Origin of the sequence: Ravibacter arvi (assembly GCF_039540405.1) — a bacterium.
Lineage (GTDB): Bacteria > Bacteroidota > Bacteroidia > Cytophagales > Spirosomataceae > Ravibacter > Ravibacter arvi.
Genome location: NZ_BAABEY010000024.1, coordinates 57,672 through 115,342, shown reverse-complemented (window position 1 = coordinate 115,342; position 57,671 = coordinate 57,672). Strand labels below are relative to the sequence as shown.

Genomic DNA, 57,671 nt, shown 5'->3' with positions numbered 1-57,671 from the left:
GAAAGCAGAATTTGAGGAGGAAAGCAACCGCAAACGGAATCTGCTCATCTCCAACGAGCAGAAGCTGCGTCAAAAGGAGCAATCGCTCTCGCAATCACTTGAGCAACAGAAACGCCGCGAGGCCGAGATCGACAACCTCAAAAACAACCTTTCCCAGCAGATCGAAGTTGCCAGTCTGAAGCGCGAAGAAGCCGAAAAAAGCCTCAAGCTCCAGGTTTCACAACTTGAAAAAATAGCGAATCTCACCGCCGATCAGGCCCGTGATCAATTGATGGATGCCCTCAAGGCGGAAGCTGATTCAAGGGCGGCTTCTTACGTTAAAAGCGTCATGGAGGAGTCGAGGCTTACCGCTACCAAAGAAGCAAAAAAGATTGTAATTGAAACCATCCAGCGGACAGCGGCCGAGAACGCAATAGAGAACTGTGTATCGGTTTTCAACATCGAAAACGACGATATTAAAGGAAAAATTATCGGGAGGGAAGGACGCAATATCCGGACTCTGGAAGCTGCTACCGGCGTTGAAATTATCGTTGACGATACCCCCGAAGCCATTGTTATCTCCGGCTTTGACCCGGTAAGAAGAGAAATCGCGCGCCTCTCCATGCACCGCCTCGTGCAGGACGGCCGGATTCACCCCGCCCGGATTGAAGAAATTGTGGCGAAAACCAAGAAAAATATTGAAGACGAGATTGTCGAAATCGGAGAAAGAACCGTTATCGACCTCGGGATACACGGACTCCATCCGGAACTCGTAAAAATGATCGGAAGGATGCGCTTCCGGTCTTCGTACGGGCAAAACCTGCTTCAACACTCCAGGGAAGTTGCTAAGTTGTGCGCTACCATGGCGGCGGAACTCGGCCTGAATGCCAAACTTGCAAAACGGGCCGGTCTCCTTCACGATATTGGAAAAGTATGGCACGAAGAGTCCGAAATGCCGCACGCCATTCTCGGGATGGAGCTTGCTAAAAAATACAAGGAGCATCCGGAAGTATGTAATGCTATTGGCGCCCACCACGACGAAATCGAAAAAACAAGTATGATTTCGCCGATTATCCAGGTGTGTGATGCCATTTCGGGTTCCCGGCCGGGCGCACGCCGCGAAATGATGGAATCCTACATCCGCCGGTTGAAGGACATGGAAAACCTGGCGCTTTCGTTTGAAGGTGTCGAAAAATGCTACGCAATCCAGGCAGGACGCGAACTAAGGGTGATCGTAAACTCCGAGAACATCAACGACGAAAAGGCAAGCATGCTTTCGTTCGACATATCTCAGAAAATAGAAAAAGAAATGCAGTATCCCGGCCAGATCAAGATTACGGTAATCCGGGAAATGCGTTCTGTAGCATACGCGAGGTAGCCTGCTTCCCCGAATTATGGCCTACGAAAATCTGAAAAACGAAGAAAAGCTTAAGATAGGTACCCTGGGCGAACTAAAAGCTGCAGGGTACCGGTCTTTTACGGTGAAAGAAGAGCTTCGCCGGAATCTCCTGTCCAGGATCCGCACGGGAGAACCGGTCTTCGCGGGTATCTGGGGTTACGAGAAAACAGTAGTCCCGGATGTGGAAAGAGCAATCCTGTCCATGCACAATATCAATTTCCTGGGATTGCGCGGGCAGGCAAAAACCAGGATGGCGCGCTCGATGGTATCGCTGCTTGATACCTACATTCCGGTGCTGGCTGGCAGCGAGCTGAATGAAGATCCCCTCCGGCCGCTTACCAAAACGGCCGCCAGAATATTGGAAGAAGAGGGCGATGAAACCCCGATCGCCTGGCTGCACCGCGATGAGCGGTACACCGAAAAACTCGCCACACCCGACGTTTCTGTCGCAGACCTGATTGGGGACGTAGACCCTATTAAGGCCGCGACCCTCAAGCTACCTTATTCTGATGAACGCGTCATCCATCTCGGTTTGATTCCGCGCGCCAACCGGGGCATTTTCGTCATTAATGAGTTGCCGGACCTGCAAGCCAGAATCCAGGTGGCGCTTTTCAATATCCTCCAGGAAGGAGATGTCCAGATCCGGGGTTTCAAATTCCGGCTACCGCTGGACATACAATTCGTATTTACTGCAAACCCGGAGGATTATACCAACCGGGGCAGCATCGTAACCCCGCTTAAGGACCGCATCGACAGCCAGATTGTGACCCATTATCCACTGTCGATTGACATGGCCAGGAAAATAACGGGTCAGGAAGCCAAAATCAAAAGCGGGCAATCCGATTTGGTCAGGGTGCCCGAGTTACTAAAAGATCTTATTGAACAAGTAGCTTTTGAAGCCCGCAACAGCGACTACGTGGACAAGAAAAGCGGTGTATCGGCCCGCTTGACTATCTCTGCCTACGAGACACTATTGAGCGCCGTAGAGCGCCGCTGCATACAAAATAATGAGGCGTCAAGTGTTGCCAGGATTTCTGACCTCTACCATGTGGTACCGTCTATCTGCGGGAAAGTGGAGCTTGTTTATGAAGGTGAAGTAGAAGGACCGGTAATTGTTGCACAAAACCTGATCGGGAAAGCCATCCGAACACAATTTCTCAATTACTTCCCCGATCCCGGAAAAGCACGGAAAGAGCTGGATCCCCACCTGCAAAGAGTCATTGAATGGTTTAGCAACGGCAATCAGATTGCGATAGAGGACCACCTGACCAATGCCGCCTACCGCGCGCGTCTCAGAACCATAGACGGACTGGACAACTATGTAGAAAAACAGCTTACCGGCTACAGCGCAGACGAACAGCTCCTGATGATGGAATTTGTTCTGCATGGCCTGGCGGAATTTTCCAAAATTGGCCGTCATGTAATGGATAACGGTACCGATTTCAAAGACCTGCTGGAATCAATGCTGCCCAATTCCGACGAATTTGATGACGAAGACTTTCCTGATGATCAGGATAAATTCTAACGGCTAACAGGCATTCGCGAAAAAATAAATGCTTACCGCGCCGCCTGCAGGTTTTAAGGCATGGAACAAAGAACTTACCGTGTTGAGAAATAGGCCTCATGTAAAAAGCGACGATCCTGTTACCGGATCGTCGCTTTTTATATTCAAACCAGGCTTGCAGGTCAGTCCGGGCTCCCTTCATCACTTACATTCGGTTCGCTGGTATCTACCAACGCATCCGCATCCAGGTTTACCTTTCCCCTGATCTGAGCCTCCAGTTTGTCGGCCAATTCAGGGTTGTCTTTCAGCAATTCCTTGACAGAATCACGGCCCTGTCCCAGGCGATTTCCCTCATAGCTGAACCACGACCCGGACTTCTTCACAAGATCCAGTTCAACAGCCAGATCCAACACCTCTCCCACCTTGGAAATACCTTCGCCATACATGATATCAAATTCAATCACCTTGAAGGGCGGCGCAAGCTTATTTTTAACGACTTTCACGCGGGTTCTGTTACCCAGCACATTGTCAGCCCCCTCTTTGATCTGGCCTACTCGGCGGATATCCAGGCGCACGGAAGCATAATACTTCAATGCATTTCCACCGGTAGTAGTTTCAGGGTTACCGAACATCACCCCGATCTTCTCACGGAGCTGGTTGATAAAAATACAGCAGCAGCCGGTTTTATTGATAACCCCGGTCAGCTTACGCAACGCCTGAGACATCAGCCTGGCCTGAAGCCCTACTTTACTGTCTCCCATCTCTCCCTCCAATTCAGCACGGGGAACCAGGGCAGCCACCGAGTCAATCACGATAATGTCAATAGCCCCGCTGCTGATCAGGTGCTCGGCAATCTCCAGCGCCTGTTCCCCGCTGTCAGGCTGAGAAATCAACAGGTTCTGCGTATCAATTCCAAGCTTCTCCGCGTATGTCCGGTCAAAAGCGTGCTCGGCATCCACAATAGCAGCCAAACCGCCGTTCTTCTGCGCTTCCGCTATACAATGCATGGCAAGTGTAGTCTTACCTGACGATTCCGGGCCATATACCTCTACTACACGACCACGGGGAACCCCGCCTATACCCAGCGCCAGATCCAGCCCCAGCGAGCCTGTGGAAATAACGGGGATATCTAACACCTTACTATCGCTAAGCCGCATTACCGACCCTTTTCCAAAGGTCTTATCGAGCTTTTCAAGGGTGATCTGCAGGGCCTTTAACTTATTTTCTCTATCGGATGCTTGTGCCATTATCGAAACTTGAAATTTTAGATCTGGTTGTAAAAATAGTCTTTTATTTTGATATAGTAATATAGTTATATTATATTTCTTCGAAAAAATGATTGAAAAAATCAATGTAAAAAAAAAACCGGGCTGCATCAAATACAGACCGGCCTTCTTCTATTGCAAATCTCTTAGTACTCCCACAAACCGTGCTCCTTTTCCATCAGTTCCTGTTCGAACTGAAGCGACTTGATAAGGCCTTCTTTCTCTCCTTTGTAGATATCCAGGAAAGCCTTGTCCTCGGCATTGGAATACTTGGTGATCCGGCCCCAGAACATCCGGTTATCGAACGCATCGGCCAGGTTCTTATGCTGAGCAGTATTGTGGTCGTTGAACCAGATATAACGCTTGGGATCACTTCTGAACAGCCGCTCCACGTCCTTGTACTTAAAAGACGCCACAGGCTTTTCCAGCCCTAGTTCCGTCTGATCGGCAGGAAGCACAATGGTGATGGTTTGCATTTCAAAATACAATCTTGAACGCTTTTTATCAAAAATCCAGTCTTCTTTGATTTCAAGCAAACTCAACTGGTTCGGGAAAAATTCCTCTTCCAGGTTAGCAGCAGTCGCCTCCTGGTTCCAGCCATCGGCCGCCTTTTTAGCTGTGTCGGCTGCCGCTACCTGAGGTTCAGGTGCAGCCGCTTCTGTTTTCGCCTTGGCATTTTTCTTTTTTGGAGTTCCCCAGCCGTCGTCCTCTTCTTCCTTAGGCTTGGCCGCAGCGGTTCCCCAGCCATCGTCCTGTGCCTGTACCCCGGCTGCCTTTTGCTCGGTATTCGCAGCTCCACCCTGTTCCGTCTGACCGAAACCGGCCGCTATCTCTTCCGCAGACAATCCGCCGCCTTGGTTAGGAACCAACAAATTTTTACGAAGCGCGTCTGCGTTAAGCAACGTCTTGCAAGAATCGTTGGCGTAAGCCTCCAATAACCCCGCTTTGGCTGCGTCCAACAAATAACGGGTAATCTCATTATTGAGAGAGAACATCGGCAGATTCTGCTTTTCCTTCAAATCCACCCTTCTCCAAAGCGTCCGCTTCATCAGGATATCGCTATCAGGAATCGGCCTCGTAGAAAAGGAATTCTGAACAGAATCAGCTTTCTCCTGAGCATAACTAGCTCCGGAACCCGCTGAGACGACTGCCAGAAAACCAAGTGCTATTTGCTTTTTCATTGTTTCAACGCTTCTAATATTTTCTTAACCTCCTTAATAACGAAACAACTCCAAAATCATTTTAAAGGAATCTGCAAAATTGGTGTCCCCATTTCTACATTGGAAACCTCACCCTTAAAATTCCGGCGTTGAACTCCTTTCACCTCAATTACGTAACGGTCACCAGCCTGCGCCTGGGAGGCAAGGTTATTGATAGAACCGCCGCCTTGCAATACCACAGGACCGGCAATTCTTCTCTGTCCCCTGGCCAGTGAAACTTCGACCTGGGAAACGCGGAAGTTTGCGTCATCGGGAGAATAATTTTTAAAGCCTTCATCGGGAATTGCCACCACCTGGACGGTACGTACCGATGCGGCGGGCTCTCCGGCCTGCAGGTTAGGCGCACGGCCTCCTACCCGTAGTTCTATAGTCGGTTTCGGTACCCGGTTTACTTTGAATGGTTCACGACCCAGCAAGTTCCCCTGGTTACTGATTGAAAGCGACACTTGCGCCTTGTTCGGCACAATCGTTACTTTTCCCTTTCCATTGTCAATTACTTCAGCACCATCTGCTGAGAACTTTGGCGACCAAAGCGCACCGAGTGAAGGGCTCTGGATGCTCAGCTTGTTGGCACAGCCAAAATAAAGCGGCGGCATAGTACCGGTCTCGATCTGGTAGGTAGGTCGTGCCACGAAGAATTCCTCCTCCAGGCGATAGGTAGTATCCCTGCCGGAAGGCGTAGGGATGGTGATATTACCCACCAGGGCACGCTTCGACAAACCTTCGGCATTGTAATCGCCGCCCTGCGCAACGAATTCAATCTGGCCCACACCGTTCGTCACCTGAAGGGCTGAACCATTCAGGCTCATGCGGGGAGAAAGTCCCGAGGCTGAAGCCGCGATAAACATCTGTCCTTTAAACTTGGTTCCTGCAACAACCACCTTGGATTCTGCGCTCATCATTGCCAGAACGCGGTCGAACTTGATGTCGGCAGCGCCTACTTTACTTGCCAGGTAATTCAAAACCTCGCTTTCAATACGGCGTACATCCGATTGTTTCTGGCTCAATACGGCCAACGCAGCAGCTACTGGTGTTTCGCCGAAATTGAGGTTTGCAAAATCCTTTCTGCGCTGGTCCTTGCTGTCCTTCGCAATCGGGTCCTGTTCGCCGTCGAGTGCCAACGGCGTATACTTGTGATCCGAATATTTTTCGATCGACGCAATAAAAGCGTTCAACTTGTCCTTCAATTCATAGGCTTTTCCCTTTTTTCCGCCACCGATCATCAACTCGCCTACTTTAGTTTCTTCCTGCGGATTTTTGATTCCTCCTTCTTCGTTCAGACCGCCGCCCGCAAAATCAACTACTTCTTTCTTCAGACCATCCAACTCTGAAATAATACCGGCGGTAAGCTTCCGCACTTCGTCTGCCTGCTTCAGAATGGCGAGATCGGCACTCCTGTTTCCCGACTTTTCTACCGCTGATTTAATTTTTTGCTGGGTCTCCGAATTGATCTGGTTAACCGCCGCCGTCGAAACTTCCAGAGAACTATTGAGGAGAATAAATTTTTCGATAATGGCTGAACTAACCTGCAATGCCAGCATTGCCGTTAGTACCAGATACATCATCCCAATCATCTTCTGACGTGGGGTCTCTTTTCCACCTGCCATACGGTTCAGTGATTATTTTCTGTGAGGAATTTTTTAAACTGTTTTGTGGTCCCTAAACACGTACGATTAAGCGTTACCACGCATGGCTGTAAGCATATTGCCATACACAGTATTCAGAGAAGCAATGTTGGTGGTAAGCCTGTTCAGCTCGTTCTTGAAAACCTGCGATTCCTTCGAAGCGTCGGCCGTATTTTCGATAGCGGTTGCCAGGTTGGCATAGAAAGAGTTCAGCGCCTTCAGGTGCTTCTGGGTATCCTGTAACTCCAGCTCGTATACTGCATTCAGGGCATCCAGGTTTTTGGTAACCGTTTTAAAGCGGTCGCGGTATTCCTGCGCGTCCTTGGAAGCGTCGGTAAGTGAAGACAGGGCGTTGATGGCGCCGCCATAAGATTCATTCAGGTTGCCCAGTGCGCTGGAGGCCGACTTCACGTTATCGGTATATTGCTTGGTAGCAACCGTTGCATCTGTAAGCGTATTGATATTGCTAACTGTTTCGGTAAGGCTTTTAAATCCTTTGCCGAGGTTTTCGAACACATCAGGAGTAACTTTAGCGTTGGCCAGCGCGTTGTCAAGGCCCGCAGTAAGACCGGCCCCGGCATTGCTGACAGCCGCTCTGCTCACTTTCGGTCCTGTATAGTCATCGGCCAGTTCAGGATATACCCTTTCCCAATCCGGGTCTTTTGATTTCTTCTGAACGGCTTCGGCCAAAGCATAAAAAAGGAAAATTACTGCCTCAGTACCCAATCCAATTGTCAACATTGTACTCCCCCCTTCCCAGTGCTGGATTTTGAAAAGCGCTCCAACGATTACGACGGCAGCACCCACACTATAGGCAACAGGCAATACTCTATCAAAAAAGAAACTTGAGCCGCTACTTTGAGCCATAAAATTGAATGTTAAACTGTGAAAAAAAGGAGTTAGTTACTGTACAAATTTATAGGAAGCAACCCTTCGGCTGCTTCCTTATGGCAATACCCTTAAATACTATCTGCGACTTGCACCCTTATGTCCCTCGATATTCAGCATCACATTCCGGAAGCCTATGTAGGCCCTTCTTTCCGTTTCATACTCAAAGCTCCGGGTGCCGCTTTGAAGGAAGTAGGCAATGTCTTTCCACGAACCGCCTTTGATCACCTTACGAGGTTCATTGGCATCTTCATGGTTGGGGGCCATATCCCACGTCACAGCAAAAGCGTTGTCGGCGTAGGCATCCAAAGTCCATTCGGCAACGTTTCCTGCCATGTTATACAGTCCGTAGTCGTTCGGGTTGTAGGCATTGGCGGGTGCCGTGTAAGGGTAACCATCAGCGTCATAGTTACCGCGCTGCGGTTTGAAGTTGGCCAGGTAGCAACCTTTGGCGTTTACCGCGTAAGGGTTACCCCAGGGATATTTGGCGCCGGCACGACCACCGCGTGCAGCCCATTCCCATTCGGCTTCGGTTGGCAATTTAAATTCCGGGGAATTCATGAGGCCTTCCTTGCCTCTGTAATCATTGTAAAGATTTGAACGCCATTTACTGAAATATTTCGCGGCAATCCAGCTTACCCCGACAACGGGATAAGTATCGAATGCCGGATGATTAAAATAGTACTCAACCATCGGGTCACCATTCGTATAGGTAAAGTCCTTTTTCCAAACGGTTGTATCCGGGTAATACTCCTTCATGATCACATCTTCTCCCAGTACCGAAACTGAATCCGTCAGCAACGCATCCACAAACTGGCGGTACTCATGGTTGGTGATTTCAGTGTCATCCATGTAGAAAGCCATGATGGTCACACGCTTGTTGAAGTTGGACATCGTAGCCGCAATATCTTCATCGGTCTGACCCATTATGAATGATCCGGACGGGATCGGAACCATACCTGCCGGAGTAGATTGCTTGAACCCTTTCCTGTAGGTAGCAGTTACTTCACCATTGGTTACGCCCGTATCGTCATCCTTACCGCCGCCAAATTTGTTTTTGATGAAACCGCAACTCTGAATCATCATTACCCCCGCTATCACCCAACCAACATGAACTCCTCTCCGAATAAACACGTTTAGCTTCATTTTATAAATCGCTATTGTATATAAACAGTACTAAAAACGAGTTGTCTAATTATTTAGTATGTATACTCGTCACAGTTGTTACAACTTTTCTTCTCGGCATTTACATTCATCCGACTTCCCTCAAATGTGTATTGTAAAGTGTGCAAACTACATGTAAATCGCGCAAAGATAAAAGAACCGCGAAGAATATTCCCTGACTTTTCCTTTTACCTATAAAAATTAATGCCCGGCGCCATTAAAACCTGAACCTGGGTGTACGGATGATACTTTTCTGGCCACCGCCTTGTCTTCCGAACGCATAGGACAACATCACTTCAAAGGAAGTAGGCGTCTTGGCTTTGTTTCCTCTTGCCACTACGTCGTAAGCGCCCGACAGCCTGAACGCCTGGTCAGAAAACAGGTAAGCGCCGGCATGTACAATGGCAATCGCGTCCTGGTAGCGGTAAGTCAGTCCGCCAAAAAAGCGCTGGTCATAGGTTACCAGCGCCCCGCCTTCTGCGGAAAAAGCTCCGGGGACCATTTTAGCCAGCACAACCGGTTGAACCTCCAGCATATACCCCGCCGACAAATAGGCGCCGGCATTGAGATAATACACAGAAGATAGCGGGTTGGTAGCGGTCTCGCTTCCAAGCTTGAAGCCGGGCTTTGTCAAATGCGCTGCCGAGGCTCCCAGGTAAAACACGTCGCTTTCGTAATGCGCCCCGACAGAAAAATCGGGCTGCATTTCAGACACTTTACCGGTCAGTATCAGGGGATCATCGGGCATTTCCGTGCGCAACTGGCCATAATCCATCGTCTGGCGATACAATCCGCCGCGAGCGCCGATTGATAAATTTCCATTGGACAACGTCAATTTATACGCAACGGAAATTTGTAGATCCTGTTGACTCAATGCCCCAATTTTATCGTTCAAAACGTACACACCCACCCCAAATTTTCCCAGGGGCAGGCTCGCTGTTATGATCTGCGAGGCAGGTCCGCCGCCTTTATCAAAATAGGTCGGCCGGTACCCGGCATACTGCGACCGGTAGGTGACGCCGACGCGGGTAAGGTTATCCTTCCCGGCTGTGGCCGGATTGAAATAAAGCTGATGAAAAGTAAACTGGCTGAACTGGGCCTCTTTCTGTGCTTCTGCCGTAAGGGCAGTCAGCAGTACAAAGCCGGACATGATCCATTTCGCAGAGTTCCGGAAGCAGCCATAGAGTACTTTCATAGCACAGACGCAGTTTTGCCTTTCGAGTTGAGTTCAATATAATTACCTAACGCAAAATATTGAATTTATCATTTACATGATACGCAAAAACCTCAGGATTTGTTGGCTTCCTGTATATAAAGCTCCAGTGCACCCGTCATAGAAGGGGCGTTGGGAAGCGGAGCCTGTATATCCAGAATAAAGCCTGCATCCAGAACGGCCTTGGCAGTCGTCGGGCCGAACGCAGCCATCCTGGTCTTATTCTGCTCGAAATCAGGGAAGTTCTCCAGCAGCGATTTAATACCGGAGGGGCTGAAAAACGCAATTACATCATAATAGACGTCCTTAAGATCCGACAAATCCGTAGACACCGTCTGATACATGGTAGCTTCGGTAAAATGAAGGTCCTCGGTATCTGCAAATTCCGGGATATCGCTTCTTCTGACATCGGAACAGGGGTAGAGGAATTTTTCGCCCTTGTGCTTGCGGATAAGCTCTATCAGCTCGGCGGCCGTTTTTGTTCCGTTGAAGATTTTACGCTTGCGGATAACAATGTACTTCTGCAGGTAGTTGGCCGTAAGCTCGGAAATGCAGAAGTATTTCATGCTCGCCGGCATTTCTATTTTTGCTTCCGCACAAATCCGGAAGAAGTGATCGATCGCATGGCGGCTGGTAAAGATGATAGCGGTGTGGTCAAGTATATTGACGCGCTGTTTCCTGAATTCTTTGTAAGACAGACCTTCTACCTGTATAAAAGGCCGAAAATCAAGTTTAATGTTGTACTTCTGGGCGAGTTCAAAATAAGGCGAGTTATCATCTGCAGGCCTCGATTGACTAACCAGAATGCTTGATACCTTCGCGAGTCTATCTGGTTTAATGTTTAAGATTTCACTCATTTAACTCAACTTTTGCCGGTCGGAATAATACCTGAAAACTACACAATGTATTTAATACCAATAATCAGCGGAATTAATTCCACGACGCAAAGGTACGAAATTAAATACAGATTTATGATACGCCCCGGCTGATTGAGGAGAATGTACAACAAGAGCAATCGGATGCCGTAAAAAACCGAAACTGCCCAAAGCAGGTTTACCGCCGCACCTTCAAGAGAGGCCGGCGCATGAAGAACAGCCCCCAGAAGTCCGAGCGACAACAGCCCGTAAAAGACCAGCGACGACTGAAGTGCCTTGATAAAATGGATGTGAGCTACTTCGGTCATGTTGAGGATCCTCAGCGTGACTGAAATTACGAAGTACTTAAAATAATACAACACAAAGCATAGCAGCGCCGTCTTTAGAAAACCGAATACAACCGCGCCCACAGAATCGCGGTCCGCGCCCCCCAGGAAGGCCGGCAGCAACGGGCGCACATGGTACTCGGCAAGCCACAAAAGAAAAGCTGTAATCATGGACAAAATCACCACTGACACCACGATAACGGGAGAATAAGCCCTGTGGTGATTATAGAGCTCCGCGCGAAAATCCCGGCTTAGAAAAACGAGCGGGCTCATCAGGCTGTAAGCCAGCGTAGGTACGCTCAGAAACACCACTGCGGCGGTCAGCAGAATCAACAGCCACGCGATAATTGAAAAGTCCCTGAATACGTTGGCGCTCCTGGGTTTCAGGCTGACGAGAGAAGTCTTCATGGTCTGCACGCTGTCAGCCGCAACCGCGTTACCTGGAAAGGCCATGACGGCCGAAAGTCCCTCGATCCCGCGAAGCCCGAAAACAGTAAGCAACACCCGCGGCGTACGATATTTCCGGTAGAGGCTGTCGCATGACAAAGCCTGCCATTGTTCCGGCTGAACCTGCCGTTGCAACGCACCGTTGACAAAAAGGAATGCCTCTTTCCTGGATTTGAGAAGAAAAGTAAAATGCCGGTCCTGAACAAGATCGACAAGGAGACTGACCGATGGCTCGGTTTCATGAATTGATTTAATGTAGGGCACATAATTTTTGTACTCCGCATTAAAAACCAGCCACTCATCCTGGCAATTCCGTACCAGCTGATACCCATCAGGTACGGCACTCCCCTGCGCAAGTACCGGGTTTTGCCCGAAAACCAGGCCCCAGAAAAAAAGGCAGGCGAGCAGCACCCTTCTACCAACCATGGGTAAAGTATCTAATAAATAAGATCGAACGTCAAGCAAGGGAGCTCTCCCGCTGTCTGGGCGGCAAAACATATAAATCGCCCTGGCGACGGGTTTGTTTCCCGGTCTGCCAAGGCGATTACTCAATATTCAAACAAAAATTACCTTCTTTCTTTCAAGGCACGCACCATGGTTTCGCCAATAAGAGCAGGCGATTCAGCTACGTAAATGCCGTTTTCCTTCAGGATCCGGATTTTCGCCTCAGCAGTGTCATCCGCACCGCCGATAATAGCGCCGGCATGTCCCATTCTTCTTCCTTTAGGCGCAGTAGCTCCCGCGATGAACCCTACTACAGGCTTGGTAGTACCCGATTCCTTGATATAACGCGCTGCTTCCGCTTCCATACCGCCCCCGATTTCACCGATCATTACAATCGCCTCGGTTTCGGGATCCTCCACCAGCAGCTGCACAGCTTCCTTGGTCGTTGTACCGATAATCGGGTCACCACCGATTCCTATCGCCGTAGTCTGACCCAGCCCGGCTTTGGTAAGCTGATCTACCGCTTCGTAAGTAAGCGTACCCGATTTGGAAACCAGGCCGATGGTACCCTTTTTGAAAATAAAGCCCGGCATGATACCGACCTTACATTCTTCTGCAGTAATAATACCCGGGCAGTTCGGTCCGATCAACCGGGTGTTCTTACCTTTGATATATTGCTTCGCAATGGTCATGTCCTTCACCGGAATACCCTCCGTGATACAGACAATCACCTGAATACCGGCATCTGCAGCCTCCATAATGGCATCGGCAGCAAACGCAGGCGGCACAAAGATGATGGACACATCGGCTCCCGTGCTTTTCACAGCCTGATCTACGGTATTGAAAACAGGTCGATCCAAATGGCTTTGACCACCTTTACCGGGGGTAACCCCGCCTACCAGCTGGGTGCCATATTCGATCATTTGGCTCGCGTGGAAAGTACCTTCCGAACCGGTAAAACCCTGTACTATTACTTTAGAATTCTTATTGACCAAAACACTCATGAGAAGAAATCTGTTTTTTGGCAAAAGTATAAGTAAATGCCATAAGTAGCAATATTAAATCTTGAATTTGTAACTTGCCCAAACCTTATTTTTAAACGCCAGCGAGGCTTTTGGCCTATCCATTCCGACGCTTATGACGCTTCACCTTGTTTCTGTTATCGTTCTTGCCGCGGCCTTTTTATATTTCTCCTACCACCTGCTTTCGACACGCCTTAACGGCCAGAGCGTGCTATTCCTGTTCATCGGCCTGATGTTTCTGCTCCCGCCGCTTATTTACCTGTTTCCTGAAAACCAAAGCGATACCGTCGGGCATTTCCGCTTATTTGCGTACTCGCTGGAAAATACGGTGGTATACGTTTTTATCGTAGTGCTATTCTGGGGGCTGACCATGCTTTCTGAAATCGGGCCGGTAACAATAGCCGTTTCCTTCCTTTTTTCCATGTGCCTGATCTGGGCAACGTGGGATCCGAAATGGCAGCCGTTTCAATCCATCATACGCTCGTTTTGTATCCTCATCGCGATGATGATCGCCACCTTTGCGCTGATCAGAAGGCAAAAAAACGGCCTGTGGATGGTATTGGCGCTGATGACGCTGGCTTTCGCCCTGAAACCCCAGGTTCTTTCGTCAGCTTTCGGTCCCTTTGACACACAGAATTACCTCAAGGCGTTGTCACTTTTCTTCATGGCCACTGCTATTTCCAGCAGGAACCTCCCGCTTTTCGGCAACCGCGCCTGATGCCCCCTGAGATTATTATTCCTTATAATTCTTTGCCTCCGCTATGACACGTTTGTACTCGGCGTATTCCAGGCATTTTTTATAAAGCGCCTTCGCCTTCTTTTTATCACCGGCCCGATGGGCGATACGCGCCAACCCGGCATAGCTCATCGCATGGTACTCTTTCACATATTGAAGTTCGAGCGGAACGGCCAAAGCTTTTTCAAAAGCGGCCTTTGCGGCGGTATCGTCTTTCTTTCGTTCCAGGATCAGGCCGTTGAACAAGTGCCAGGCCTTCCTGTAAAGGCCACGGTCATATTTTGCAAAGACCTTGTTTTCATTCTCGGCTTCCGTATTACGCCCCAGGTGCAGCAGGTTTTCAATGTAGCGCATCCTGTACACCGGGTTTTCGGGATAGTTGCGCCGAAGCTTGCCCGTGTATACGAGGCTTTCCGCCATTTTGTCTTCATAAGCCATATAAATGTGCGACAGGTAGTAACAGGTTTCCGCCATGGTAATAAGCCCTTTTTCGGCACCCGCCCGCAGCTGCTGTAATCCCTTCGCCTTGTTCCCGCTTTTAAAAAAAATCATCAGCGGCTTTACGATCGGGTACTCCTGGGGATACACATTTACGTAGTAGTTGTAAAGTCCCGAGGTGAAGTAGAAATCGGGATTCTGTTCCACGAATCCCATACCGTCGACCAGGGCTTTGTAAGCTTTCCTGGCTTCTCCTACCGCTTTCAGAAATTCTCCCCGGTAATTGTAGGTAAGCGCAATGTAGCCATGACTCGCCATGGTAAAAAAAACGGCTTCCGGATTATCGCTTTCATTTCCGTATCTTTGGCGCGTTGCTTCCAGGCACTTTTGCAAGAGCCGCTGGTACTCAGCCATTTTTTCCTTATTGCTGTCGATAGGCAGATATCGCCAGTTCATGGAAAAAGCCTTCAGCAAATAGGTAACCGGGTGCCCGGGATACCTTTTGTTAACTTCGGCGGCAACCCGGTCTGCCTCAGCGAAATCAAAGTTGTAAATATGATCGATGCCTGTTTTGACGAGGGCCATACCCACCTCATCCTGAAGAAACTGAGCCTTCAACCGGGTAAGCGGGAGCACAAGCAACAGTAGTACGATAATTTTTTTATTCATATAATTCTATCCGGTATCAGATCCGGCAGAAGCCGTTCAGACTGATAATAACAAGATTAATAACGTTACCGTTTCAAATACCTTTCAAAGAAATTAAAATATTCATATTACGCTTTTATGATTAAGTACTCGGGATTCAGATTGAAAAACGGGCTTCAGGTGTATGTACACGAAGATCACGCTACCCCGATGGCCGTTGTCAATCTCACTTACAACGTTGGTTCAAAAGATGAGAATGAGGACCTTACTGGATTTGCACACCTGTTTGAACACCTCATGTTCGGCGGGTCCGTCAATATTCCTTCTTTCGACGGACCGGTACAGGAAGTAGGGGGAGAATGCAACGCCTTTACGTCGTCGGACATCACCAATTATTATATCACACTGCCGTCGTCCAACCTGGAAACCGCGTTCTGGCTGGAATCCGACCGGATGTTTGGACTTGACATCAATTCAAAAACGCTGGAGACCCAGCGTAAGGTGGTGATTGAAGAATACAAACAACGCTATATCAACCAGCCTTATGGCGACATCTGGCTGAAAACGCTGCCCCTCGCCTACCGGAACCACCCTTACCGCTGGGCAACCATCGGGCGTGATATTGCACATATCGAGGAAGCGTCGCTCGCCGATGTGCAGGCATTTTACGACCGGTATTATTGCCCTGCAAATGCCACTCTGGTGGTTGCCGGGGATGTTCAGGCCGGCCAGGTAATGGAGCTAGCCGAAAAATGGTTCGGGGACATTGAAGCCGGGACACCCAACCACCGGAATCTTCCCGCAGAGCCCAGAATGACCGGCAGCAGGTTTGAAACCATAGAGGCCGATGTACCGCTCAATGCGCTGATCAAAGCTTACCACATGCCGGGGAGATTCCAGGAGGGATTTTTTGAAGCCGACCTGCTGACCGATATCCTGGGAAGAGGAAAATCTTCCCGCCTCTACCAGACGCTGGTCAAGGAAACCGGTCTTATGAACCGGGTGAATGCCCATATCACTTCAACACTTGATCCCGGTCTGGTCATCCTGAAAGGCTTTCTGAACCCGGGTGTGAGCCTGGCAGAAGCCGATGCCGCGGTCGAAGCGCTCTTCTCTGCTTTTGTCAGCGAAGGGCCGTCCGGCGAAGAAATAATACGTGTAAAAAACCAATCGGAAGCAACGCTCGAGTTTTCGGAAGTAGAAATACTGAACCGGGCCATGAACCTGGGTTATGCGGCAACTGCCGGGAACCCGGAATGGGTAAATGACGACGTAAAAAAAATGCAGAACGTAACCGAAACCGGCATCCGGAACGCAGCAACGGAAATTCTGAGGGCAGACAATTGTTCGACTATTCATTACCTGTCCAAGGCCTGATCAGCCGGGTTTTGCGTAGATAATTCACGGAACATAATATTTTTGATTTCAATTTTTCACCAGGTTAATCATCGTACATGCTTTCTAAATCCAATGCGCTTCCGCTCCTCGCTGCGCTCGTGTCAGCCGCCTGCGTCGTGCAATCCTGTAAAAGAGCAGCTTCGTCGGGAAACAGCGAACATGTAAACACCCTTTACGAAAACAAGGCCACACTGGCTCAACGGGCAAAGGAAATCAGGGAGAAGACCGCTATTGAAGTTGCTGACGGCCTCAATATTACGCTTTGGGCTACCGACTCGCTCGTCGCTGATCCGGTCGGCATCCATGTTGACGAAAAGGGGGCTATCTATTATAACAGGACCAACCGGACCAAAACCGCAGAATTTGACATCAGGGGTCACCGGAACTGGATGACCCGGTCAATCTCCTGGCGTACCGTCGAAGACCGCCGGAAATTCCTGAAAGAGACATTCGCTCCCGAAAAAAGCGCGGAAAACAATTGGCTGAAAGACCATAACGGCGACGGGAGCCACGACTGGCGCGACTTGACCGTGCACAAAGAAGAAGTCTGGAAAGTCATCGACACCGACGGCGACGGCATTGCCGACAAATCAACCCTCGTAATCAGCGACTTTCATGACGAGATCACAGATGTGGGACACGGCGTGTTGGTAAGGGACAAAGATGCCTTTGTAACCGTAGCGCCGGACTTGTGGAAACTTGAAGACACCAATGGCGACGGGACCTGGGACAAGAAAACGTCTCTCGTGCACGGATACGGTGTTCACGTCGGGTTCAGCGGACATGGCATGTCCAACCCGATCGAAGGCCCTGACGGCAAGATTTACTGGAACATTGGCGATATCGGCTCCAATGTAACCACGGCGGACGGAGTCAACCACGACCGTTCCAATGAGGGCACCATTTCCAGGATTAACCCGGACGGTACCGGGTTTGAAGTTTTCGCCGGCGGCCTGCGCAATACGCATGAATTTGTTTTCGACGAATTCGGCAACCTGATCAGCTCCGACAACGACGGCGACCATCCGGGCGAACGCGAACGGCTCGTTCACGTGGTGGACGGGATGGATGCCGGCTGGAGGACCAACTGGCAATTCGGCAAATACACCGATCCAAGAAACAACTCCTACAAAGTCTGGATGGATGAAAAACTGTCGGTACCTTACTGGGAAGGCCAGGCGGCCTACATTCTCCCGCCGATCGTCAATTTCCATAATGGCCCCACCGGCATGCAATACAATCCGGGCACCGCTTTGGGCAAAAAGTGGCAAAATAAGTTTTTCGTCGTTGAATTCGTCGGAAATCCTGCCCGTTCTCCTATCTGGGCTTTCGGGCTGAAGCCCAGCGGCGCTTCTTTCAAATTGGATGGGGACCAGAATGTGGTCAACGGTATTCTTCCGACCGGTATCCGGTTCGGGCCCGACGGCGCACTGTATGCGGCCGACTGGCTTAATGGCTGGGGCACAAAAAACTATGGGCGTATCTGGAAAATTGACGTCACGGATGCGGAAAATGACCTGGCTGAAGTCCGTAAGGAAACCCAAAGACTGATGCAGCTCAGCTACGGCAGCCAGACGCCCGGCGCGCTTTACCAGCTGCTGTTTTACGGAGATATGCGGATCCGCCAGAAAGCCCAGTTCGAACTGGTGAAACGCGGATCTGCCGGAGAGGCAGAATTATTGAAAGCGGTTCAGCAAAAGGGCAATCAGCTCGCAAGAATCCACGGAATCTGGGGAATTGGTCAGCTTGCCCGCAAAGATCCTTCGATCGGCAAGTCCCTCCTGCCTTTGTTAAACGATGCAGACGATGAGATCCGGGCGCAGGCCGCAAAAGTAATTGGTGACGAAAAAATACCCAATGCCGGATCACTATTGGTAGCGCTGCTAAAAAGTGACCATCCGAGAAGCAGGTTCTACGGCGTCCAGGCAATAGGACGGACCGGCTACCAGGACGGTTTCGGGCCGCTGCTCGACCTGCTGGCGGCCAACCAGGATGCTGACCGCTACCTGAGACACGCGGCGGTACTGGCTCTGTCACGACTTGGCAATGTAGCCGGCCTCGCTGCTTTGTCCAACCACAGCAACCCGTCGCTCCGATTGGCCGCTGTGCTGGCGTTACGACGCTTAAAGAGTGACCAGATCACGCGGTTCTTAAATGATCGCGATGAATTTATTGTCACGGAAGCCGCACGGGCCATTAATGACGATCACTCTATTCCTGCAGCGCTTCCGCAACTGGCAGGTCTTTTGTCAGAGGCTCGTTTCACTTCGGAACCGCTCCTCCGCCGCTCGATCAATGCCGCTTTGCGCACAGGCGATATTAAAAGCATCAACCTCGTCATCCGTTTTGCACAACGAGACGACGTTGCTCCTAAATTACGGGCTGAAGCGCTTGCCACACTTGCAACATGGGCCAATCCTTCAGAAACCGACCGCGTAGACGGACGCTACCGGGGTAAGATAACCCGCGATCCGGCGCCGGTTCTGCAGGCGTTAAGGCCTCATCTGAATGGTTTCCTGGAAGATCCGGATCCTGACGTCCTGATCGCAGCCATGCGGATCTCTACAGAATACAAGTACCAGGAGGCTGACTCAAAACTGGCTTCATTATCCGGCAGCCACCCCGCTCCGGCTGTACGGATTGCGGCACTTCAGGCGCTGAAGGCTCTTCAATATAACGGATTGGAGCCGCTGATTCAAAAAAGCATGCGGGACGAGAACGCTGAAGTCCGGGCAGCTGCCCTGGGCGTACTGGAAGGGTCCGAGCTTTCAACCGAAGCACTTTCCGACATTACCACCGCCGTTTTCGCCCGGGGCAGCCTGGTAGAACAGCAACAGCTGCTTACACTGCTCAGGCAGTTTCCGTTAACGAAAACCGAGAAGATCCTGGGGAAGCTGCTGGATAGCCTGCAGGAAAAAAAGCTCAACCAGGGCATCTCGCTGGAGCTTGGGGAAGCCATAAAATCATCCGGCTCCCAGGCACTTGCCAACCGCTATGCAGGCTACGCCGGCGCGGACAACTACGCAGACCTACAGTTTGGTGGAAATGCCAACAGGGGCAGGCAGTATTTTTTCAACAACAGCGCCGGAGAATGTATTCGCTGTCACGTTGTCGGCGGACAAGGCGGAGAGGTTGGCCCGGACTTATCGGGAATTGGCGACGTGCTCACACGGGAACAGCTGGTGCAGGCACTTGTAACGCCGAGTGCAAGGTTGTCGCCCGGGTACGGCATGGTAATGCTGACGCTATCGGACGGCACCACCGCGGCCGGAATTCTCATTGCAGAGGACAAAGAGGAGCTGACGCTGAAAACGGCAGAAGCAGAACCATTGCATATACCTGTAGGTCGTATTACCAAAAGGGACAATGTTCCTTCCAGTATGCCTGATATGTCAAAAATCATGTCGCGTCACGAAATCCGCGACGTAGTGGAGTTTTTGACAACGCTTAAAAAGAAGTGATGGTTATTCCGACCGGAGCGGAGAAGTCTCCCCGGTACCAATAATTGGAAGCCGGTTTTTATACCCGTGTTAGGCGATGCGTGCCGGAGGGTAGCCGCAGGGGGCCGTCCGGGCGTCAGCCTCCGGCTACCGTCCGGACGGTCATCCTGAGAAAGAAGTTTTTTGCCAAAACACCTTGTAGCGGAGATGACAAATAGATGTTGTCAATAGAAGTCAATGGTAGCCGGAGGCTACCACCCGGACGGTCATCCTGAAGCGGAGCGCAGCGGAGTCGAAGGATCTCCTGTTGCAGGAAAAAAGCCCTCTGAAAGGGATTGGGTACAGGGAGCGGGAGATCCCTCCACTGCGGTCGGGATGACCCTCCGGTCGGAGCGGCGCCAAACCTGTTGTTGTCAATGGCAGCGCATCTGCCGGACGGTCATCCTGAGCGGAGCGCAGCGGAGTCGAAGGATCTCCTGTTGGTACTAAAAAGCCCGTTGAAATGGATTTGGTGCAGGGACCGGGAGATCCCTCCACTGCGGTCGGGATGACCCTCCGGTTGGAGCGGCGCCAAACCTGTTGTTGTCAATGGCAGCGCATCTGCCGGAGGGTCATCCTGAGCGGAGCGCAGCGGAGTCGAAGGATCTCCTGTTGGTACTAAAAAGCCCGTTGAAATGGATTTGGTGCAGGGACCGGGAGATCCCTCCGCTACGGTCGGGATGACCCTCCGGTTGGTGTGGCGCCAAACCTGTTCTTGTCAATGGTAGCGCATCTGCCGGATGGTCATCCTGAATGGAACGCAGTGGAATGAAGGATCTCCTGTTGGTAAAAAAAAGTTCTCTGAAAGGGATTGGGTTCAGGGAGCGGGAGATCCCTCCGCTGCGGTCGGGATGACCCTCCGGTTGGAGCGGCGCCAAACCTGTTGTTGTCAATGGCAGCGCATCTGCCGGATGGTCATCCTGAATGGAACGCAGTGGAGCTGATGGATCTCCTGTTGCTATAAAAAGTCCTCTGAAAGGGATTTGGTGCGGGGACCGGGAGATCCCTCCGCTGCGGTCGGGATGACCCTCCGGTTGGAGCGGCGCCAAACTTGTTGTTGTCAATGGCAGCGCATCTGCCGGATGGTCATCCTGAATGGAACGCAGTGGAACTGAAGGATCTCCTGTTGCTATAAAAAGTCCTCTGAAAGGGATTGGGTGCAGGGAGAGGGAGATCCCTCCACTGCGGTCGGGATGACCCTCCGGTTGGTTGGAGCGGGGCCAAACTTGTTGTTGTCAATGGTAGCGCATCTGCCGGATGGTCATCCTGAATGGAACGCAGTGGAACTGAAGGATCTCCCGTTGCTAAAAAAAAGTCCTCTGAAAAGGATTGGGTGCGGGGAAAGGGAGATTCCTCGGCTCCGCTCGGAATGACCCGTCTGGCCGGTCAGAATGACCAGCCGGGCGGTTGCTGTCTCACCTAAAACCTTACGAACCAAGACTATTTCATCATCGGGAACAATCTTCTAATTTCTGCTTCATCGGGCTGGCTGCCATACTCGGTCACCTCGAACGTCTCGGCTACTTTGACGCCGGCTACCCGGGAACTGCCATACCACTTCTCTAACGACCTCCGGATTTCATCATTGACCGAATAACGGGGAGTCAGCCAGTTTTCGAGCCAGGCTTTTCTTTTGCTCACTTCTGCCGGCACGGTGGCCAGCTTCCCGGCCGTCCAGGGAAGCCACTCATAAAATTGAGAAACATGGGCATCGGCGGCGTCCAGTTTCTTTGAAAAAACGCCGGTTATATCCACGGCAATATCCGGCCGGTGCGGGTTAGGACGCTGAAACCGGTCGCGCATATAAAGAAAAACGGGGTTCTTTTTAAGCGGCGGTACGCTGCTCAGCATATTGGGCACAATCACCATATAGGCGGCGTCCTGCACCAGCAATGCGGCATTGCGATGATCCGGATGGTAATCGTTAGGCCGGTGCGAGATCACAACATCAGCATTCCATTCCCGGATCATCCTGATTACCTCCAGTCGGTTTTCAAGAGCAGGGAAAAGCTCTCCGTCATGGTTATCCAGTATTTCATAGCTTACGCCCAACCGTTTTCCAGCCTCGGTTGCTTCCAGGTTTCGTCTCCGGGCCAATGCTCCACCCCCCATTTCCTGGTGGCCCTTATCGCCGTTCGTCAGTGAAACGAATTTTACTTCATGCCCCTGCGCTACGTACAGCGCAGCCAGGCCACCAGCTCCGAGCTCACAATCGTCAGGGTGAGCGCCCATTACAATAACTCTCAATTTCTGAGAAGACGCACTGCCCTGTGCCAGCGCTGGTACGCCTGCCAGCGCGAGCAGACAACAAACAAGAATTTTCTTCATAGACTTTTTTGTCAAAAAAACGATCCTATTATTTTCATGCGTCAGCGGAAAAACCCGGAAGCAACCGCTTCATCATCAAAACCACGTCAATCCGTTTTTTTACTGGTTACCGCGATCAGAAGGCCATTGGATAGCCGGAAAAAAAGCGGCAGCCGGGCTGTTCTTAACAACCACGGCTGCCGCCTGTTCTTTTCTGTTAATACCGGTTACTCCCAGCCCGGATTTTGCTTGAGCGACGCGTTAATCTCAATCTCCTGTCCCGGGATCGGCCAGATCACATGGCGGTCCTGGAATCCCCTGGTAAACAGGACCGAACCGGTAATTCCTTTCTCAATTACCCCTCCTGTATAGGCTTTCAGCAACCCCCAGCGTTTCAGATCAAAATAGCGGTGACCTTCGCCGGCGAGCTCCACAGCGCGTTCGTGTATGATGCGCTGCATCACCTGCTCCTTACCGGCTGCGGCCAACGCCGGTGCGCCGCTATTGATACCCGGCATGGAAGAACGGCTCCTTACCTGGTTGATCAAAGCAATTGCCTTGGTCTCCTGGTTGGTTTCGTTGTAGGCTTCGGCCAGCATCAGCATAACGTCTGCTAACCGGATCATCGGGAAGTTGATGGGCGTGTGTGCCCTATCTGTGATGTCACCGTTAAGGTTACCTTCCGGTACAAACTTCCGCCAGACGTAGCTATACCACCCGCGGTTGTTGCGGATCTGACCGAAATTCTCATTCGTGCCGGTTGCCAGTACCAGCTGCATGTTACGGGGTTGGTTGGCATTCCAGCCCAGTTGCCAGGAATAAGGCACCACCAGGCTTTGCGTCAGACGTGGATCGCGGTTCCGGTAAATTGCGCCCAATTTGGCTGTATCGGGAATAGAAGTGAGCGTTCCAGCCGTTTGCGTCGCTATAAATGCCTTCTCCTTCACGGCATTGCTGGCGTTAAATCCAGGGAAATGATCGTCCCAGTTGAACCTTGTCCCGTCGCGGTTCTCGTACATATCGGCGAGGGCAGTGCTGGGCATACCGTTGTTCCAGCAGCTTCCGAAAGTAGACCGGGTACCCAGGTAGAAGGCAAAAGGCATCCCAAGCGGGAACCCGACACCACCTTTGTTCTGGATCGCAAAAATCATTTCGCTGCTGGCGTGCCCCGCCTTTTTGAACAAATCAGCATAGCTGGGGTACAACTGGTGGCCAAAGCTGCCCGACTTGTTGCTGATAACGTCCTCGAAATCCGTCACGGCATTGGCCCACTCTTTGTTGTATAGATAAACCTTCCCGCGCAGCGCCAGCGCTGCACTTTTGGTAGCACGTCCGTATTGGGCAGCCGGGTAAGACGCAGGAAGCTTGGCAATTGCATCGGCCAGGTCAGCTAAAATAAAGTCGCGTACTTCTTTCTCCGAATTTCTGGGAAGCAGCAATTCATTGAATTGCCTGTCCAGGTCCACCGACTCATCGTAAATAGGCACCCCGCCATACAGATTCAGCAGGTGAAAGTAGAAAAACGCCCTCAGGAAACGGGCTTCGCCGATAATTACCGATTTGGTGGCATCCGGGATTTCCATCGGTGTCACGTTCCTGATCACCGTATTGGCGCGCTGGATACCGTCAAAACCGCGCTTCCACCGCTGCACAATCACATCCGTCCGGTTGGTAAAAGTCCCGGTAATAATATCACCCAAACCCTGCACATCATACCCGATTGCAATGTCGGTAGCATTGTCGAACATGTTGTAGAGCCCGAAAAGATGGTGCTCCTTCATGTCATTGTAGACGCCCAGCACGCCCTGCAAAGCCTGCGCTTCTGTTTTCCAGAAGATGGCGGTACTTACCTTGTCGTAAGGTTTCGTATCCAGGTCGTAACAGCCGCTTGCTGCAACTGTCAATAACGCGATTAATATCTTTTTCATTTTGTAAAAAGGTTGGAGCTATGAATCGTGAGGCTTAAGCTGCCGCAACCGGCGCGTGTTGGGTCGTTTTAACCCGACGCCGCAGAACCAGTACCTCACTATTCACGCCTTTTCATGAATGTTCTTGGTTAGAATGTGATGTTTACGCCCACGAGCGCCTGCTTCAGCGTCGGGTATTGCGTGCCGTCCACTTCCGGATCGAAACCTTTGTAACCTGTAAAAGTCAGGTAGTTTTCAAGGCTGCCATAAATGCGGAAGGTAGAAATCCTGAGCGCTTTTATTACCGATGCCGGAAGCGTATACCCCAGCTGGATGTTCTTCAACCTGAGGTACGCCTTGTTCTGCAGCCAGAAATCACTGGCCCTGTTGTTCCGGGAATCTGTGGTATTGAGCAGGCGCGGGTAGGTAGCATCGGTCCGCCCGGTATACCATCTCTTGTCGGCCACCTCCTGGTTGATCTGATAGCCCCATCTCACACCGGTGGTATGGTACAGGTCATTCCAGACTACCTGAAGCCCTGAAGTTCCCTGGAGAAGAGCAGAAAAGTCGAAGCCTTTCCAATCCAAACCCAGGTTCACCCCGTAAGAAAGCCGTGGCGCCTTACCATGACCTATGGTCACCCTGTCGTCGTCATTGATAACGCCGTCACCGTTGGTATCCTGGTACAACAAGTCTCCGTAGGTAGGTGTACCGTAGGCGGCAAACGGGTTTCTTTTATTTCCGGTCGCAGGGTCAATGGGAGCGTTATTGATAATCGCCTGCACTGCTTCCATGTCCTGTTGGGTCTGGATCAGGCGGTCCACTTTCAGAATGTATTGCGTGTTGATGGCGTAACCCTCCTGGATCAGATCATTGCCTTTGATGGCCCGGTCTTTTCCTTTAAACCTGGTCACCTTGTTGTCAACGAAGGTAAAATTGCCGCCGATGCGGTAATTCAGGTCGCCGACGCGGTCGCGGTACGTAAGATTCAGCTCCATCCCCTTGTTACGCACCTGCGCAGCATTTTGTTTGGGTATTGCGGCATTTCCTACCACCAATGGAGCAGGAAGGTCGATAAGAATGTTTTTGGTATTCTTGTCGAAAGCTTCCAGTGAACCGGTCAGTTTGTAATTGAACAGATCAAAATCCAAACCGATGTTGGTGATATAAGTGCTCTCCCAGGTGAGGAAGGGGTTCGGAAGAGAAGTCTGGGCAAGACCAATGAAAAGCGCATTGTTCAGCACATAGTTGGCTGCATTGTAAACAGCCATGTAGTCATAATTACCTACAGCGTTATTCCCCAGGGAGCCATATGAGGCACGCAATTTCAGGTTGTCCAGCCAGTTCACTTTGAAAAACGACTCTTCAGAAATACGCCAGCCGGCAGAGAAGGAGGGAAAAACGCCCCAGCGGCTACTACCTGCGGCGAAACGAGACGTCCCGTCTTTCCTGAGATTGGCTTCGAAAAGATACCTGTCGTTCCAACCCAGGTTCAACCTGCCGAAATAGGAGCGCATGGCCCAGTCATAGGCATTGCCCTGGGCGGCGGCATCAACCGTAGCCCCGTCGATAACGCCGAGGCCCGGATCCAGGAGATCCATTTTGCTTGCCTCGAACCAGAAATTTTTAGTGTATTCCTGGCTCGCTCCCACCATCACGTTCACGTCCAGCTTGTCCAGCACCTTGGTGTCATAACGGACCAGCCCGTCCATATAATAGTTGTTGTTCTTGACATTCTGGTTTTTAACGGATGTTCTTCCCACTGCATTCCGGGAAATCGTGTTGGTGTAAAAATCCCAGCGGTTGTTGAAAACCGGCTGCGAATAGGTAAGGCTATCGTCAAACATGTAATTGAATGACCCTTCGATACTCAACCCCTTCATCGGGCGCAGCTTCCCGTAAAAGCGGGAACTCATGCGGTTATGCCTGATATCTCCCTTCTGGTTGTACAGATTGTGAAGCACGTTGTTGGTCTGCGGATCTTCTTCGGGGTTGTTGGGACCACCGAAACGCCCGTCGGGTGCGCGCAGCACAATACCCGGCGTGCTGGCCCCGGCAAACGTAAATACGTCCTTAAGCGTATTGGAACCGATATCGGTATTGTCAAACGAGCCGTTCAACTGGGTACCGAGGGTTAGCCACGGCTTGAGGTCTGCCTCCAGGTTTACCCGGCCGGTATAGCGGCTGAAAGTAGCCCGCTCAATCACCCCGGGATTGTTGAGATAACCGAAAGAGCCAAAAAACCTCACCTTCTCACTACCGCCTGAGAACGACAGGTTGTGATTTTGCATCATGTTCTTTTTAAACACTTCATCCACCCACTGGGTATTGGGATACTTCAGAGGATCGCCTCCTTCATTTGCCCGCCATTCGTCTATTTTTGCCTGCGAGAAAGTCGGCTTTGCATTAGGGTCCGAGTTCCGGAAGCCTTCGTTCATCAACTCCATGTAATCGGCATAATTCGATACGGTTTTGACCACGTTCGAAGGTTTTGCCGAAGAGAAAAACGCGTTGTAGTTGACTTTAAACTCGCCTGATTTACCACTTTTCGTGGTGATCAGCACCACACCGTTCGCAGCCCGGGAACCGTAAATGGCTGCAGAAGCCGCGTCTTTCAAAACCGAAATGCTCTCCACATCCTGCGGGTTAAGCATATTCATATTCCCGATCACACCATCAATTACCACCAGTGGATCCGAATTGTTCAGCGTACCCTGGCCCCTGATCCGCAGTGTGGCACCGTCGTTCCCGGGGCGTCCGCTGCCCTGGTTGACGTACAGCCCGGCAGCCAAACCCGAGAGACCGGAAGACAGTGATGTAATGGGCCTGCTTTGCGTTTCTTTGGCGATATCAACGGTTGAGACCGCACCGGTCAGGTTCACCTTTTTCTGTGTACCGTAGCCTACTACCACCAGTTCCTCAAGTGTTTTGTTGTCGGGCTGCATTGCCACGTCGAGAGAGGTGCGTGTCCCTGCTGTAATTTCCTGGTTAAGGTATCCTACGAAACTGAAAACCAGAACCGCGTTGTCATCCGGTATGGAAATGCTGAATGTTCCGTCGAGATCGGTGGAAGTTCCACGCGATGAGCCCTTAATCATGACGCTTACACCCGGCAGGGATTCCCCCTTTTCATCCACCACTTTGCCGGTCAGCTGCCTTTCGGCGGAAACGCCTACTCCATCCCGGAGGTCCGCCTGCCTTCCGGCTTCGGGCTGTCTCCCTTTCGTGATAATGATATAATTCCCGGAAATGCCATACGCCAGCTGATGCGGCGACAAAAGTTGGTCCAGGATGGTGCTCAGGCTCTCGGTACCGTTGCTAACCGTTACCTTTTTGTCGGCGACCAGTGAAGGCACGTAAGAAAACCTGACGGCCGCATTGCGCTCCAGCTCCCGGAGTACCTTTGTCAGTTCACGGGTACCCGGCGCAATTGAAACCCTCTTTTTTAACAATTCCTGTGCATCAACAGCATACACTGAAGCGGCTCCGGCAAAGAGCAGCATCAGCAACACCGGCACACATGTGAACCTGGCGCGGGCAAGCAACCAGGCACTAATCGGATAGCGATTTTGCATTGATTTATTAGGTTATTGAATTCGAATAAAAGTATATACAAGGTCAAATCAGATGTATCTGCTGCCGGCGCTCTTTCAACACCCGTCACCGGTGACAGTAACTTCCCCATCCAGCACTTCGAAGCGCGCACCGATGGTCCTGCAAATAATTTCCAGCTTTTCTTCAAAAGGCTCCTCCCCCATTCTTACACTGAGAAAGCAGTTTTTCAGGGCCGAACCGCTGATATGGATCGGGATACCGTAGGCGCGCTGCAACTCGCTGAAAACGTCGCCGATAGGGGTATTATCAAACTCAAATCTGACCTGATCTCTGGCCGCAACGAGTATCTCCGGCTTTTCTGCCAGGTCTTTTACCAGCTGATTGGGGTCTCCGCTATAGGTCACCATTTGGTTGGGAGTAAGCGATACCTCCGCTTCTTCGTCAACGTTATAGGGCAATACCAGCACTTTCCCGGTTTTCACCACTACCCGGGCCTTGCCCGTTGAAGTTTCTACCAAAAAGCTGGTCCCCACTACCCGCGTTTGCAGGTAGTCGGTATAAACCAGAAACGGCTGTTGGTCTTTCCTGACGACATCAAAAAAGATGTCTCCCGACATAAAAACCTCGCGCCTGGGGGTATGGTCGTCAAAATCAGCGGCGGCAAACCGGATCTTCGCTCCCGGGTGCAGCTGTGCCAGGCTGCCGTCAGGCAACCAGAACGCGGTCACCTCATGGGTCCCGTTCATTTTTTCGATCACTTCGTCGGAAGGTGCAGCCTTCAGATACCGATAGGCAGTCGGCGGTCCGATCGCAGCCGGACGGCTCAGCCACCACAGGCCACACAGCAGTAGCGTGGCAGCTGCCCAGTACCACCGTTGTACCGGCATGAAAATCCTGTGTTTGGGGCGGGTTGCAGACAGAATTCTCTCCACTTCCCGGTTCATCTCCGCCTGCGGCAGATGCAAAGCCGGATCGAACAATTCGCTTACTACCTCTACGGCGCGATAAAAATCGGCCGCCCGGTCAGGCAGGATGACAGGGAATTTCCCCCAAACCTCGTGGTCTGCGGGACAACCGCTATTTACCCAGAGCTGAAACTCCGGGTCCGACAAAAAATCCGGAAAGGAATAAGCGTAATATTTCTCCATTCAAGCCAAAAAAGTCCGAATACACTGATGTAATCCCGGACCCTTCGGATTATCATTAAATTTTTGAGAAATATTTTTTACTTACCGGAAATACGCCACGATAACCCACTACCATTGACAACACGATGCATGGGGGCGCACCTACCGGATGGTCATTCCGAGCGCAGCCGAGGAATCTCCCTTTCCCTGCACTCAATCTATTCCACCAGGCTTCTTAGTACCAACAGGAGATCCTTCGACTCCGCTGCGCTGCGCTCAGGATGACCGTCCGGGCGGTAGCCTCCGGCTACTATTGACTACCATTGACTTCCATTGACAACATCTATTTGTCATTTCTATTCCAAGGTGTTTTGGCAAAAAACTTCTTTCTCATAAGGAAGAAAACAGAGATACAAAAAGAAGCAAAAAAGTTTTCCAGACCGTCCGAAGCGACTTAACGCCGGAATGAATCAGGTTCGCTACGGCCGGCTTGGAAATATTCATGATCGACGCAATCTGCTCGTTCGACATTCCTTTGTAGTAGCGCAGATGGATTACTTCCCGCTGCCTGTTGGTCAGCGTATGCAGTGCCAGCTCCACATTACGGGTGGTCAGCATGGCATTTTCAGAATGTACAATGGTTTCTTCAGCCGACCATTCGGCTTCATTCCCGTCCAGCCCGGCGGTTTCCACCAGCCCGACCATCCGGGTATCCTTCCGGATCTGTTTCACGATACGATTGCGAAGGCTCTTGAGTAAATACAAGCGGACATTATCCGTATCCCCAATACTGGAACGCTTTTCCCAGATATGCACAAAAAGGTCGTGAATACAGTCCTTGACGAAGTCAGGATGATTGATCAACCGCCGGCCATAAACAAACAACTCCTGGTAATGCACCCGGATGAGCTTTTCAAAAGCTTCCCGGCTTCCGGCTTTCAAAGCCAACCAATCAGAATCCGCTCCGTACACTTCTCTCTAAATCCTGGTGTTAATAAATCAACATCCCAAAATTAAGTTATTAAAATAATTTATTAATACTTTCGGTGAAATAGGTTTGAGGTGTGAGGTTTGAGGGGTGAGGGGTGAGGTGTTGTGAGGGTTATTTCTCCTACCTTATGTCTTCTCCGTGGGTGAGCGCTATGATTTTGCCTGTGATTGAGGGGAATTGCCGGAGGAGGCTGATAACGACTTCGGTAACCGCGCTTTTTCCAAAGGCTCCCTGGACCATCCGGCCGACACGCAAACGCGTTCCGAAGACCTGCTGCCACCGGCGGCGATACAGCTGCGCCAATTCTGATCCGGTAAGTTCTTCTTTAAGGTGACGGGTTACCAGTCCGCTGAGGATTTTCGCGCTGTGGATGGCCATAGCCATCCCGTTTCCGCAAAGCGGCGTGATCAGTCCGGCTGCGTCACCTGCCATGAACAAACCATTTTCTACGCTGCTCTTGGGCGCAAACGAAATTTCGTTGATCACCAACGGCTTTTCATAGCAAAACCGCGCCGTTCCAAAAATGCGCCGGAGATGCGGATTCACCCCCAGAATTTCCTTTTCCATTTTGGGAATGCTGCCGCCGCTTTTCTTCAGGTTTGACCGGTGGGTGAGGTAACAAAGGCATTTTTTCCCGTCTTCAACTGCGGAAATGCCGCAGTAACCGTTTTCAAAATTATGAAGCGCTATCAGCGCGTCGGGCTGATCAAATTCTACGTGATATTTTACTGCCATATAAGAGGAAGGTCGCGTGGCGAAGTCCCGCCCCATGCGCGAATCGAGAACGCTTCGCTTGCCATAAGCGCCAATCACCAACCTGGCTTTCAGGCAATCACCATAATTGGTATAAACCTCCGTCCAGCCCGCTTTCTCCTCTGTTTTCGCAACGGAGGTATGCAAAAGGAAACGCACGCCGGCCGCCACACATAGTTGGTAGAGACTGTGATCCAGCACAAACCTGCTCAGTCCGAACCCGCCCGAATCAAGCGTTTGAGTCAGCTCGGTCCCTCTCGGCGTGGTAACCGACAAAGTAGAGATATTGACTGCCCCCAGCATTTCCAGGTCCAGACCCAGGCTTTCAAGATAGGGCCTGACTTCATTGGAGACATATTCGCCGCAGACTTTGTAGGACGGGTACCCGCGTTTTTCGATGACGAGCACGTCGGCGCCACCGCGGACCAGTTCAAGCGCTGCCACCATCCCGGCCAGCCCGCCTCCTGCAACAATCACCGTAGCATCCATTCCGTCATTTTTGTCCACAATATAGCCAATACCCGGCTGCTGAAAAGCGCCCGACCATTATTTCCGGAGACGAAACCCGCCGGCGCATTTGTTTAAATTCCCAGGGGTATTCCCGAATAAGCCGGGGCAAAGGGGATTTTTTTCTAGCTTTGTTTGTTCAATGAGGAGGTGTACACACGCGCATCGCTATCACAACCAAGATTCCAATTAGAAACCAATGAACCGGAACTGGCGGGACGGGCTTAACTTCCTATCAAAAGTAACCCCAAAAAGAGCGCTAAACGCCCTGAAAGTTTTGGGAAGCTTCTACTATTCGCGCTATTCTGGCAAGCCCAGCCAAAAAGGCCTGCCCATTGCGCTTTCATTTGAACCCACCACTTCGTGCAACCTCAGGTGCCCGGAATGCCCCAGCGGGCTTCGCTCATTCACCCGGCCCACCGGGATGATGGACCCCGAATTGTTCAAAAAAACGATAGACGAGCTGGCAGACACGTTGCTTTACCTCATTTTCTATTTCCAGGGCGAACCCTATTTACACCCGAAGTTTTTTGAATTGGTGCGGTACGCCGCCGACAAAGGCCTTTACACAGCCACTTCTACCAACGCCCACTACCTAAGCGACGACAAGGCCCGCAGAACGGTTGAATCCGGGCTTGACCGCCTCATTATTTCCATCGACGGCACTACCCAGGACGTTTACCAGCAATACCGGGTAGGCGGAAAGCTCCACAAGGTACTGGAAGGCGCCCGAAATATTGTCAAATGGAAAAAGGAACTCAAATCGCGCACCCCGCATGTTATTTTCCAGTTTTTGGTGGTGAAGCCGAACGAGCATCAGATTGACGAGGTCAGGCAGCTGGCGACGGAGATCGGGGTCGATGAAGTAGCCTACAAAACGGCCCAAATTTACGATTACGAAAACGGGTCGGATCTCATTCCGACCATTGAAAAATACGCGCGCTACCAGCAGGAGCAAAACGGGCGCTACAGCATCAAAAACGCGCTGCTTGATCACTGCTGGAAAATGTGGCATTCCTGTGTCATCACCTGGGACGGCGCGGTAGTTCCCTGCTGTTTCGACAAAGACGCCGAGTATAAAATGGGAGATGTCAGGGAACAAAGCTTCCGGGAGCTATGGAACGGACCGACCTACACGAACTTCCGCAGGCAGCTTATCAAAGACCGTAGCGAGATAGAAATGTGTAAAAACTGCACAGAGGGAACAAAAGTTTGGGCCTGAACTTGTTTCAAGCCAGGCCCAAAGTCTTTCACCCGGTATTATCCGCGTACCGTCTCTTCTTTCTTTTCAGGGATCAATACCGATGCCAATACACTGACTGCGAGAATTCCCAGGATCACATACAAAGAGTACACCGTTTTAAACCCGATTTCCTCCAGGTAACTGTGGGCAAGCATTTTGCCGCCGATAAAGACGAGCAGAACGCCCAACCCGTATTTGAGGAAGCGGAACAGCCCTACGATATTACTCAGGAAGAAAAACATTGACCTGAGCCCCATAATGGCGAAAATATTGGAGAAAAAGACCACATACGGGTCTTTGGTAACCGCAAACACGGCGGGTACGGAATCAACGGCAAAAATAAGATCGGTAAATTCAATGATCAGCACCACTACGAACAGAGGCGTAAAAAAGAACTTCCCGGCCTTGGTACGCACAAAAAAATGTTCTTTCACATAGCGTGGAAAAACGGGGAGGTATTTGGAAGCGAATTTCACGACCGGGTGCTTTCCCGGGTCAATTGCCTCGTCATCGTCTTTTTCAAAGAATATCTTCCCACCCTGGTACACCAGTAGAAGCCCGAATACATAAATGATCCAGCTAAATTGCTGAATAAGGGCCGATCCTACGAAGATAAACACAAAGCGCATCACTACAGCGCCGAGCACTCCCCAGAAAAGAACCTTTTTATAGTATTTAGGTGCAACGTTAAAGGAGGTGAAAATCAAGATGATAACAAAGATATTATCAATTGAAAGCGCGTATTCCAGAAGGTACCCGGTGATATACTCCGTGGCCATGTTTTGCCGGTAGATCTCCAGGCTTTCCTCGAAATTACCCGGAATCAGGTTGAGGTGCGGTGCATATTTCTCGGCAATGTGGTAAAGCCCGGTAAAGTCCTCCACACCGTGGACGAGGTCACCGTGGGTCCTGATAATAAAATAAAAGCCGACTGACATAGCCACCCAGACGAGGGTCCAAATGGCGGCTTCCTTAAACTTTACCTCGTGATCGGTTTTGCTGAAAACCCCCAGGTCCAGCAGCAGCATCATGGATATGACGGCGATGAAACCCGCGAAAAAGATTACTTCATTTGATAGCATAAGTCGGTTATTGCAAAATTGAACAACAAATATAGCTGAAATCGGTTCACATAACGGCGGTCTGGAGGGTCAGGCCCCAAAATACTCCATGAGGTCCGTGAAACCCCTGTTATACGGTTTGCCGGGCATTCAAACGGTAACGCGTAGCAAGGCCGACTCGCAAGTGAGGCCGGGACCAAATGCAGCCGAAAGCACCAGGTCTCCCGCCTTAATCACCTCGTTTTCCATTATTTTCTGCAATACAAAAAAAAGTGTGGCGGACGACATGTTGCCAAAGTCGCGCAACGTTTCATAGGCCCACCGGTTGGCAGACGGGGAAATGTTGCAGGCTTTCTCCAGGACTTCGAGTACTCTGGGGCCGCCGGGGTGAAATGCAAAGTGCCGAACCTCCCCCATACCCGTGTTATTTGCCTGAAGCAGCCGTTCCAATACCCCTCCTACGCCATTCCGGAGCACTTCCGGGACATGCCCTGTCAGTTTCATGGCAAAACCGAAGTCAGATATTTCCCAGGTCATTTCATCCTTCCCCTCTGGGAAAAGGTCCGAAGCATAGTCCACCACTGCGAACGAAGGCTTTCCCGACGACGGCACAGCCTCTACGAGGGCAGCCGACGCGCCATCCGCGAAAAGCATGTTGGTCAGCAAATGATTGGTTTCTGCACTTTCTTTTTGAAAATGAAGCGAGCACAACTCGACGCAAACCAGGAGCACCCGGGCCCGGTCATCGGCCCCGACGATGGCAGATGCCACTTTCAAAGCGTTGAACGCAGCATAACACCCCATAAAATTGATACAGGTTCGGGAAACGGAGCCCGGCAGACCCAGCGCACCGACCAACCCGACATCCAGACCCGGTGCGTACATTCCCGTGCAACTTACCACGATCAGATGCGTGATTTCACCGGTACCCCCGGCGCTCCGCATACATTTTTCCGCAGCAGACACCGCCAGGGGAAGTGCATGCTGCTTATAGGCCTTCATACGCGCGCTTACGCCCGGAAAAGGAGTCAACGATTCGTTATTCGGAAAAAATTGGTAACCGCCGGTCCCTGTCCCATAGTCCGGGATTACAGAATGACGGAAATTAATTTTCGACTGCTTCACCAAGAGATCGACCCACCTGCCTAACTTTTCATCCAGGAGCATGTGCCTTTTCATGAACCCGCCTACCCCCGCCTGCGAAAAACGATGCGGCGGAACACTCACGCCCAACCCCGTAATAAATCCCCTGCAATCCTTATATTTGGGCATACCATTTGTTTTGTGGTCTAAATTATAAAAATCCGCTCTTACGCAAACACCGCCCTGATGAAATCTCCTTTTTTTGCCTCGCGGCAACCGTTGTTACATTTTTTGCTGATCTGGGTGTTGGTTGCCGGAACTGTCGTGCCATCTGCAGCACAGGAGGCTGACCAATTCGAAGCCAAAAAATATACGGCAAAAAATGGCGTGGAGCTTCCCTACCGCGTGCTCCTGCCTGAAAACTTTGACCCGTCCAAAAGATACCCCCTCCTGCTTTTTCTCCACGGGTCTGGAGAGCGCGGTAACGACAATAAGGCGCAACTGGTCCACGGCTCCGCGCTCTTTCTGCAAAAACGCGCCGATTTCCCTGCAATCGTGGTATTTCCGCAATGTGCGAAAGAAGGTTACTGGGCTTCCGCTAAAATTGACCGGAACCAGCCCAAATACAAGTTTGCCTATGACTATGTAACGCGCGGGGAAACTCCGCAACTGGCAGCCGTAATGGAACTTGTGAAAGAGCTTGACAAGCTGTATAAAATAGACCGGAAACGGCGCTATATCATGGGATTGTCGATGGGAGGCATGGGTACCTTTGAGGCCATTAGCCGGCATCCCGGGGTTTTTGCCGCAGCCATACCCATTTGTGGTGGCGGCGATACTACCCAGGTCAGGAAATTTTCCCGGAAGCTCCCGCTGTGGGTCTTTCATGGCAGTGAAGACAATGTCGTGCATGCCGACTTTTCGAGAAGTATGGTCAAGGCCATTGAAGCGGCCGGAGGGAAGGTCAAATACACTGAATATCCTGGTCTGAATCACAATAGTTGGGACAAAGCTTTTTCCGAGCCGGAATTGCTCCCCTGGCTGTTTGCGCAAAAGAGAAAGTAACCAAGACTGCCTGTAAGCCCGGTCAAATGATCAGCAAGCCGCTCACCAACATCCTGGTTCACCTCCGGCTCCCGTTTTCACTGTTCCTGGCCCCGGTCTACTTTTTCGCGTTGAGCGAATCGGCGCCGGCCTCCGGCGAAAAAGCCCTGGGGGTATTCTTTATCCTGCATTTCCTGCTTTTCCCGGCCAGCAACGCCTACAACAGCTACTACGACCGGGACGAGGGAAGCATCGGGTTAATCCGCAACCCGCCGCCGACCTCCCGGGGGTTGTTGTATACGGCAATCCTGATGGATGCAGCCGCGATAGCAGGGGCCGCCTGGCTGCACCTGGGCTGGTTTTTTACGGTGTATGTGGTGGTATACGGACTGGTTTCAAAAGCGTACAGCCACCCTGCCATCCGGCTGAAACGCTACCCGGTTACAAGTCTGCTGGTAGTGGCACTTTTCCAGGGTCTCTATACGTTCATCGCCTGCCGGGCGGCAATCTCCCGGCTTGACTTAAGCGACCTGAACGGATTTTCCGTTCTCTTCCCGGCGTTGCTCTGTTCGATCAACCTTACAGCGGTATACCCGTTGACGCAGGTTTACCAGCACGAGGAAGACGAGAAACACGGCGACCTTACTTACAGCCGGCTGGTAGGAATCAGGGGGACCTTTCTGCATGCCGTCCTGTTTTTCTCACTTTCCTTTTGCGGGTTCACCTATTGGTACCTTTCGAAAGGACAGCCGGAGCGGTGGCTTCTGTTCAACGCTTTTATGCTGCCCGCGGTAGTTTATTTGTCTTACTGGTGGTTCAGGGTGAAGACAAACCATACGGAAGCCAACTACAGCCATACCATGCGGTTTAACGCGCTGGCGAGCGCGGGGCTGAACGTATTTTTTATCTGCCTGATCTTGCTCAATCGCAGCATTTGATTGACATTGTAATTCAAAACGAACTACTTTGAACCGCACCGGGGATTGGCATCCGGTCTATACCTCCGGTTTACTGACTATCTAAACATAGCACAATATGGAATACAGACCAATAGGCGGACTATTTGTACCCGCTCTCTGCTTCGGCACCGCTACTTTTGGCGGGGTCGACTGGTTCAAGGCCTGGGGCAGTACCGACCAGAATGAAGCCCGACGGCTACTTTCAATTTGTTACGAGCACGGGGTAAACTTTTTTGACACCGCAAATACCTATTCACAGGGTATGTCCGAACAGATACTCGGCGCGTCACTCCCCGTGTCGAGGGATCGGCTGATTATTTCAACAAAAGGAACTTTCACATTCGGCGAACCTCCTAATAACCAGGGTTCTTCACGTTACCATTTGCTGCAGCAGGTAGAAGGCAGCTTACGCCGGCTGAAAACCGACTACATTGATATCTACCACATGCATGGTTTTGACGGGATCACACCGGTAGAGGAAACCCTCCGTACGCTTGACGACCTCATCTCGAGCGGGAAAATACGGTATATCGCTGCCTCCAATTTCTCCGGCTGGCACCTGATGAAATCGCTCGCACTGTCGTCGGCTCATGGCTGGGAACGTTATGTGGCCCACCAGGTTTACTATTCGCTTACCAACCGTGAGTACGAATGGGAGCTCATGCCGCTCGGGCTGGATCAAAAAGTAGGCGCCCTGGTCTGGAGTCCCCTGGCCGGCGGACGACTGGGCGGGAAATTCGGGAGGAAGAAATCAGCGCCTACCGCCGGTCGGGTAGCAGAAGGCGGAAGCCCCGTTCCGGAAGCGGCGCTCACGGATGAACTACTGTTCCGTGTCACCGACGAACTGGAGGCGATCAGCGAAGAAACCGGTAAAACCATTGCCCAGGTAGCCCTGAATTGGGTTTTGCAGCGCCCTACCGTGAGCAGCGTGATTATCGGGGCGCGGGACGAAGCCCAACTCCGAAGCAACCTGGGAGCAATCGGCTGGAACCTCACGGCCGAGCAAGTCAAACGTCTCGACGCAGCAAGCCAAACCTCACCGATCTACCCGTACTGGCACCAGCGAAACAATTTGAAATTGAATCCGGTGAAGGTGTGAGGGATAGGTATGAGGTGTGAGGTTTGAGGTTTGAGGGCTCATCTCTCACACCTCACACCTACCGGTACAATACCACTTGCCATTGGCCTTCCATCGTTTTTCCGTTTACGCGGTAGCTTTCCAGCGCGCGGTAGGTGTCGTTGCAGAGGAAACCGGAATTACACCCTTTTTTCTTGACAACGAAATTCGTTACGTCATAGATCCTGCCCGCTCCCGGGATTTCTATGCGGTAGTCAAAATTGTCCGTCATTTTTTGGGAAAGAACAACTCGCTGCGAGGGATTTATCGCGCCACTGAAAACCGGGAGAGTGACAAAGCTGTCTATTGGCGTGACCATCCCGGAACCTTTGTTGTATTTTTTTACGACAATGGTATCCAGCTCAGCAGCGTCGTCGAAATTATTAAACGCGATCCCATCCATGTTATCCGCGCCGATGCACATCTTTTTGGTACAGCATCCGGCAAGCGCCCCGCCCAGCAAGGTCAGAAGGGTTACATATTGCAAAGTGAAGAAATACCGCATATTTATATGATGAAGTGTGAGGGATAGGTATGAGGTGTGAGGTTTGAGGTTTGAGGGCTCATCTCTCACACCTCACACCTCACACCTACCGGTACAATACCACTTGCCATTGTCCCTCCATCGTTCGTCCGTTTACGCGGTAGCTTTCCAGCGCGCGGTAGGTGTCGTTGCAGAGGAACCCGGAATTACACCCCTTTTTCTTGACAACGAAATTCGTTATATTGTAGACTCTGCCTGCTCCGGGGATTTCTATGCGGTAGTCAAAATTGTCTGTCATTTTTTGTGAAAGAACAATTTGTTGGGTGGGATTTATCGCGCCACTGAAAACCGGGAAAGTGACAAAGCTGTCTATTGGCGTGACCATCCCGGAACCTTTGTTGTATTTTTTTACCACGATCGTATCCAACTCAGCAGCGTCCTCGAAATTATTAAGCGCGATTTCATTCATATTGTCCGCGCCGACGCACATTACCATGGTACAACATCCGGCAAGCGCCCCGCCCACGAGAGACAGAAGAATTGCATATTTCAGACCCAAGATGTAGCCCATGATGGCGTAATTTTGACTAAGATCTATTAAGTCCGGGGCGGAAGTCTAATTCCCCAGCAATGCACCGATAGCCCGGTCAGCCTTTTCGAAATTAAATTTAGTTAACTCGTCGGTCAATCGCAACTTCAAAAGATCCAGCTGCAGGTTTCCGATACTCCCGATATGCGTGTGGTCGAGGTTCCTGGAGGCGCGGTAGGAACCGTTGGCTATTTCCACGCCGACCTGTTTATACGCGTCACGGAAAGGCACCTGCTGCATCACCAGTTCGTTCACCCGTTCCACGCTGAAAAGAAGGTCGTATTTTTTGTCTTCAAGCAGACCGGTGTTCACTTTCACATGCTCCAGCATATAAATGGCGACATCGAGGCATTCGATAATCTCGCTCAGGGCAGGCATCAGGATCTCTTTCAATAGCTGCATATCGCGATGGTATCCCGAAGGCAAATTGCTCAATACCATCGTTATTTCCGCGGGGAGCGCCTTCATACGGTTACATTTTGCGCGGAGCAGCTCAGCTACATCCGGGTTTTTCTTATGGGGCATAATGGAGCTGCCGGTCGTCATGTCGTCAGGTAGTACCAGGAAACCGAAATTCTGACTGTTATACAGACAAACATCCATAGCCAGGCGCGACACGGTTGCGGCAAGCGACGAAATCGCATTCAGGACGGCTTGCTCGGTACGTCCCCGGCTCATTTGTGCATACACCACGTTCACATGTAAGCCTTCGAAGCCCAGCAGGTCGGTCGTCAACTGGCGATCCAGGGGAAAGGATGACCCGTAACCGGCGCCGGAACCGAGCGGATTCCGGTTGGCAAGCCGGTAAGCTGCCTGGAGCTGTACAAGATCGTCGAGCAGTCCTTCCGCATAGGCGCCGAACCAAAGCCCGAAGGAGGAGGGCATCGCGATTTGCAAGTGCGTATAACCAGGTAACAGGTCGTTTTTATGCTCTTCGGCGCGCGCGACCAGCACTTCAAACAGCCGGGTCGTAAGCGTAACCACCTCTTTCAAGCGGCTTCTTGAAAACAGCTTCAGGTCAACCAAAACCTGATCATTGCGGGAGCGCCCGCTATGGATTTTCTTACCTACGTCGCCGAGCTTGCGGGTCAACAGCAATTCCACCTGGGAATGCACGTCTTCAACGCCCTCTTCTATTTCGAATTCACCCGTTTCAATACTTGTATATATTTCTTTCAGCGCCGCCTCCAGCCCTGCCAGTTCCGTCGTAGTCAGCAGCCCGATTTCGGCCAGCATCCTGGCGTGGGCCAGGTTTCCCTGCACGTCAAAGGGGGCCAACTGTAAATCAAGCTCCCGATCTCTGCCGACGGTAAACTTCTCTATTTTTTCTGAAACTGTGATGCCTTCTTTTTGCCAGAGCTTTGTCATGCTTGTGTTTTAACCGGTTGTACGAGGACCAAATTTAACACAATCGGGGCGAAAACGAATATTCCCGGCAAACCGGCGGGCGAAATAGGAGGCCTGCTACGGAAATCGGCACGGAGAAAAAAGAAATCCTTTTGTAGGTAACGTGTCCGGGCTATCTTTGCAGGTGCATTGCCCCTTAACCGGGAAAAGTCAGAAAACTGCCGGCGCAGGATTTGCCGGTAAAATTTGACCGCACCTCATAAACACGCGAATTCATCCACCAAAATCATTTTCAGGCAGTCATGTGGGACAAACTAAAAACGCGCTGGAACGTCAACAGCGGCCTTGATGTGGTCATCATCCTGGTCGTATTTGCCTGTACCGGCTTTTCGGTACTTTACGCCAAGAAAGGCCTCTTCGGCCTGATCGGCATCGACGACAATACCCCTTCCTGGATACGCATCTGCCTGAGCATATTTGTCATACTCCCACTCTACCAGGTCGTCCTGCTATGCTGGGGGTGGATATTCGGAAAGTTCAATTTCTTTTGGGAGTTCGAAAAGCGGACCTTTTCCAGGATAGCCAAAATCTGGAGAAAGAACTGACTCGGAAAGAAAGTACCTGATACCCTCTTTCCCCTTTCAAGAACCCCGTTCTTTTTTTTGGCGGTCAGGACTCGATGTCTGCCAACATCTGCTGGGCCATCTTGTCGACCATCAGCGTAATGCCCTTCAACGCACCGAACACCACGCACAATGGCAGTATAACGGGTAGGAAAACGACCCACTTAATCGCCATGGTAAGATTGATTCTTTTTAATACGACAGCTTTCATTTTTAAAAATTACGGGGTTATAATATAATAATAACGAGAAGAGCGTGTGAGAATACTTACTGTACGACACTAAGGTTAATCTATTATGTTTAGGAAAATACAGTGTTAAGTTATTAATAAATTAAATTTTTTCAAAAGATTTTTTCGCTGCTTTTTAATACGGCAAAATCAAAGCCCCTGTTCTACGGCCTGAAAAAAACCGCCCCGGCTCGCGGCAACGGGGAAACCGGGTTGGCGCAACCCGAAATATTGTTGTTATTTTGTTAGGATTAAGCTTGCTTCAAGTAACGGCCAGAGATGAACACCCCTGATATAGTACAATTACTTCCCGACCATATCGCTAACCAGATCGCAGCCGGCGAAGTCGTTCAGCGACCGGCCTCGGCGGTCAAGGAGCTTCTCGAAAACGCAATAGACGCCGAGGCCTCCAGCATACAGGTTATTCTGCAGGAAGCGGGTAAAACCCTCCTCCAGGTAGTGGACGACGGCAAAGGCATGTCGCCGACAGACGCCCGCATGTGCTTCGAAAGACATGCTACCTCGAAAATAAGGACCGGTGAAGACCTTTTCAGGATCAGGACGATGGGGTTCAGAGGCGAAGCGCTGGCCTCTATTGCCGCTATTGCACAGGTAGAGCTTAAAACAGCCCGGAGCGACGAAGAAGTGGGCACATTGATCCGGATCGAGGGCTCGTCCGTGAAAACACAGGAGTCCATTTCCTGGAGCCAGGGCACCAGCATACAGGTAAAAAACCTGTTTTACAACGTGCCAGCCCGGCGTAACTTCCTCAAATCCAACCCCGTGGAAATGCGCCATATCATTGACGAATTCCAAAGGGTAGCGCTGGCCAACCCCGAAGTTGCCTTTACACTGCATCATAACAACAGCGAAATATTCAATTTGCCGCAAGGCAAGCTCGTCAGAAGGATTACGGACATTTTCGGAAAGAATTACCGGGAACAATTGGTATTCTGCCAGGAAGAAACCTCCCTGTTAAGCCTTCGTGGATATATTGGTAAGCCCGAATGCGCAAAAAAGACGCGGGGGGAGCAATTTTTCTTTGTCAACAACCGCTATATAAAGAGCAGCTATCTTCATCATGCCCTCGTAACGGCGTTTGAAGGTACCATCCCCGAGGGAAGCCATCCTTTTTACGTCCTGTTTATCGAGATCGATCCTTCACATATTGACATCAACATCCACCCCACCAAATCGGAAATCAAATTCGATGACGAGCGATCGGTTTACGCCATCCTGATGGCCGCGATACGGCGTTCGATCGGCGTTTACAACCTTGGGGGAGACTCGATCGATTTCGACAATGACATTAATTTCCTGAATCCACCGAAACCCGCAGCCGCCACCCCTGTGTCTTTCAATATTCCGCCGAAACCGGATTGGGGCGGGGATAAGCGGCAGGATGCTTTTGGCAAGCAGAGTGTACAGGACTGGGTGAAGCTATTTGAAGGGCTTGGCGTACAGGACGAGGAGCGACAGGCCCCGGGCCAGTCAGACTTCTCACAGGACAGCAGCGAGACGCAGTCGTTTACCATTGCCAGCCGGGCCAACCAGATGGCCACCGAACGCATTGGCCAGCCCGCCACTGAAGCCACCTACTTTCAGCTATTCAACCGCTACATTTTCTCCCAGACACCGGAAGAGACCATACTGATTGACCAGAGAGCGGCCTGGGAGAGGATCTTGTACGAACAGTACCGGAAAATGCTGGCGAAACGCAGCGGCGGAAGCCAGCAATTGCTTTTCCCTAAAACCATACGCCTTTCTGCCGCGGATATGGAGTTGGTAAACGACACCAAATCATCCATAAGGAGCCTTGGCTTCGAGTTCGACGAAATCGGCGGCAACTCTATCGTTATTCGCGGTGTTCCCTCCGACCTGCCTGACGAAAGCGAGCAGGAAATGTTCGAGGAGCTCCTGGACCAGATCCGCCAGAATTATGCGGAGCTGAGGTTAAGCCGTCCTGACGGCCTGATCCGCTCGCTGGCGAAAAGGTTTGCCCCGCGGTATAACTTCAAGATGAGCGCACAGGAAATAAGAGGGATGCTGGCCCGGCTCTTCGATACCTCGGACCCGAACAGAACACCCGGCGGAGACCCGATCACAGTAAGGCTCACCATCGAAAAACTAGCTACAATTTTTAGGCCCCATCACAAGGATAAATAGAAAAATTAGCATCTTTAATCTTCAGAAAGCATTTTTTCAACAGTAAACCGAACGAACTTTTACCGGTTATTACCACATGTTTCAGATTACACCAGTTGTTCGCAACTTACTTATTGTCAATATAGCGCTGTTCTTCCTGGACCGGAGTTTCGACCTGTCGTCTACTTTTGCACTCAGGTCTTTTCTTTCTCCAGAATACCGGCCTTTTCAATACGTCAGCTATATGTTCCTGCACAGCACATCCAGTTTCGGACATGTGCTAAGCAACATGTTCGGGTTGCTGATTTTCGGGCCGCTCCTGGAAAGGATATGGGGGCCGAAACGCTTTCTTTTCTTCTATTTTTTTACCGGAATCGGCGCGGGGCTGCTGTTTTCGGTCATCAATTATTTCGAGCTCGCCCAAATCCGCGACGGGCTGGCGGTTTACCTGGATCATCCCAATCCCCAAGCTTTTATTGATTTTCTTTCCAGCCACGCGGAGTTCTACTACAAATCTCAAAGCGCTTTTATCAATAGCTTCGAGGCCAGTCCCACCAACCCGCAGCTGATCGCGCAGAGCCGTGAAATGGCCAAAGCTGTGTACCAGTTCAACGTCGATATCCCGATGGTAGGCGCCTCAGGCGCCATATACGGCATCCTGATGGCTTTCGGGATGCTCTTCCCCAATACCGAGCTGTTCCTGCTGTTCGTCCCGTTCCCGATTAAGGCCAAGTATTTCGTCGGATTCTACGGACTTTACTCGCTGTATTCGGGGTTCCAGAACGCACCTAATGATAACGTTGCACATTTTGCCCACCTCGGCGGAATGTTGTTTGCCTTTATTTTGTTAAAATACTGGAATTCTAGTCGACAAAAATTCTTTTGATCTATGACTGGTCTGTTCAACAACCTGAAAAGTGAAATCAACAAACCCGACAACGCGCTGGTTAAGCTGATCCTGCTTAACTCTGTGGTGTTCCTGGCGTTGTTGCTGCTCAGGATCACCTTTACGCTGTTGAACCAGGCATCAGTTTATCAATGGGTGCTGGACCTGCTCAGGGTACCGGCCGCGCTGCCTGAGCTTGCCCGCAAGCCCTGGACCATTCTCACGTACTTTTTTGCGCATGAGGATATCTTCCATATCCTGTTCAACATGCTGTTCCTGTATTGGTTCGGCAGGCTGATTGACGAATACCTGGGTACCAGGAGAATGGTGGCTTTGTATATTCTCGGCGGATTGGCGGGCGCGCTTACCTATATCCTGGTCTACAACATTTCCCCTTATTTCCAGGGCGTAGTAGGAACTTCCAGAATGCTGGGCGCATCGGCTGCTGTATATGCGGTTACGGTCGGCGCCGCTACCCTGCTGCCCAACTATACCTTTTCGCTGCTGCTGCTTGGCCCGGTCAAGATCAAATACATTGCACTTTTTTATATCATTCTTTCGCTTGCGCAATCCATCGGGCCTAACGCGGGCGGTAACCTGGCTCATCTCGGCGGCGCCCTGCTCGGGTATTTTTTCATCAAGATGCTGCAAACCGGCAACGATCTCGGGAAACCTATCTACGCCATCGGCAATGCCTGGGAAAGACTATTCCGTAAAAAGCCGGACATCCGGGTAACTTACAGTGCCCGGACGGTGCAGCGAAACGCGGGTTACGCCAAACCGGCCAATCCCGGCAAGTCTGTAGAAATGCCGGACCAGGATGAAGTCGACTCCATTCTCGATAAAATTTCGCAGTCAGGCTATGAAAGCCTGAGCAAAGAAGAAAAGCAAAAGCTCTTTAGGGCCAGTCAAAGAAAATAAGCCTATGTTAAGTTATTTTGAATAACTTTGCGGGCGTATCAAACCACATCACACAGCGTCACCGCTTCTGAATAATGCTCATCTCACCGGGAAATTTGCTGTCGAAAATCAACTCGCCTGAAGACTTGAGAAAGTTGGACGCTGCTGCACTCCCCCAGGTTTGCAACGAGTTAAGACAGTACATCATTGACGTTGTTTCCGTTTATGGCGGCCATTTTGGCGCCAGCCTTGGCGTCGTAGAGCTGACCGTCGCGCTTCACTACGTATTTAATACCCCGGACGACCAGTTGATCTGGGATGTGGGACACCAGGCATACGGTCATAAAATCCTGACCGGCAGGAAGAACCTGTTCCATACCAACCGTATAATGGGCGGCATTTCCGGTTTTCCGAACCGCAAAGAGAGCCCGTATGACGCTTTCGGCGTAGGCCATTCCTCTACGTCAATTTCCGCCGCTTTGGGAATGGCGATTGCTTCAGGGCTGGAACACAACAAGCAGCGGCAGCACATCGCGGTAATCGGCGATGGCGCCATGACCGCCGGGCTGGCCTTCGAAGGCATGAACCACGCCGGGGCTTCAGACTCCAACCTGCTCATTATATTGAACGACAATTGCATGAGCATTGACCCCAACGTGGGGGCGTTGAGAGCCTATCTGACCGATATTACGACTTCTCAGACTTACAACAAGATAAGGGACGAGGCCTGGCACCTGCTGGGCAAGCTGAGCAATTTCGGCATCAGCGCCCAGGAAATCGTCTCCAAGGTTCAAAACGTGCTAAAGTCAACACTTCTGAACCAAAGCAACCTCTTTGAGTCGCTCGGCCTGAGGTATTTCGGCCCGATCGACGGTCATGACATTGACCACCTTACGCATGTATTGAGTGACCTGAAGCATATTCCCGGACCGAAGTTGCTGCATTGCCTCACCTTGAAAGGCAAAGGCTACGGACCGGCTGAAAAGGACCAGACCAAATGGCATGCACCCGGCCTTTTTGACAAGGTTACCGGCGAAATCCAGAAGAAGGTACATACCTCTCCGCAGCCACCCAAATACCAGGACGTCTTCGGCCATACCCTGGTTGAGCTCGCCCGGGAAAATAAGAAAATCATTGGCGTAACCCCGGCCATGCCTTCCGGTTCGTCGATGAACATTATGATGAAAGAAATACCCGACCGTGCATTTGACGTTGGGATTGCCGAGCAGCATGCCGTCACATTTTCGGCGGGGATGGCTACCCGCGGCTCGGTAGTGTTTTGCAATATCTATTCCACCTTTATGCAGCGCGCCTATGACCAGGTGATACACGACGTCTGCATACAGGGATTACCGGTTATTTTCTGCCTCGATCGCGCAGGGCTTGCCGGCGCCGACGGCGCGACTCACCACGGAGCGTACGATATCGCTTACATGCGTTGTATCCCTAACATGATTGTGGCTGCCCCGATGAACGAGCAGGAACTCCGCAACATGATGTATACTGCACAGCACGAAGAAACCCAGGCCGGGGAATCTGCCTTCACGATCCGCTACCCACGCGGCCAGGGCGTGATGTCGGACTGGAAAACTCCTTTGCAGAAACTCACGATCGGCAAGGGCAGGCAGCTGTCCGACGGTGATGCCGCAGCAGTTTTATCGCTCGGCCATATCGGGAATTCGGCCGCCGAAGCCTGTCGGAAGCTTTCGGAAGAAGGCCTCCGGGTAGCACATTACGACCTGCGTTTTGCGAAACCGCTTGACAAAGCGCTCCTGCACGAGGTATTCCGTAAATTCGACAAGATCGTCACAGTAGAAGATGGCTGTATCCAGGGCGGTTTTGGTAGCGCTATCCTCGAATTTGCAGCTGACCATGGCTACCAGGCCCAGGTCAAAAGATTGGGGATCCCCGACGAAGTGATTGAACACGGCGAGCAGCCGGAACTGCATCAACTGTGCGGGTACGATCAACCGGCCATTGAAAAAGCAGTCTGGGCGCTTGTGGGCGTTGCGCAAAGCGTACCGCGCTCATGAGAAGAAAGGGATTCCGTCTTGTTTTCCTTTTTCTTCTTTGTTTCGGGCCGTTGTTCCCGGCGCCGGCTTCAGCCCAATCCGGCTCCCTGCTTTGGGAGGTAACCGGCAAGGGCCTTCAGAAACCCTCTTATCTTTTCGGCACCATTCACCTGATTTGCCCGGGACAGTTTACGGCTGACGACTCTCTCAGACAGGCGCTCGGGCAGAGTGACCGCCTGTTTCTTGAACTGGATATGACAGATCCCGGCCTGACAGAAGCGCTCATGGCCAGTATGTACATGAAAAACGGCACCCGTCTTACGGATCTGTTGCCCGAAGAAGCGTACAACAAAACCGCCGGCTACTTTCGTGACTCCGTCGGGTTCGACATCGGTCTGCTCGCTCAGGCCAAACCTTTCCTGTTGACCAGCATTCTTTTCAATCACATCCTGGATTGCCCCATCGAATCCGTAGAAGGGGTACTGGCGGAAATTGCAAAGGAAAAGGGACTGTATGTCAACGGCTTGGAATCACCGGAAGAACAGGCGGCGGTGTTCGATTCCATCCCGTACAACGTTCAGGCCAAAATGGTAGTTCAGCTCATCGACAGCATTCAGGAAGCCAAATCGGAATTCATGGACCTGATGGCGCTTTATCACCGGCAGGACATTGACGCAATTTTCCGCTATACGCAGAAAAGCAAATTTGATTTCGAAGGCTTCGAACATGTCGTCCTCACGGACCGGAACAAAAAATGGCTTCCGAAACTTGATTACATCATGCAGGAAAGCCCTACGTTTATTGCGGTAGGAGCAGCACATCTGGGCGGTAAAAACGGCCTTGTTGCCCTGTTAAGGGGATTTGGCTACCAGGTCCGGCCGATCATCAGGCCGCTGTAACCTACTACCCGGCAATCCGGTCAAAAGGCAGCGCTTCCGGGAAAACCGACCGCTCAAATACCACGTATCTTCCCGATATTTGTACCATGGAAAAGAATATTATCCGCCAGGAAGAAGCCATCTGCGCCCTGGCGACGGCAAGTGGTGTAGGAGCTATTGCCGTAATCAGGATTTCCGGATCGGGCGCCATCGGCATCGTCAACAACATTTTCAAAGGGCGCGACCTGACGGAAGTCCGGAGCCATACGGTTCATTTCGGGACGATCCGGGACGGCGACCAACTGGTTGACGAGGTATTGGCTACTGTCTTCAGAAGCCCTTTCTCTTTTACCAAAGAAGATATTGTAGAAATTTCCTGCCACGGATCCGACTATATTATCCGCTCCATTCTGAAGTTGCTTATTCGTGAGGGCGCGCGTATGGCCAGGGCCGGTGAGTTTACGCAGCGCGCCTATTTAAATGGTCAGTTTGACCTGGTGCAGGCCGAAGCGGTTGCCGACCTGATAGCTGCCGACAACGAGGCCAGTCACAAGGCCGCCATGCACCAGCTCCGCGGCGGGTTTTCCAGACAGTTGGCGGCGTTGCGGGAAGAATTGATCCACTTCGCCTCACTGGTGGAGCTGGAACTTGATTTCGGTGAGGAAGACGTGGAATTTGCGGAAAGAGACGATCTTCGGCGGTTAATTAACCGTTTGAACGACTCTCTCAAGCCGCTGATCGCCTCGTTCGAATTGGGCAATGCACTCAAGGAAGGTGTGCCGGTAGCCATCATCGGCGCCCCCAATGTCGGGAAATCGACCTTGCTTAATGCTCTCTTGAACGAAGAAAAAGCCATTGTAACCGATATAGCCGGAACTACCCGGGACGTGATCGAAGACACGGTAGTGCTAGATGGAACCAAGTTCCGTTTCATCGATACGGCCGGGATTCGCGAAACTGTGGATGTGGTGGAGTCCATTGGTATTGATCGCTCCCGGAAAGCGATGGAAAAGGCGGATATTGTCCTCTTTCTTTTCGACAGCCCGGCAACCCTCGCAGAACTGGAAACCCTGGCTACGGAACTCCCGGCAGGGAAAAAAGTAATGTGGATACAGAACAAGATTGACCGGAACCAGGAGATTGTTTCTTCCCGGAATGCGCTGACCATCGCTGCAGCTACCGGCCTGGGGCTCGATGAATTGAGACACAGGATTACCGCTATTGCCAAAGACCAGATCCAGTCCGGGACCATGGTAACCAACCTGCGCCACTACGAACACCTGCTCCGCACCCATCACGCCCTGAATGACGTTCTCAGCGGCCTCGACAGCGGCATCACCGGCGATTTCCTCGCCCAGGACATCCGGCTGGCGTTGTTCCACCTCGGCGAAATAACCGGGACGATTGTGACCGACGACTTGCTGGCGAATATTTTCAGCAAGTTTTGTATCGGAAAGTAACCGGGATAAATAAGCAAATAAGAAACCGATAAGAAACAACTAATAGACCCTGTAAATCAGGGCCTATTTAGTGACTTGCTTTATCGTTAGTTTGTTTTATTATCTACTTGTTTAGACTATATTTGTACCCTATTTGTACCTCAACCAGAAATAGGTCAAAATTTGTACCTAATAATCTCCCCATAAGTTTACAAAGTTTACACTTTTAAATATCCTTAAATCAGATGAGTTCCAACATTAGGATTAACCGGATATGTCAGAACTGCGGAAAGGAGTTTGTAGCCAGGACGACCGTCACCCGGTATTGCGGCGATTCCTGTGCAAAAAAAGGATATAAAAAAAGTAAGCGGGTCGAAGTATTCAAGCCAATAAACGAGGAGACAATACGACTACGAAGGCTCCAAATGGAAGAGCTTAAAGCCAGAGAGTTTCTGAGCGTCTCGCAGGTCGCAAAAATATTGGGCTGCTGTCGGCAAAACGTCTACAAGCTGATCCGCTCCGGCAAACTACCCGCTAAAAACTTGCTACTGAAAAAAACCATGATAAGAAGAACCGATATAGACCGGCTGTTTGAACCGGAACGGTTACAGGCCGATGTTCTTATCGGGTATCTGTCCAGCGAACTCGACAAGCTAAAAAGCGGAGGGACACCCCTACCCGCGAACAAAAAGGGCTATTCCAGTCTGTCGGAAATACGGCAGAAGTACGGCATATCTCAAAGTGGTCTGGACGCCGTACTCACCAAAAACAAGATTGAGCGGATAAAAGAGGGTCGCCAGGTGTACGTATTACAGCGTGATATTGACAAACTATTAAAGAGTGTATAATATGGCAACTAGAGTCAAACTCAGACAAAAGGCAATATCGGGAAACAGGCATAGTCTGTATTTGGACTTTTATCCGCCTATTCCTCATCCCGATACAGGTAAACCGACCCGGAGAGAGTTTCTGAACATGTACCTCTTTGACAAAGCCAAAAACCCGGTAGATAAGCAGCACAATAAGGAAACAATGCTAGTTGCTGAAAACATAAGACAAAAGCGGGAAAATCAATTGAACAAGCCCGAAGTTTACACCGGGTTCGAAAAGGAACAGCTAAAAATCAGGAAACTAGGAGAAGAAAACTTTGTCGAGTACTTCAAGAAACTGGCCGACAAACGTAATTCCAGTAACCATGATAATTGGGTTTCGGCCTACAAATATCTTGTATCCTTCACAAACGGCAGGTTGAAATTCGCCGACCTCAACGAACGGTTCTGCAATGAGTTCAAGGAGTACCTGCTCACTACAAAAAGTAACAAGAGCGCCAAAACAACCCTCGCGCAAAATTCAGCCGTATCCTATTTCAACAAGCTGAAAGCAGCCCTGAAACAAGCGTATAAGGACGGTTACCTTTCCATTGACTTGAACGTCAGGGTAGCTCCTATAAAACTGGCTGAAACCAGAAGGGAATACCTAACAATCGAAGAGCTGAACCGCCTCATCAAGACCGAATGTAATAACCCGTTGCTAAAGCGGGCAGCCTTGTTTTCGGCACTCACGGGGTTGAGGTTTTCAGATATTCAAAAAATGATATGGAGTGAACTCGAATACATCATCGGACAAGGGCATTTCCTAAACTTCGCCCAAAAGAAAACCAAAGGTGTTGAAGTGCTTCCCATTTCCGAGCAAGCGTATAACTTATTGGGACAGCCCGGAAAACCGACCGAAAAGGTTTTTGCTGGTCTGACGTATTCAGCATACGAAAATAAGCACCTATATCAATGGATCGGAGCAGCAGGGATAACAAAAGAAATAACCTTTCATTGCTTCCGGCATACTTACGCAACCTTACAGCTAGCGAACGGAACGGATATTTACACCGTATCAAAACTGCTAGGGAACCGCGACCTGAAAACAACGCAGATTTACACAAAGATTGTAGACGAGGCTAAGCGTAAAGCAGTAGAAAAGATCAAATTAGAGTTTTAGCTCAACCTTTTAAATGGAAGTAGATAAATCGAACGACAGATGAGACGCGCAAGTGGGCTTCTATTCCGGAACAATTAGTTTCGATTATTGATTTAAGATGAGTTTCTCCTCTTCGAGTTTGAGAGCCAAATGGCATTTGGATAACCTATAAGGCGCACGATGATACCAGCTAGAATAAAATCACTTTTCCAATTTATCGAGTTTTTACACTCGAATATTGACAACTTCGGTCAGCTCAATAAAGTTATTGCCGAATTACACGAACTGAACAAAGAGCGTTGGAGTCTAAAGTCTCATTTAAGTTTTCAGGACAAACTGAGGGAAGATGAGGTAAATGCCGAAATTAAAAAAAAAGTCGACATCATAGAAAACGAGATAGCTGTCCCCATAAAATCGAAAGCTACCGAGCTAGACGTTTTTGATCCAAACTACCCAAATACGGTATGGAATAGAAACTACAATGATGTTGTCAACCTAAAAGAAAATGCTGATAGAAATGATTTAACCGAAGTTCTACAATTCACTAAGAAATACTTGGCGTTTAGGGAGGCTGGAAATTATACCGACTATCTATTTATGGGTTTTATCTTTGGCGATCTGGACAAGTTGATCATAGGCGAGATACATAACTATTTTTCCGGAGAAAATATAACATACGCTTTAGGAGTGCAAGGGAATAGTATTGGCGAGGCACTTGAATTGATAAAAAAAGGATATACAACGATCACTGTACCATTTGCCACCCAAAATACTTCAACACATCAACAGACTGAAACATCAACCTACCAAGGGAATAACCAAACGCCTAGCCCCCCCACTCCTCATGAGTGTATAGGGAAAGGTGATATACGTCAATTACCTGCCTTAAAGGAGATTGAAGCCGAATTGAGAAACAGGAAGACGGTAAGAGAAAAGCTAGACTATTGGGTCGAGGCAATAAGTAAAAGGGTTGAAGAGATATCAGGACAGCGACATGATCTCGAATCCCTTACGGTACTCGACGAAAAAGAAAAATCTATTTTGGAAAAGGTTTTTGGAGGCGTAGCCTATTTGGTTTCCCCTATTAAGATCCCTAGTTACATACACGATGAACACTTTCCCAATTGGTGGAGCAATGCTGAGTATACAAATTGGTTTATACCACTTAAATCTAATTGGTGGTTTCAAAAGCTAGTAAAAGATAACAAGGCGGAGGAGCATATCAATAGTTCATTAGGCGCAGATTTTATCCGTGGGCAATTGAACCAGATAACCAATATAGAAAGCATGGCGGATCAACTGTTCGCGAACGGGGAAATTAATATAGATAATGACTATAAAGACCAGCTATTTAGGGACATGGTAGAATATCTTAGGATAAAAGGGAAATATTACCAGAGGAAAGCGTTGCCGGAAATATTCACCATAAGCGTTCATCCGCCTTTGCAAGCGTATGCGCGCCATGTTTTTTATAAGGATTATTTAATTAGCAAACTCCACGAGATACAAACAAAGGAGAAAAAGGAATTTTCGGTGCCTCAATTCGTAAACACACAACCAAATAACACGAATTACAAGACAAAACATTATGTACTAGCTTACATCTTTGACTGCTATGCAAAAGGAGAAACTTTGCCAATAGGCCAAAAAGGAAAATTGGAGAAAATAGGAAATGATCGGATTAAACCGGGAAAGGGTAATACCTTCTACAAGACTTTTAACACGATTATCCCAAAAAACTTTGACTTAGAAAACACTCTCTTAGAAATTGGGGGCGAAAATTGGAGGGAAAGCGTCTTAGATCTTTCAGACTGCCCTGACAAAGTAGATGAATATCTAAAAACCAAGCGGTTATAAAAAAGGGCAAAAAAAGGGCGACGCCCCCTAGCGCCCCGAAAAACGCCCCGAAAACTTTGTGCATCAAAAAATCAAACCGAGATGCACAATTTAATTCTCAGTCCTATTGACCCGGAAACGCTCATAACCGGTATTTCAGAGCGAGTAACTGCAAACATACTCAGAGCAGTTAGAAACGAACAATTTCCCGCCGATCAGCCAGAGCGGCTTTTATCCATTCAGGAAGCTGCCGAATTTCTGCGCCTTACTGTATCCACAATGTATAGCAAGGTCTCAAAAGGAGAGCTACCCGTATTGAAACAAGGCAACCGCCTATATTTTTCTCGTAACGAACTGTTGGTATACCTCAAAGAAGGTCGTAAAAAAACCAATACTGAAATAGAGGCCGAGGCAGAAGCTTATTTATTCAACCGCAAAAAAGGGCTGAGCAATGGGAAATAACCAACTGAACAGCCCAATGTCTTCTGGCGGAGGACAGGGTAAAGCTAAAAAGAGGTCAACCCAGATACAAACCATATTTTACTATTTATCTGGAAATGTCGCCACAGCTTCAATGGTTTCAGAAGCTACTGGAATACCACAAAAAAATATTTGTCGGTATAAACGAGATCTAGAACGGTCTGGTATGCTCTGGGAAGTAAGGAAAGAACGGTGTTTACTTACTGGCTTTAAGGCCTGGTTTTTAACAACTAACCCTGATCTAGCCCCAAAGAGGAATTCACAGCTAAATCTGTTTGGCGATGAACATTGAATTTAACCGGCACGGTATTAGTGTCCAGGACATTCAAGCCGAAGCTAATAGGCAGGCAAGTGAAGAGGAAAAGTCGGATCGACTTTCAGACGGCCTAAAGGCAATCCTTACAACCAGTGAAAAGCTGCGGGAACTTAAAGAAAATGAAATTGAGTTTTCCGAACCGGTTTTGATGCAGGGAGATAATCCCGTTATTTTCCCGCATACTATAAACGTAATCCAGGGACAGGCAGGAGTACACAAAAGTAGGTTAGCAGAAACCATTTGCGCTGCATTCCTAAAGCAGAACGGATGCAACAATGAACTCTTGGGATTCAAACGTTTAAACTCTAACGTAACGCATACAGTTGTTTACGTTGATACAGAAAGAAACCTGTCCGAACAACTGCCCTACGCATTGCAGTCCATCCAAATTCAAGCTGGTTATAAACGCGGGGATCATCCGGATAACTTTGAATACATAAGCCTGTTGCAGGTTAAACGAACAGATCGGTTCCGTATGCTACAGGAGTATTTAAGCCATATCCGGAGCATTACAAATAGCCCTCTATTCGTCGTACTCGACGTTTCGACGGACTGCATTGAGGATTTCAACGAGATAGGCAAAAGCATGGAACTCATTGATTTGATGAATATGGCTATCAATGAACACAACGTTATTTTCATGTGCCTCATCCACGAAAACCCGAGAAGCGACAAAGCCCGTGGGCATTTCGGAACGGAACTAATGAACAAAGCAAGTACCGTCATTCAGGTCGGTTTCGAAAAAGATGCACACCACAACGATTCCGATTTAATCCGCGTCAAGTATTTAAAGTGTCGCAGTACCGCCCGGCACGCCCCGTTCCACATCAGATACAGTAATGATGCCAATGGGCTTGTTCTGGCCGATACATGCGAAGTCTCCAAGGTAGCAAACAAACGCAGGCAAAAAGCCGGAAACGCGGATATAGTGGAGCATATTGAAATGTACTTGGGTGATGGATCCGTTCTAACACGGACAGACCTACTCGATAGACTTTGCAAGGACTTCAACGCGAGTCAAAGAACAATAGAATCTCGATTGTCTGAAATAATAAAATTCGATACTATTATCCATGACGAAACCGGTTTCCAATGTAAGTTGACCAAATCGGTGAAGAATAAAGAAGTTTATTACAAACTAACACAGCATATCTCACTATAAATCAATCGCTTGAACGTTTGTAAAATAGCTTTGCAAAGCTTGATTGCAACAATAACAACCTTTGCAAGCTTGCAAACCCTCTTATACACCTTTCCAATTTGCAAACGTGAAAAACAGTTGTAACATGAAAGAACATCAATCGTTTGAATCACTCCCCGAACTGAAATTTGACAAGAATCGAAACCGAGTAAACCTATGTCCTTGCGGTAAGGATAACCGGGACGGCAAGTTTGTTCCATATATCGGCTATGAAACTGCAGGCTACTGTCATTCATGCGGGGAGACCTTTCTTCCCCAGCGACCTATAGACCAGCGAACGGCTATAGGGCCGCCCTTCTCCAGAAAACAGATAAGTAAGCCCAAATCGAAAATTGATTTTATCCCGGTGGAAAAGTTCAAAAGCCTTTTGCTTGCGGGGAAAGACCTTTACGGGGAAAATCACTTCTTCCATTGGTTGGGCGATCCGAAAAGGGGAGAATATGCATTTGATACCAAAACAATAAACAGATTAATTGATGACTACTTTCTAAGTAATTCCATCAAGTACAAAGGATGGGTATTGTTTCCTTACATCGATATTAGCGGAAATGTCCGGGACATTAAGGCAATAGACTACAACCCAGATACAGGCAAGAGAATTAGTCAGAAAAACGGAGATACTCAAAATCGTTGCTATTTTATTGGCAAGGAGATATTGGGAAATACTAACGCAAATACAGAACGATCTTTCTTTGGAGAGCATCTTTTAAGAGGCAATAACAAACCTGTTCGGATTTTTGAAAGTGAGGCAGCCGCAGTTTACGCAGCCCCTTTCTTCCCTGAGAGTATTTGTGTCGCAACCGGAGGGAAAAATGGCTACAAATGGACAGAGCAAACTACGTCCAACATTTTACAAGGAAGAAAAGTCATTCTCTATCCTGATATAGACGGACATGAACAATGGGAGCAGGACGCGGAAAAAGTACGCAAATACGGCATCGAAGTTCAAGTCTCACAACTCTTAAAAAATAGTGCAATAAAGTTCGCAAAAGAAAAGGGAATAGAGTATTCTGAATTAGTGAAATTGAAATATGATTTACGGGATTTCCTGCAATATCATAAACTAGCAGATTTCCAGATTAAATAATATTTGCAAATTGCATTACCTTATAAAGAAGCCTTCAAAGTTGCAAAAGTAAAAATAGGCAACCCAATTATCAATCAAAAAGTAACGAAAAAAAAGTGCTATATTAAAAAAGTTTATATTTTATCAAACGAAACAAAATTTTGATACCTATCGAAAAAGTTCGTTAATAATTTAGGTTTCATACATAAAGACAATTCGATGCCAAAGTCGAGTACTTTTCCTAACCTTTACAATTGTTCAAGAGTCTTAAACATCCAGCTCCTAAAGAAACACGGCTATTTAAAGTCTGATCAAATATTGACGGGATTTATCACATGGCGATCAGAAATAAGAACTACAGCTTGTGTGTCATTCCTGGTTAACACCTCTGCTGCAGATTATTACATGGAACTCTCATACTTCTGTGACGAAAACCTGGTTAAATATCGAGTTAGTCTAACTATCGCGCCTTCCAATCTGGGAAAAGGAACGATCTGGTATTTCGTCTGTCCCTTAACCGGCAAACGTTGTCGAAAGCTATACTTAATAAATACCTATTTTTTGCATCGAACTGCCTTTAAAGGATCTATGTACGAACAGCAAACCTTAAGTAAAAAAGATAGAAAAACAGACAAAAGTTTGATAGTGTTTAGATTATGCAAATTGTATGATCAACTCAATACACCTTATTTTAAAAAAAAATATGCGGGAAAACCCACAAAAATATACCAGCGTTTAATGGAGCAAATAAGGTTTTATGAAAATATATTAATCAAAACGGGGTGAGGGATGACTTTTTAGAGTGATCCCTCTATCCCTGATACAGTTTATTTTCAACGACCCGACTTATATCACTTAGGCAGCCTGCCCATCCACATATTTCGGAGCCTTACAGACAATCAAAATGAATTTTTGGCTTCTACTTGTCGATCATATTCATATTTCACCATCGACCAGTCACAATGCATTTTTATCAGATATTTTACAGAAAAATCCGTCATTTCGCTAAAAATTTTAATATTTTTACTCAAGTAACCACTCCTACTCCATTCCTGAATTGCATTGTAAACAATATTTGTATTGTCGCTATCAAAAGAATCAACAAGCTCAACGATGGACTCCGCCTGCCGATTTATTTCATAGACTACCATTGAAAAATCGTCTTTCCATTCAAACAGTGCATATCTTTTTAGTGTATTTTCATATTCTTCCGGAAAATTATCTTTTATATAAATTGCTTCCGAATTCAATCCTTGGCCATTTGACAAGTTTGAAGAAAATACAATTGCTATTAAAAACAATATTAATTTCATATTTATAATCATTGTATAAAATTTAAAACAATAAATACTTTACCACTCGCTTGACTTATTCTTTTTTGAAGAAATTTTCATACTTAATTTTAAATCATTAATACGAGATTTTATTTCATTATCCATCTGATATAGATAATAATTGAATGTCTTTTTCGCAGATATACCCATAATTTTTTCAGTAGAATTTATCATTCTTTCGCAAGGGCCAAAATCCTGAATTCTACCCGCC

The 57,671-nt window shown here is 49.6% G+C and carries 50 protein-coding genes (2 of these 50 cut by a window edge); 26 read left to right on the top strand and 24 right to left on the bottom strand.

Annotation, left to right across the window (positions count from 1 at the left end; all coding sequences use genetic code 11):
• Both rny and ABD852_RS12665 read left to right on the top strand, forming a co-directional pair.
• Positions 1-1,357, top strand: the 3' portion of a protein-coding gene (gene rny, locus ABD852_RS12670) for a ribonuclease Y (RefSeq protein WP_345029428.1). Its footprint begins 209 nt before the window's first position; only the last 1,357 of its 1,566 coding nucleotides appear in the window; the start codon falls outside the window, past its left edge; it ends in the stop codon at positions 1,355-1,357.
• Positions 1,358-1,373: 16 nt separating this feature from the next.
• Positions 1,374-2,903, top strand: a complete 1,530-nt coding sequence (locus tag ABD852_RS12665) for a sigma 54-interacting transcriptional regulator (protein WP_345029427.1) — start codon at positions 1,374-1,376, stop codon at positions 2,901-2,903.
• A gap of 161 nt (positions 2,904-3,064) precedes the next feature.
• Here ABD852_RS12665 and recA read toward each other — a convergent pair whose 3' ends face one another.
• The 9 genes from recA to sucD form a co-directional block, all read right to left on the bottom strand.
• Positions 3,065-4,129 carry a recombinase RecA gene (gene recA / locus ABD852_RS12660; RefSeq protein ID WP_345029426.1) on the bottom strand — a complete coding sequence of 355 codons (1,065 nt, stop codon included), beginning with the start codon at positions 4,127-4,129 and terminating at the stop codon, positions 3,065-3,067.
• 164 nt (positions 4,130-4,293) lie between these two features.
• Positions 4,294-5,328: a type IX secretion system ring subunit PorN/GldN gene (gene porN, locus ABD852_RS12655; RefSeq protein ID WP_345029424.1), complete on the bottom strand. Its 1,035-nt coding sequence runs from the start codon at positions 5,326-5,328 to the stop codon at positions 4,294-4,296.
• Positions 5,329-5,384: 56 nt separating this feature from the next.
• Complete coding sequence (gene porM / locus ABD852_RS12650) at positions 5,385-6,974, bottom strand: type IX secretion system motor protein PorM/GldM (RefSeq protein WP_345029421.1); 1,590 nt, start codon at positions 6,972-6,974, stop codon at positions 5,385-5,387.
• Between the two features lie 66 nt (positions 6,975-7,040).
• Positions 7,041-7,859 carry a type IX secretion system motor protein PorL/GldL gene (porL, locus tag ABD852_RS12645; RefSeq protein WP_345029419.1) on the bottom strand — a complete coding sequence of 273 codons (819 nt, stop codon included), beginning with the start codon at positions 7,857-7,859 and terminating at the stop codon, positions 7,041-7,043.
• A gap of 99 nt (positions 7,860-7,958) precedes the next feature.
• Positions 7,959-9,026 carry a T9SS ring complex lipoprotein PorK/GldK gene (porK, locus tag ABD852_RS12640; protein WP_345029418.1) on the bottom strand — a complete coding sequence of 356 codons (1,068 nt, stop codon included), beginning with the start codon at positions 9,024-9,026 and terminating at the stop codon, positions 7,959-7,961.
• Between the two features lie 235 nt (positions 9,027-9,261).
• A complete protein-coding gene (locus tag ABD852_RS12635; RefSeq protein ID WP_345029416.1) occupies positions 9,262-10,239 on the bottom strand; it encodes a PorP/SprF family type IX secretion system membrane protein in 978 nt (325 codons plus the stop codon).
• 92 nt (positions 10,240-10,331) lie between these two features.
• Positions 10,332-11,114, bottom strand: a complete 783-nt coding sequence (locus ABD852_RS12630) for a uroporphyrinogen-III synthase (protein WP_345029414.1) — start codon at positions 11,112-11,114, stop codon at positions 10,332-10,334.
• 38 nt (positions 11,115-11,152) lie between these two features.
• The gene (locus tag ABD852_RS12625; protein ID WP_345029412.1) at positions 11,153-12,331 is read right to left on the bottom strand and encodes a DUF4271 domain-containing protein; all 1,179 of its coding nucleotides are present in this window, start codon (positions 12,329-12,331) and stop codon (positions 11,153-11,155) included.
• A 140-nt stretch (positions 12,332-12,471) separates the two neighbouring features.
• Positions 12,472-13,353: a succinate--CoA ligase subunit alpha gene (gene sucD / locus ABD852_RS12620; protein WP_345029410.1), complete on the bottom strand. Its 882-nt coding sequence runs from the start codon at positions 13,351-13,353 to the stop codon at positions 12,472-12,474.
• Positions 13,354-13,486: 133 nt separating this feature from the next.
• Between sucD and ABD852_RS12615 the strand changes: the two genes are divergently transcribed.
• Positions 13,487-14,089, top strand: a complete 603-nt coding sequence (locus tag ABD852_RS12615) for a hypothetical protein (protein WP_345029408.1) — start codon at positions 13,487-13,489, stop codon at positions 14,087-14,089.
• Positions 14,090-14,104: 15 nt separating this feature from the next.
• Here ABD852_RS12615 and ABD852_RS12610 read toward each other — a convergent pair whose 3' ends face one another.
• The gene (locus ABD852_RS12610) at positions 14,105-15,214 is read right to left on the bottom strand and encodes an ABC transporter substrate-binding protein (protein WP_345029407.1); all 1,110 of its coding nucleotides are present in this window, start codon (positions 15,212-15,214) and stop codon (positions 14,105-14,107) included.
• Positions 15,215-15,331: 117 nt separating this feature from the next.
• Here ABD852_RS12610 and ABD852_RS12605 point away from each other — a divergent pair, with 117 nt between their 5' ends.
• The 6 genes from ABD852_RS12605 to ABD852_RS12580 all read left to right on the top strand — a co-directional run bounded on the left by ABD852_RS12605 (position 15,332) and on the right by ABD852_RS12580 (position 21,493).
• Positions 15,332-16,570 (top strand): M16 family metallopeptidase, encoded by a 1,239-nt coding sequence (locus ABD852_RS12605; protein ID WP_345029404.1) that lies wholly within the window; start codon positions 15,332-15,334, stop codon positions 16,568-16,570.
• Positions 16,571-16,647: 77 nt separating this feature from the next.
• On the top strand, positions 16,648-20,052 hold the full coding sequence (locus ABD852_RS12600) for a DUF7133 domain-containing protein (protein ID WP_345029401.1): 3,405 nt from the start codon (positions 16,648-16,650) through the stop codon (positions 20,050-20,052).
• A 216-nt stretch (positions 20,053-20,268) separates the two neighbouring features.
• On the top strand, positions 20,269-20,520 hold the full coding sequence (locus tag ABD852_RS12595; RefSeq protein WP_345029398.1) for a hypothetical protein: 252 nt from the start codon (positions 20,269-20,271) through the stop codon (positions 20,518-20,520).
• 13 nt (positions 20,521-20,533) lie between these two features.
• Complete coding sequence (locus ABD852_RS12590; protein ID WP_345029394.1) at positions 20,534-20,692, top strand: hypothetical protein; 159 nt, start codon at positions 20,534-20,536, stop codon at positions 20,690-20,692.
• Between the two features lie 118 nt (positions 20,693-20,810).
• On the top strand, positions 20,811-21,014 hold the full coding sequence (locus tag ABD852_RS12585; RefSeq protein ID WP_345029391.1) for a hypothetical protein: 204 nt from the start codon (positions 20,811-20,813) through the stop codon (positions 21,012-21,014).
• 326 nt (positions 21,015-21,340) lie between these two features.
• Complete coding sequence (locus ABD852_RS12580; protein WP_345029386.1) at positions 21,341-21,493, top strand: hypothetical protein; 153 nt, start codon at positions 21,341-21,343, stop codon at positions 21,491-21,493.
• 17 nt (positions 21,494-21,510) lie between these two features.
• On the opposite strand, the gene ABD852_RS12575 is transcribed toward ABD852_RS12580, so the two are convergent.
• The 6 genes from ABD852_RS12575 to ABD852_RS12550 all read right to left on the bottom strand — a co-directional run bounded on the left by ABD852_RS12575 (position 21,511) and on the right by ABD852_RS12550 (position 31,199).
• On the bottom strand, positions 21,511-22,398 hold the full coding sequence (locus ABD852_RS12575) for a PIG-L deacetylase family protein (RefSeq protein WP_345029382.1): 888 nt from the start codon (positions 22,396-22,398) through the stop codon (positions 21,511-21,513).
• A 206-nt stretch (positions 22,399-22,604) separates the two neighbouring features.
• Positions 22,605-24,305: a RagB/SusD family nutrient uptake outer membrane protein gene (locus ABD852_RS12570; RefSeq protein ID WP_345029379.1), complete on the bottom strand. Its 1,701-nt coding sequence runs from the start codon at positions 24,303-24,305 to the stop codon at positions 22,605-22,607.
• A 128-nt stretch (positions 24,306-24,433) separates the two neighbouring features.
• Entirely contained in the window at positions 24,434-27,859 is a 3,426-nt protein-coding gene (locus ABD852_RS12565) for a SusC/RagA family TonB-linked outer membrane protein (protein ID WP_345029376.1), read from the bottom strand.
• 75 nt (positions 27,860-27,934) lie between these two features.
• A complete protein-coding gene (locus tag ABD852_RS12560) occupies positions 27,935-28,987 on the bottom strand; it encodes a FecR family protein (RefSeq protein WP_345029373.1) in 1,053 nt (350 codons plus the stop codon).
• Between the two features lie 369 nt (positions 28,988-29,356).
• Positions 29,357-29,908 (bottom strand): RNA polymerase sigma factor, encoded by a 552-nt coding sequence (locus ABD852_RS12555; RefSeq protein ID WP_345029370.1) that lies wholly within the window; start codon positions 29,906-29,908, stop codon positions 29,357-29,359.
• Between the two features lie 169 nt (positions 29,909-30,077).
• The gene (locus ABD852_RS12550) at positions 30,078-31,199 is read right to left on the bottom strand and encodes an NAD(P)/FAD-dependent oxidoreductase (protein ID WP_345029366.1); all 1,122 of its coding nucleotides are present in this window, start codon (positions 31,197-31,199) and stop codon (positions 30,078-30,080) included.
• Between the two features lie 217 nt (positions 31,200-31,416).
• Between ABD852_RS12550 and ABD852_RS12545 the strand changes: the two genes are divergently transcribed.
• The gene (locus ABD852_RS12545) at positions 31,417-32,439 is read left to right on the top strand and encodes a radical SAM/SPASM domain-containing protein (protein ID WP_345029365.1); all 1,023 of its coding nucleotides are present in this window, start codon (positions 31,417-31,419) and stop codon (positions 32,437-32,439) included.
• 38 nt (positions 32,440-32,477) lie between these two features.
• Here ABD852_RS12545 and ABD852_RS12540 read toward each other — a convergent pair whose 3' ends face one another.
• Both ABD852_RS12540 and ABD852_RS12535 read right to left on the bottom strand, forming a co-directional pair.
• Entirely contained in the window at positions 32,478-33,542 is a 1,065-nt protein-coding gene (locus ABD852_RS12540; protein WP_345029364.1) for a TerC/Alx family metal homeostasis membrane protein, read from the bottom strand.
• 129 nt (positions 33,543-33,671) lie between these two features.
• A complete protein-coding gene (locus ABD852_RS12535) occupies positions 33,672-34,793 on the bottom strand; it encodes a type III polyketide synthase (protein WP_345029362.1) in 1,122 nt (373 codons plus the stop codon).
• Positions 34,794-34,850: 57 nt separating this feature from the next.
• Here ABD852_RS12535 and ABD852_RS12530 point away from each other — a divergent pair, with 57 nt between their 5' ends.
• From ABD852_RS12530 to ABD852_RS12520, 3 genes are all read left to right on the top strand, one after another.
• A complete protein-coding gene (locus ABD852_RS12530) occupies positions 34,851-35,669 on the top strand; it encodes a carboxylesterase family protein (protein ID WP_345029361.1) in 819 nt (272 codons plus the stop codon).
• 26 nt (positions 35,670-35,695) lie between these two features.
• Entirely contained in the window at positions 35,696-36,586 is an 891-nt protein-coding gene (locus tag ABD852_RS12525; RefSeq protein ID WP_345029359.1) for a UbiA family prenyltransferase, read from the top strand.
• Between the two features lie 97 nt (positions 36,587-36,683).
• Positions 36,684-37,706, top strand: a complete 1,023-nt coding sequence (locus ABD852_RS12520; RefSeq protein WP_345029353.1) for an aldo/keto reductase — start codon at positions 36,684-36,686, stop codon at positions 37,704-37,706.
• A gap of 58 nt (positions 37,707-37,764) precedes the next feature.
• Here ABD852_RS12520 and ABD852_RS12515 read toward each other — a convergent pair whose 3' ends face one another.
• From ABD852_RS12515 to argH, 3 genes are all read right to left on the bottom strand, one after another.
• The gene (locus ABD852_RS12515) at positions 37,765-38,229 is read right to left on the bottom strand and encodes a hypothetical protein (protein WP_345029350.1); all 465 of its coding nucleotides are present in this window, start codon (positions 38,227-38,229) and stop codon (positions 37,765-37,767) included.
• 85 nt (positions 38,230-38,314) lie between these two features.
• Complete coding sequence (locus tag ABD852_RS12510; RefSeq protein ID WP_345029347.1) at positions 38,315-38,779, bottom strand: hypothetical protein; 465 nt, start codon at positions 38,777-38,779, stop codon at positions 38,315-38,317.
• Positions 38,780-38,824: 45 nt separating this feature from the next.
• Entirely contained in the window at positions 38,825-40,165 is a 1,341-nt protein-coding gene (argH, locus tag ABD852_RS12505) for an argininosuccinate lyase (RefSeq protein WP_345029344.1), read from the bottom strand.
• Positions 40,166-40,446: 281 nt separating this feature from the next.
• On the opposite strand from argH, the gene ABD852_RS12500 reads away from it, so the two are divergent.
• Positions 40,447-40,749, top strand: coding sequence for a DUF6787 family protein (locus ABD852_RS12500; protein WP_345029340.1), 303 nt, complete (start codon positions 40,447-40,449; stop codon positions 40,747-40,749).
• Positions 40,750-40,813: 64 nt separating this feature from the next.
• On the opposite strand, the gene ABD852_RS12495 is transcribed toward ABD852_RS12500, so the two are convergent.
• Entirely contained in the window at positions 40,814-40,942 is a 129-nt protein-coding gene (locus ABD852_RS12495; protein WP_345029336.1) for a hypothetical protein, read from the bottom strand.
• 333 nt (positions 40,943-41,275) lie between these two features.
• Here ABD852_RS12495 and mutL point away from each other — a divergent pair, with 333 nt between their 5' ends.
• The 12 genes from mutL (at position 41,276) to ABD852_RS12435 (ending at position 56,147) form a co-directional block, all read left to right on the top strand.
• Positions 41,276-43,162, top strand: a complete 1,887-nt coding sequence (gene mutL / locus ABD852_RS12490) for a DNA mismatch repair endonuclease MutL (protein ID WP_345029331.1) — start codon at positions 41,276-41,278, stop codon at positions 43,160-43,162.
• Between the two features lie 76 nt (positions 43,163-43,238).
• On the top strand, positions 43,239-44,027 hold the full coding sequence (locus ABD852_RS12485) for a rhomboid family intramembrane serine protease (RefSeq protein ID WP_345029329.1): 789 nt from the start codon (positions 43,239-43,241) through the stop codon (positions 44,025-44,027).
• 3 nt (positions 44,028-44,030) lie between these two features.
• Positions 44,031-44,948, top strand: coding sequence for a rhomboid family intramembrane serine protease (locus ABD852_RS12480; RefSeq protein WP_345029327.1), 918 nt, complete (start codon positions 44,031-44,033; stop codon positions 44,946-44,948).
• Positions 44,949-45,022: 74 nt separating this feature from the next.
• On the top strand, positions 45,023-46,960 hold the full coding sequence (gene dxs, locus ABD852_RS12475; protein WP_345029325.1) for a 1-deoxy-D-xylulose-5-phosphate synthase: 1,938 nt from the start codon (positions 45,023-45,025) through the stop codon (positions 46,958-46,960).
• Positions 46,957-47,838 carry a TraB/GumN family protein gene (locus tag ABD852_RS12470; RefSeq protein WP_345029320.1) on the top strand — a complete coding sequence of 294 codons (882 nt, stop codon included), beginning with the start codon at positions 46,957-46,959 and terminating at the stop codon, positions 47,836-47,838. Before dxs ends, ABD852_RS12470 begins: the two co-directional genes overlap by 4 nt.
• A gap of 86 nt (positions 47,839-47,924) precedes the next feature.
• Positions 47,925-49,277 carry a tRNA uridine-5-carboxymethylaminomethyl(34) synthesis GTPase MnmE gene (gene mnmE, locus ABD852_RS12465; protein WP_345029315.1) on the top strand — a complete coding sequence of 451 codons (1,353 nt, stop codon included), beginning with the start codon at positions 47,925-47,927 and terminating at the stop codon, positions 49,275-49,277.
• Between the two features lie 224 nt (positions 49,278-49,501).
• Complete coding sequence (locus tag ABD852_RS12460; RefSeq protein ID WP_345029309.1) at positions 49,502-50,104, top strand: helix-turn-helix domain-containing protein; 603 nt, start codon at positions 49,502-49,504, stop codon at positions 50,102-50,104.
• A 1-nt stretch (position 50,105) separates the two neighbouring features.
• Positions 50,106-51,248 (top strand): tyrosine-type recombinase/integrase, encoded by a 1,143-nt coding sequence (locus ABD852_RS12455; protein WP_345029306.1) that lies wholly within the window; start codon positions 50,106-50,108, stop codon positions 51,246-51,248.
• Between the two features lie 159 nt (positions 51,249-51,407).
• Positions 51,408-53,084: a hypothetical protein gene (locus ABD852_RS12450; RefSeq protein WP_345029304.1), complete on the top strand. Its 1,677-nt coding sequence runs from the start codon at positions 51,408-51,410 to the stop codon at positions 53,082-53,084.
• Between the two features lie 81 nt (positions 53,085-53,165).
• Entirely contained in the window at positions 53,166-53,525 is a 360-nt protein-coding gene (locus ABD852_RS12445) for a helix-turn-helix domain-containing protein (RefSeq protein ID WP_345029302.1), read from the top strand.
• A gap of 299 nt (positions 53,526-53,824) precedes the next feature.
• A complete protein-coding gene (locus ABD852_RS12440; protein ID WP_345029299.1) occupies positions 53,825-55,021 on the top strand; it encodes a hypothetical protein in 1,197 nt (398 codons plus the stop codon).
• Positions 55,022-55,145: 124 nt separating this feature from the next.
• Complete coding sequence (locus ABD852_RS12435; RefSeq protein WP_345029296.1) at positions 55,146-56,147, top strand: DUF6371 domain-containing protein; 1,002 nt, start codon at positions 55,146-55,148, stop codon at positions 56,145-56,147.
• An 878-nt stretch (positions 56,148-57,025) separates the two neighbouring features.
• Here ABD852_RS12435 and ABD852_RS12430 read toward each other — a convergent pair.
• Positions 57,026-57,439, bottom strand: a complete 414-nt coding sequence (locus ABD852_RS12430) for a hypothetical protein (protein WP_345029294.1) — start codon at positions 57,437-57,439, stop codon at positions 57,026-57,028.
• Between the two features lie 39 nt (positions 57,440-57,478).
• Positions 57,479-57,671 carry the end of a DUF4468 domain-containing protein gene (locus tag ABD852_RS12425; protein ID WP_345029291.1) on the bottom strand. 398 nt of this gene lie beyond the right edge of the window, so only the last 193 of its 591 coding nucleotides appear in the window; its start codon lies off the right edge, out of view; the stop codon is at positions 57,479-57,481.

Bases quoted from the DNA above. Each gene is read 5' to 3' on its own strand.
- ABD852_RS12665 (WP_345029427.1), top strand. From the start codon at position 1,374: ATGGCCTACGAAAATCTGAAAAACGAAGAAAAGCTTAAGATAGGTACC.
- recA (WP_345029426.1), bottom strand. From the start codon at position 4,129: ATGGCACAAGCATCCGATAGAGAAAATAAGTTAAAGGCCCTGCAGATC.
- porN (WP_345029424.1), bottom strand. From the start codon at position 5,328: ATGAAAAAGCAAATAGCACTTGGTTTTCTGGCAGTCGTCTCAGCGGGT.
- porM (WP_345029421.1), bottom strand. From the start codon at position 6,974: ATGGCAGGTGGAAAAGAGACCCCACGTCAGAAGATGATTGGGATGATG.
- porL (WP_345029419.1), bottom strand. From the start codon at position 7,859: ATGGCTCAAAGTAGCGGCTCAAGTTTCTTTTTTGATAGAGTATTGCCT.
- porK (WP_345029418.1), bottom strand. From the start codon at position 9,026: ATGAAGCTAAACGTGTTTATTCGGAGAGGAGTTCATGTTGGTTGGGTG.
- ABD852_RS12635 (WP_345029416.1), bottom strand. From the start codon at position 10,239: ATGAAAGTACTCTATGGCTGCTTCCGGAACTCTGCGAAATGGATCATG.
- ABD852_RS12630 (WP_345029414.1), bottom strand. From the start codon at position 11,114: ATGAGTGAAATCTTAAACATTAAACCAGATAGACTCGCGAAGGTATCA.
- ABD852_RS12625 (WP_345029412.1), bottom strand. From the start codon at position 12,331: ATGGTTGGTAGAAGGGTGCTGCTCGCCTGCCTTTTTTTCTGGGGCCTG.
- sucD (WP_345029410.1), bottom strand. From the start codon at position 13,353: ATGAGTGTTTTGGTCAATAAGAATTCTAAAGTAATAGTACAGGGTTTT.
- ABD852_RS12615 (WP_345029408.1), top strand. From the start codon at position 13,487: ATGACGCTTCACCTTGTTTCTGTTATCGTTCTTGCCGCGGCCTTTTTA.
- ABD852_RS12610 (WP_345029407.1), bottom strand. From the start codon at position 15,214: ATGAATAAAAAAATTATCGTACTACTGTTGCTTGTGCTCCCGCTTACC.
- ABD852_RS12605 (WP_345029404.1), top strand. From the start codon at position 15,332: ATGATTAAGTACTCGGGATTCAGATTGAAAAACGGGCTTCAGGTGTAT.
- ABD852_RS12600 (WP_345029401.1), top strand. From the start codon at position 16,648: ATGCTTTCTAAATCCAATGCGCTTCCGCTCCTCGCTGCGCTCGTGTCA.
- ABD852_RS12595 (WP_345029398.1), top strand. From the start codon at position 20,269: ATGGTAGCCGGAGGCTACCACCCGGACGGTCATCCTGAAGCGGAGCGC.
- ABD852_RS12590 (WP_345029394.1), top strand. From the start codon at position 20,534: ATGGATTTGGTGCAGGGACCGGGAGATCCCTCCACTGCGGTCGGGATG.
- ABD852_RS12585 (WP_345029391.1), top strand. From the start codon at position 20,811: ATGGTCATCCTGAATGGAACGCAGTGGAATGAAGGATCTCCTGTTGGT.
- ABD852_RS12580 (WP_345029386.1), top strand. From the start codon at position 21,341: ATGGAACGCAGTGGAACTGAAGGATCTCCCGTTGCTAAAAAAAAGTCC.
- ABD852_RS12575 (WP_345029382.1), bottom strand. From the start codon at position 22,398: ATGAAGAAAATTCTTGTTTGTTGTCTGCTCGCGCTGGCAGGCGTACCA.
- ABD852_RS12570 (WP_345029379.1), bottom strand. From the start codon at position 24,305: ATGAAAAAGATATTAATCGCGTTATTGACAGTTGCAGCAAGCGGCTGT.
- ABD852_RS12565 (WP_345029376.1), bottom strand. From the start codon at position 27,859: ATGCAAAATCGCTATCCGATTAGTGCCTGGTTGCTTGCCCGCGCCAGG.
- ABD852_RS12560 (WP_345029373.1), bottom strand. From the start codon at position 28,987: ATGGAGAAATATTACGCTTATTCCTTTCCGGATTTTTTGTCGGACCCG.
- ABD852_RS12550 (WP_345029366.1), bottom strand. From the start codon at position 31,199: ATGGATGCTACGGTGATTGTTGCAGGAGGCGGGCTGGCCGGGATGGTG.
- ABD852_RS12545 (WP_345029365.1), top strand. From the start codon at position 31,417: ATGAACCGGAACTGGCGGGACGGGCTTAACTTCCTATCAAAAGTAACC.
- ABD852_RS12540 (WP_345029364.1), bottom strand. From the start codon at position 33,542: ATGCTATCAAATGAAGTAATCTTTTTCGCGGGTTTCATCGCCGTCATA.
- ABD852_RS12535 (WP_345029362.1), bottom strand. From the start codon at position 34,793: ATGCCCAAATATAAGGATTGCAGGGGATTTATTACGGGGTTGGGCGTG.
- ABD852_RS12530 (WP_345029361.1), top strand. From the start codon at position 34,851: ATGAAATCTCCTTTTTTTGCCTCGCGGCAACCGTTGTTACATTTTTTG.
- ABD852_RS12525 (WP_345029359.1), top strand. From the start codon at position 35,696: ATGATCAGCAAGCCGCTCACCAACATCCTGGTTCACCTCCGGCTCCCG.
- ABD852_RS12520 (WP_345029353.1), top strand. From the start codon at position 36,684: ATGGAATACAGACCAATAGGCGGACTATTTGTACCCGCTCTCTGCTTC.
- ABD852_RS12515 (WP_345029350.1), bottom strand. From the start codon at position 38,229: ATGCGGTATTTCTTCACTTTGCAATATGTAACCCTTCTGACCTTGCTG.
- ABD852_RS12510 (WP_345029347.1), bottom strand. From the start codon at position 38,779: ATGGGCTACATCTTGGGTCTGAAATATGCAATTCTTCTGTCTCTCGTG.
- argH (WP_345029344.1), bottom strand. From the start codon at position 40,165: ATGACAAAGCTCTGGCAAAAAGAAGGCATCACAGTTTCAGAAAAAATA.
- ABD852_RS12500 (WP_345029340.1), top strand. From the start codon at position 40,447: ATGTGGGACAAACTAAAAACGCGCTGGAACGTCAACAGCGGCCTTGAT.
- ABD852_RS12495 (WP_345029336.1), bottom strand. From the start codon at position 40,942: ATGGCGATTAAGTGGGTCGTTTTCCTACCCGTTATACTGCCATTGTGC.
- mutL (WP_345029331.1), top strand. From the start codon at position 41,276: ATGAACACCCCTGATATAGTACAATTACTTCCCGACCATATCGCTAAC.
- ABD852_RS12485 (WP_345029329.1), top strand. From the start codon at position 43,239: ATGTTTCAGATTACACCAGTTGTTCGCAACTTACTTATTGTCAATATA.
- ABD852_RS12480 (WP_345029327.1), top strand. From the start codon at position 44,031: ATGACTGGTCTGTTCAACAACCTGAAAAGTGAAATCAACAAACCCGAC.
- dxs (WP_345029325.1), top strand. From the start codon at position 45,023: ATGCTCATCTCACCGGGAAATTTGCTGTCGAAAATCAACTCGCCTGAA.
- ABD852_RS12470 (WP_345029320.1), top strand. From the start codon at position 46,957: ATGAGAAGAAAGGGATTCCGTCTTGTTTTCCTTTTTCTTCTTTGTTTC.
- mnmE (WP_345029315.1), top strand. From the start codon at position 47,925: ATGGAAAAGAATATTATCCGCCAGGAAGAAGCCATCTGCGCCCTGGCG.
- ABD852_RS12460 (WP_345029309.1), top strand. From the start codon at position 49,502: ATGAGTTCCAACATTAGGATTAACCGGATATGTCAGAACTGCGGAAAG.
- ABD852_RS12455 (WP_345029306.1), top strand. From the start codon at position 50,106: ATGGCAACTAGAGTCAAACTCAGACAAAAGGCAATATCGGGAAACAGG.
- ABD852_RS12450 (WP_345029304.1), top strand. From the start codon at position 51,408: ATGATACCAGCTAGAATAAAATCACTTTTCCAATTTATCGAGTTTTTA.
- ABD852_RS12445 (WP_345029302.1), top strand. From the start codon at position 53,166: ATGCACAATTTAATTCTCAGTCCTATTGACCCGGAAACGCTCATAACC.
- ABD852_RS12440 (WP_345029299.1), top strand. From the start codon at position 53,825: ATGAACATTGAATTTAACCGGCACGGTATTAGTGTCCAGGACATTCAA.
- ABD852_RS12435 (WP_345029296.1), top strand. From the start codon at position 55,146: ATGAAAGAACATCAATCGTTTGAATCACTCCCCGAACTGAAATTTGAC.
- ABD852_RS12430 (WP_345029294.1), bottom strand. From the start codon at position 57,439: ATGAAATTAATATTGTTTTTAATAGCAATTGTATTTTCTTCAAACTTG.